The sequence below is a fragment of the Coriobacteriia bacterium genome (assembly GCA_014859305.1).
Lineage (GTDB): Bacteria > Actinomycetota > Coriobacteriia > Anaerosomatales > Kmv31 > Kmv31.
In genome coordinates this window covers 1-44,593 of record JACUUM010000013.1, presented here as the reverse complement: position 1 = coordinate 44,593, position 44,593 = coordinate 1, and the positions used below count along the sequence as shown (strand labels likewise).

Below are 44,593 nucleotides of genomic sequence, written 5' to 3'. Positions count from 1 at the left end.
TTGCGTTCCTCTGAGAAGTGACTAGAATACTGGTCATGAGCGAGATGCGATCACTTGCGGACACCAAGGCACACCTCTCCGAGGTTGTGGATCTCGTCGCGCGCGAGCACGAACGCGTGTACATCACGCGTCGCGGCAAGCCGGAAGCTGTCTTGCTGAGCGCCGACGAGCTCGAGAGCCTCGAGGAGACCCTGGACATCCTGTCCACGCCGGGCGCGTTGGACGAGATCCGCGCGGCAGAGGCGGAGATCGCCCGGGGCGAGTACGTGGGTGCCGACGAGCTGCGCCGGAAGTACATCAAGGGCAGGTAGGCTCCGTTGGGGGGATACGAGCTCGAAGTGGCGGCCTCGGCGGAGCGGCGGCTCGAACGGCTCCCCGAACGTCTAGCGGCCGCGATGGTCGAGTTCATGACCGGTCCGCTTGTCGAGGAGCCCTTTCGTGTCGGCAAGCCGCTGCGGGCAGAACTCCTCGGGTTCCTGGCAGCGCGCCGAGGTGCGTACCGGATCGTCTACGAAGTCGTTGAGGAGAGATCCGCCGTAGTCGTGGTGCGAGTCGAGCACAGGGCTCACGCGTACCGGCCGGGGTGAACGCTCGGCCGCTACAGCACCCCGACGCCGAGCCTGCGGCCCAGAGCCGTTGCCAGCTTCCGGTCGGCCGTGGCGAAGCGGGCAGTCGAGCGAGGCGGCCAGCGCCGCGTAGGCGGCGTCGAACGTCGACAGCCCGCACGCGGCTGTCAGTGCCGCGGGGTGACGGGCGGCTCGCGATCCGGCACCACGAGCACTCCAGCCGTCCTCGGCCGACACTGGCCCACGGATGTTTGTCGCGCTGTCCGACCCGTGATACCATCACCCGGCTCGTCTTTGGGCGCCCGCTCGGAAACCGGGCCCCGCCGTTCGTACCGGAGGTGACCCACGATGCGTCAGGACATCCATCCCGACTACGTCGAGTGCAAGGTGACGTGCTCCTGCGGCGCCACCTTCCAGACGCGCTCGACGAAGCCGGATCTGCACGTGGAGCTGTGCTCGGCGTGCCACCCCTTCTACACCGGGAAGCAGAAGTTCGTCGACACCGGCGGGCGCGTCCAGCGCTTCGCCGACAAGTTCGGCGACGCCGCCACGCAGGTGCGCGAGCGCGAGGCAGCCGCCGCCGAAGAGCGCCGCAAGGCCGCCGAGGAGGCCGCGCTGAAGGCTCGCGAGGAGCGCGAGGCGAAAGAGGGTGCCAAGTCGGAGCGCCGCAGCCGCGCCGAGGCGAGGGCCGCGCGCGAGGCGGGCGAGGTGGCCGCTGCGGCCGAGGAGGCGGCGCCTGAGGCGGCGGCGCCGGAAGCCGCCGTCGCCGAAGAGCCGGCCGAAGCCGCCGAGGAGACCGCGCCCGCTGCCGAGAGCGCGGGCGAGGAGACCGAGTCGGCCACCGAGGAGCCGGCGCCCGACGAGGCGCCGCAGGAGACGTCCGAGTAGCGGGCGGTCCTCGGCTCACTGGTATGATGAGAGGCGCTCCCCGGGGCGCCTCTTCTCGTCGAACCGCCTGTTCGCGCCCCCGGCGGGCGCACGACCGCCTCGTGAGGGATCGCATGGACGTACGCCTTCTCCAGCACACGCCCGACCCGGAGCGCACAGTCGCGGTGGCCGCCCGACTGTGCTACGCGCCCGTGGGCGCGGCCGAGCTCATGGAGGGCTTGACCGGCGAGCAGGTGCGCAAGGTCCTGCGTGTCATCATGACCTCGGGCCACCTCTCCGCTCTCGAGCACGCGAGCCACACGTTCGCGATCGACGGCGTCTCCCGCGCGCTCACGCACCAGCTCGTACGGCACCGGCTCGCGAGCTACAACCAACAGTCGCAGCGTTACGTGAGCTTCGCCGAGGAACCCTGCTTCATCATGCCGCCGGCGGTCGAAGCGGATCCGGAGGCCGCCGAGCGCTTCGAGCAGGCCACCCGGGCGGCGTTCCGGGCATACCGCGAGCTCCTCGAGGGCGGGGTGGCGGCGGAGGACGCGCGCTACCTCCTGCCCAACGCAACGGAGACCAAGATCGTGGTCACGATGAACGTACGCGAGCTGCTGCACTTCTTCGAGCTGCGCTGCTGCAAGCGCTCCCAGTGGGAGATCCGTGCGCTGGCGCTGCGCATGCTCGAGCTCGCCGAGCCCACGGCGCCGTACGTCTTCGCCGACGCGGGCGCGGCCTGTCGCCGCGGGCCGTGCCCCGAGGGGAAGATGACCTGCGGCGAACCCTACGAGAGGGCACCGAGACGTGACTGACGCGGACACGAGCCGGGGCGGTCCCGCGCCCGCCCCCTCCTCGGCGAACGGGGGTCCCATAGTCCACACCCACATCGGCGGCCAGGCCGTCATCGAGGGCGTGATGATGCGCGGAAGGCGCAACTGGGCCGTCGCCGTGCGCAAGGGCGACGGTTCGGTGCACGTGGAGGCGCACGACCTGCGCCTCGCCGCCGAGGACAAGCCCTGGCTCGGCAAGCCCGTCATCCGCGGCGTGTGGGGCTTCTACGAGACGCTCGTGCTCGCCATGAAGGCGTTCCAGGTCTCCGCCGAGCAGGCCGGCGAGACCGAGGAGGAGCAGCTCTCCAGCCGTGAGGTCGGCATCTCGATGGTGCTCGGGCTGGCGCTGGCGGTCCTGCTGTTCATCGTGATCCCCGCGGTGCTGACGAACGTCCTCGTCGGGCCCGCGATCGAGAGGCCACTCGCCTGGAACGTGGTCGACGGAGCGCTGCGCGTGGCGGCGTTCTTCGCCTACATCTGGGCTGTGAGCCGCGTGCCCGACATCCAGCGCGTCTTCGCATACCACGGTGCCGAGCACAAGACGATCCACACGTTCGAGCGCGGCCTGCCGCTGAGCCCCGGCGTCATCCAGGGACACACCACGAAGCACGTACGCTGCGGGACGTCGTTCCTGCTGATGGTGATGGTCGTGGCGCTGGTGGTCTTCTCGCTCGTGCCGGTGAGGACGATCCTGGAGGCGCTGGGCGTCACGCACCGCCTCGGCTCCCTCGGGCTGAACATCCTCATCCGCATCGCGCTGCTGCCGCTGGTGGCCGGGCTGGCCTACGAGGTCGTGCGCTGGGCGGGCAAGCGGCCCGACGACCCCTTCGTGCGCGTGCTGCTCTGGCCCGGCCTGCAGCTGCAGCGGATGACGACTCGCGAGCCGGACGACTCGATGGTGGAGGTCGCGGTGGTGGCGATGGAGGCGGTCGCGCTGCGTGAGGGGCTGCTGCCACCCGGGGAGGGTACCGCAGAGGCCGCCGGAGACGCTCCGTCGACGGTCCTCGCGGACGAGCCGCCACCGACCTGATCGCGCCGGGCGGCTGCGGAGTGTCCCCTGCGGTCCCCGCCGTGCTCGTGGGCCGTGTCCGGCAGCCCTTCGCGGTGCCGCTGGCAGGCCTTTCCACGGCACCTCGCTTGCTGTGGGAACCTACGTCCCGGGGGCGACGTCGTGATAGACTCACAGGTCCGAGAACGCCGCGCCGCACCCCGCCTTCGGGCCCCGGATCGAACCCGCGCGAAGGCCCCGGGAACGGGGCTCTCGGCACCCGAGAGCGGCGTTCGGTGAATAGGAAGAGTTCGGTAAGGTATGCGTGAGAGACTCCGGAACATACTCGACTCCTACGAGGAGCTGACAGTCAGACTCGGCGACCCGGCGGTCATCGGCGATCAGCGCGAGTACGCGCGTCTCGCCAAGGCCCACGCCGAACAGACCCCGCTGGCCGCGAAGGTGCGGGAGTACTTCGGCGTGCTCGACGACGTCGGAGCGGCGGAGGAGATGGCGCGCGAGGGCGACGCCGAGACGCGCGAGTTCGCGCGCGAGGAGCTGCGCTCCCTGGAGGAGCGCAAGCACGCGCTCGAGGACGAGCTGAAGGTGATGATGCTGCCCAAGGACCCCAACGACGAGAAGAACGTCATCGTCGAGATCCGCGCCGGCGCGGGCGGGGACGAGGCCGCCATCTTCGCGGGCGACCTGTACCGGATGTACACGCGCTACGCGGAGAGCCAGCGCTGGAAGGCGGAGGAGATGGACGCCTCGCCGTCGGAGACCGGCGGCTTCAAGGAGGTCATCTTCATGGTGAAGGGTGGCGGCGCGTACTCGAAGCTCAAGTTCGAGTCCGGCGTGCACCGCGTCCAGCGCGTCCCGGTGACCGAGTCGCAGGGGCGGATCCACACGTCCACGGCGACCGTGGCCGTCCTGCCTGAAGCGGAGGACGTGGAGGTCACGGTGGACCCCGGCGACCTGCGCATCGACGTCTACCGCTCCTCGGGGCCGGGAGGGCAGTCCGTCAACACGACCGACTCCGCCGTGCGGATCACCCACCTGCCTACCGGGCTCGTCGTGGCGTGCCAGAACCAGAAGAGCCAGCTGCAGAACCGCGAGCAGGCGCTCCGCATCCTCAAGGCCAGGCTGTACGAGATGGAGCTGGAGCGGCGACAGGCCGAGGTCGGCGCCGAGCGCCGCAGCCAGATCGGCACGGGGGAGCGCTCCGAGAAGATCCGCACCTACAACTTCCCGCAGGACCGCATCACGGACCATCGGATCGGCCTGACCGTCCACAACCTCCCCGCCGTGATGATGGGAGAGATCGCCCCGCTCATCGAGGCGCTCGCCTCGGCCGACCGGGCGGAGCGGCTGAAGGCTATCGTGTGATGGGCGAGCGCGTCTGGACGATCCGGGACGCGCTCGGCTGGACGACGGAGCACTTCGCTCGCAAGAGCGTCGAGTCGCCGCGGCTCTCCGCCGAGTGGCTGCTCTCGGCGGCCACCGGCCTCTCCCGCGTGGAGCTCTACGCGCACCACGACCGCCCGCTCACCGCCGAGGAGCGCGCGGCGCTTCGCGGATCCGTCCAGAGGCGGGCCGCGGGCGAGCCGCTCCAGTACGTCACAGGTGAGGTGGCGTTCCGGCACCTCGTGCTGAGAGCCGAGCGGGGCGTGTTCATCCCTCGGCCGGAGACCGAGGTGCTGGTCGACGTGGCGCTCGAGGCGCTGGACGCCGCGGCCGCCGGGCGGGCCTCCACGGTCGTCGATCTGTGCACCGGCGCGGGAGCCGTCGCGCTCTCCGTCGCCCACGAGCGGCCCGAGGCGCGGGTGTACGCCACCGACCTGGATCCCTCCGCGGTCCACCTGGCCCGCGAGAACGCGCGGCGCTCGCGACTCGAGGAGCGCGTCTCGGTCCTCCTCGGCGATCTGTTCGAGCCGCTGCCCGAGGAGCTCCTCGGACGCATCGACCTCGTGGCCGCCAACCCGCCCTACATCCCGACCGGTGACATGCCCGGCCTGCCCGAGGAGGTGGCCGGCTTCGAGCCCTCGCTCGCGCTGGACGGCGGGGCCGACGGGCTGGATGTCGCCCGGCGCGTCATGGCCGCTGCCGCGCGCTGGCTGCGGCCCGGCGGGACGCTCGCGATAGAGCTCGACGAAACGCGGGCCGCGGATGCTGACCGCGAGATGCGGGCATGGTATGAAGGTGTCGGGACGGTCTGCGATCTCGCCGGGCGCGACAGGGTCGTGGCGGGGCGGACGCCGAGCGGGCCGGGGCCGGGGTAGGGCGACCGACACGGAAGGCGGGCGGTGGCGATGAGCAAGGTCTACCACATCGATCCGGAGAACCCCAACGCGGAAGTGCTGAACCTCGCCGCCACGGTGTTGCGGGACGGCGGCGTGGTCGTGTTCCCGACCGAGACCGTGTACGGGATCGGCGCCTCCGCGACATCGTGTATCGGACCCCACGAGATCATCGACATCAAGGCCCGTCCCATGAACAAGCCCATCCCCTGGCTCGTCGAGGACGAGGACGCGCTGGACCGCTACGGCCTCGACGTCCCCGAGTACGCCCGCCGTCTCGCCCGCCGTTTCTGGCCCGGCGCGCTGACTCTGGTCGTCCACGCCGCGGACATCGTCAGCAAGGACTTCCGCGACGATCGGGGGACCGTCGCCCTGCGCAGCCCCGACCACGGCGTCGTCCGCGAGCTGATCCGCTCGTCGGGAGGCGCGATCATCGCCACCTCGGCCAACACGTCCGGCGAGCCCGCTCCGGCGAAGTTCGAGGAGATCGAGGAGCGGATCATCGCCGCGGCGGACCTGACGCTGGACGGCGGCGAGACCGAGCACGGCGTCCCGTCCACCGTCGTGGATTGCACGGGACCCGAACCCGTCGTGCTGCGCGAGGGCGCCGTCCCCGCCGACCAGGTGGCTGCCATCGCCGAGGGACGCGAGGCCTAGATGCGGCTGCGCATAGGCGCCGACCACGGCGGGTACACCCTCAAGGAGCGCATCCGCGAGCACCTGCTGGCCGCGGGTCACGAGGTGGCCGACGCGGGCACGCACGGCGAGGAGCCCGTCGACTACCCCGCGATCGCGCTGGAAGTCGGCCGAGCGGTGGCGGCGGGCGACGCGGACCGCGGGATCCTGGTGTGCGGCACGGGCATCGGCATGTCGATCGTGGCCAACAAGGTTGACGGCGTGCGCGCGGCCAACGTCACCTCCATCGAGTTCGCGCGGCTCGCGCGCGAGCACAACGACGCGAACGTGCTGACGCTCTCGGGTCGTTTCACCGACGAGGCGACGGCGCTGGCGATCGTTGACGCCTTCCTCGACGCGCCGTTCCGGGGCGGCAGGCACGGCCGCCGGGTGGCGGGCATCACGGACGCCGAGAAGCGCGGCGCCTGAGCCGCGGCCCGGTCCCGGACGGCCGCCCCGCCGGACCTCCTTGCGGCCTTCGCGGACCGGCTTCAGTGCGGTGAACGCGTGATATGCTGAGGCGTCGGCCGCCGGGCCGGCAGCCGGATGATCGAAGGACGGAGCACCCAGGCCCATGTCGTTCAGGTTCCTTTCCGACGCCGACCCCGAGGTGGCCGCCACACTCGAGGCGGAACTCGCGCGGCAGCGCGGGACGATCGAACTCATCGCCTCGGAGAACTTCACCTCACCCGCCGTGATGGAGGCCGCGGGCTCGGTGCTGATGAACAAGTACGCGGAGGGATACCCGGGCAGGCGCTACTACGGCGGCTGCGAGGAGGTCGACGTCACCGAGAACCTCGCGATCGACCGCGCCAAGGAGCTCTTCGGCGCCGAGCACGCCAACGTCCAGCCGCACTCCGGCTCCCAGGCCAACATGGCCGCCTACTTGGCCGTCCTGGACCCGGGCGACACCATCCTCGGCATGGACCTGGCACACGGGGGGCACCTCACCCACGGCAGCCCCGTCAACTTCTCGGGCAGGCTGTTCAACGTCTGCTCCTACGGCGTCGACCGGGACACGGAGGTCATCGATCTCGACGCGGTGTCGCGCATCGCGCGGGAGTGCCGGCCGAAGATGATCGTCGCCGGTGCCTCGGCCTACCCCCGCGTGATCGACTTCGCGGCGTTCGCGAACATCGCCGGCGAGGTCGGCGCGCTGCTCATGGTGGACATGGCTCACATCGCCGGGCTTGTGGCCGCCGGCGTCCACCCTTCGCCCGTGCCTCACGCCGACATCGTCACCTCGACGAGTCACAAGACGCTCCGTGGCCCGCGCTCCGGCTTCATACTGTGCAGCCGGAAGCACGCCAAGGCCGTCGACAAGGCGGTCTTCCCCGGCACGCAGGGGGGGCCCCTCATGCACGACGTGGCGGCGAAGGCCGTGGCCTTCGGTGAGGCGCTGAAGCCGGGGTTCAAGGGGTACGCCGAGCGGGTCGTGCTCAACTGCCAGGCGATGGCCGACGCGATGCGAGAGGGAGGGCTGCGCCTGGTCTCCGGAGGCACCGACAACCACCTGTGCCTCGTCGACCTCACGCCGGCGGGCACCACGGGCAAGGACGCCGAGGCGTTGCTGCAGCGCGTCGGCATCACCGTCAACAAGAACGCGATACCCTGCGACGCGCAGTCGCCGTTCGTGACGAGCGGCATCCGCGTGGGGTCGGCCGCCATGACGACCAGGGGCTTCAGCGTCGGCGAGGCGCGCACCGTGGGCGCGCTCATCGCGGAGACCATCGCTCGGCGCGACGACGAGTCGGCGTTGCAGGCGATCGCCGAGCAGGTGGGCGCGCTGCTGGACTCACACCCCCTCTATCCAGAGCTCTAGCGGGAACGAGCCGAGGAGGACGGATGCGAGCCGAGGAAGAGGCGGTCCCGACGGCGTTGACGCGACCCGGTGCGGCGGTGACGGACCACCCTCCCACCTGAGGGAAGACCAATGCCCAGACCGACTTGGGACGAGTACTTCATGGCCATAGCGGACCAGGTGGCCGGCCGCTCCACGTGTCTGCGCCGCCGCACGGGCGCCGTGCTTGTGAGGGAGAAGCGCATCCTGGCGACGGGCTACAACGGGCCGCCCACCGGGCTGGCGCACTGCGAGGAGGTCGGCTGCCTTCGCGAGCGGCGCGGCGTGCTCTCGGGCCGGAACCACGAGCTGTGCCGCGGCATCCATGCCGAGCAGAACGCCGTGATCCAGGCCGCCAGGCACGGGATCCCCATCGCCGGCGCCACGACGTACAGCACGCACAGGCCCTGCGTGCTGTGTGCGAAGATGCTCATCAACGCGGGCATCGCCGCCGTCGTCTACGGCGATCCCTATCCCGACGAGCTCTCGGAGAGCCTGCTCGCCGAAGCGGGCCTGCCGACGAGACACGTGGGGCGGAAGGGCGGCGCCACCCCGTGAGCATCCTGCACTACGCCTTCCTCGTATCCGTGGCGTTCGCCGTCACCTTCGCGCTCACTCCGACCATGCGCGTCCTCGGCGTGCGGTGGGGTATCGTCGCCAAGCCGGGCGGGCGTAGCGTGCACGAGGGCGAGGTCAGCCGCATCGGCGGGATCGCGCTGTTCGTCGGCTTCGCCGCCGCGGTCGCGGCGCAGGCGGTGGCGGAAGGCTTCTTCGGCCGCGGAGGGGACCTCCTGCAAGGTGGCAGGCCGGTAGCCGGCGCGCTCGTCGGTTTCGCGATCATCTTCACCGTCGGCGTCCTGGACGACGCGTTCGACCTCCGCCCGGGCCCCAAGCTGATCGGGCAGGCGCTGGCCGCCAGCGCGGTCGTCGCCTCCGGCCTGAGGGTGGACTTCGTGGGCAACCCCCTGGGCGGCGGCCTCATCCAGCTCGGATTGCTCTCCGTCCCGGTCACGATGGTCTGGATCCTCGGCTTCACGAACGTGATCAACCTGATAGACGGCCTCGACGGACTCGCGGCGGGCGTGTCGGCCATCGCGGCGGCGAGCTTCCTGGTGCTCGCCGCACAAGGGAACCATGCCGCGGCCGCGGCCTTCGCGGCGGCGCTGATCGGGGCGTGCCTCGGCTTCCTGCGCTTCAACTTCAACCCCGCCTCGGTGTTCATGGGCGATTCGGGGGCGCTGTTCCTGGGCTTCGCGCTGGCCACCGTCTCGCTGCTCGGCGTGATGAAGTCCGTCGCCGCGATCACTCTGGCCGTGCCGCTGCTGATCATCGGCGTGCCGGTGTTCGACACGGCGTCGGCGATCGTCCGCCGCACCAGGCACGGACGCCCGATCCAGGAGGCGGACCGCGGCCACATCCACCACCGGCTTCTGGGACGCGGCTTCAACCAGCGCCAGACCGTGCTGATCATCTACCTCTGGTCGGCGGCGCTCGCCGTAGGCGGTTACGCGATGCGCTGGGCACCCTCGGTCATCAAGCTCGGCACGTTCGTGGTCCTCGCGGCGCTCTCGAGCTTCATGGCCTACTGGCTCGGCCTGTTCGAAGCCGCGCACCATCACGTCGAGGAGGGCTCCGCCGGCGGGGCCGCGGGGGAGGTGGAGCCCGGACCGGTCCAGCTGCCGCTCGCCGGCCTCGGGGACGAGGAGGCGGGTGGTGCGGGGACCAGCGACGAGGACGTCTGAGCCCGCTGGAACCGGCCGGCTCGGGCCGGCTCGACCTTTGTTGTCCGCCTGTGTGGCTTGGTGTACCATGAGCACGCTTTCCGGTCCCCCCGGTGGAAGCACAGCCTCGACCCGCGTCCGTGCCTTCGCACGCCCGCGGGTCGGAGCGCACGTGCGCCGTCGTCCGCTGCATCGGTCGCGGACGGGTTCGAGCGAGGTCGGACCTGCGAATAGGCATGGGGATCCATCTCGCGAAGGGGTTAGGACGCTGCTCCCGGTCACCTTCCAGACGCTCGGTGCGCTGACCGTGAATCCGCTCTTCGCAGCGGCTGCCGGGTCGGCGCTCGGCGTCGCGCTCATGCTGTCCTCGCGCGCGAGCTTCCGCCTCGTGACCCCGAACGGCTCCGCCGGGCTCGCGCTGGCAGGCGTGCTGCTCTTCGCGCGTATGGGCGTGGCGGCCGCCGCGCTCCTCCTCTACCGCCTGCACGCCCGGCCCGCCTTCGAGGTCTTCGCGGCCGCTCTGGCCGCCGGGTTCGTCGTCACGTACTCCGCGGAGCTGGTAAGGTACGCGCGTCCGTCGCGTACCCGCACGGGGGTCCTCGCCTCGAGAAGGAGGTAAGCGGCGCGTGGAAGGACTGGGAGAGAGGGTCGCGGAGCTGCTCCACGAGCTGTCCACGTTGCCTTGGAACGACCGTGGAGGCGAGGTCCCGGCCACGGCGCTGCTGGTCCTCACCAACTACATCTTCTTCATGCTGGTCGCCACGGCGCTCGTCGTGCTCTTCTTCGCGGTCGCGTCCCGCCGTGCGGCGCTCGTGCCGCGCGGCGTCGGGAACGTCGCCGAGGCGGGGCTGGAGTTCATCCGCAACCTCGCGGTGGACATCATCGGCCCCGAGGGCGTCAGGTACTTCCCGTTCTTGGCGACGATGTTCTTCTTCATCCTGTTCAACAACGTCTTCGGCCTGTTGCCCGGGTCGCTTCCCGGGACGGGCTCGATCGGCGTCACCGCCGCCCTCGCGCTGGTCACCTGGCTGGTGTTCGTCTACGTCGGGTTCGCCAAGAACGGCTTCGGCGGCTACATGAAGAGCATGATCCCCGCGGGCGTGCGGGAGATGGGCCTGTTCGCCAGGATCGTACTGGGCGGCTACATCTTCCTCCTCGAGTTCGTCTCGACGTTCCTGGTCCGGCCGTTCACGCTGGCGGTGCGACTCTTCGCCAACATGTACGCCGGCCACATCATCCTGGGCATCTTCGCGGCGTTCGTCGCCATGGGGATCCGAGGAGGGCTGGGCCTCGGACTCATCCCGGCGTCGCTGTCGCTGGTGATGCTGGTGCTCATGTACGCCTTCGAGGTGTTCGTGGCGTTCATCCAGGCCTACGTGTTCACCGTCCTGACCGCGGTCTACATCGGCAGCTCGCTGCATGCTGCCGAGCACTAGGAGACCGATGTCCCCGTCGCACGGCATGGAAGGCATGCGCGATCCGCAGTCGTCTCGAGCTCGTGACTCTGAAGGAGGAAGCAAGTGGAAGGTCTCAACGTGTTGGGCGCCGGTCTCGCGTACGGCCTCGCGGCCATCGGTCCCGGCCTCGGTATCGGCATAGTGGGCGGCAAGGCAGTCGAGGCGATGGCGCGCCAGCCGGAGATGGCCGGCAGGGTGCAGACGACGATGTTCATCGCCATCGCGTTCACCGAGGCGCTCGCTCTGCTCGGCTTCGTCCTCGCGCTCATCCTCCAGGGCGCATAGGGACCGCGAGACCGAGTGGAGGTGTCCGAGATGCATGACGCGCTGACGTTCGTGGCTGCGGCCGCGGCGGGTGAAGCGGGCGGCGGAGGCGGAGCATCGGCCGTCCTGCCCTCGCTCACCGAGATCTGGCCGACGCTCGTCGCGTTCGTGATCCTGTTCATCGTGCTCAGCAGGTTCGCCTTCCCGCCCATCATGAAGATGATGGAGAAGCGCGCGGATACGATCCGCGATTCGCTGGAGCGCGCCGAGGAGACCAAGGTCGAGGCGGAGCGGCTGCTCGAGGAGTACAAGCAGCAGATGGCCGAGGCCCGCGCCGAGGCCGGCAAGGTGATCGACCAGGGGCGCAAGGTGGCCGAATCCATGCGCGCCGAGATCGTCGCCAAGGCCAACGAGGACGCGGCTTCCATCGTCGCCAAGGCCAAGGAGCGGATCGAGGCCGAGCGCAAGGCTGCGCTGGCCGACCTGCAGTCGCAGATCGCGGAGCTGGCGGTGGCGGTCGCCGGCAAGATCATCGGCGAGAGGCTCACCGTGGCCGATCACGAGAAGCTCATCGACCGCTACCTCGCCGAGGCGGGCGGCCTCGATGAGTGACCGGGCCGCCGAGACCTACGCCAGGTCGCTGTTCGACCTCGCTTCCGCCTCGGACGCGGTGGACGCGGTGGACGAGGGCTTGCGCGCCGTGGCCGCCGCGATCCGAGGCCATGCGGGGATGCGGGAGGCGCTCGCGGACCCGGGGGTCCCGGTCGAGAAGAAGCGGGCGATCCTGCGCGACGCCTTCGGAGAGGCGGTCGCCCCCGAGACGCTCTCGCTCGTCACGCTGATCGTCGAGCGAGGCCGCGTCGATCTCCTCGGCGAGGTCGCCGCACGGTACGCCGAGATCGCCGAGGAGGAGCGCGGGATCGTGGCCGCCGAAGTGACGACGGCGATCGAGCTCACCGACTCCGCTAGGGCGCGCGTCGTCGAGAAGCTGACGTCCGCCCTGGGGCGCCCGGTCACGCTGCGGGAGCGCGTGGAGCCGGCCATGCTGGGCGGCATCCGGATCAAGGTCGCCGGCCGCGTGCTCGACGGGAGCCTGTCCTCGCAACTCGCGTCGATGCGGGCGGCCCTCTCGACGGCCGGCGCGGGAGGTGAGGCTTGAGTGGCTGACATCACCGCGAGCGCCATCAGCGAGGTGCTGAGGGCCCAGCTCGAAGGCTTCAAGCCCGGCATCGACGTCCGCGAGGTGGGCACCGTCCTTCGCATCGGCGACGGGATCGCGCAGGTGGACGGCCTCAGGGGCGCGATGGCCGGCGAGCTGCTCGAGTTCGTGACCGCGGGCGGCGAGACCGTCTACGGCATGGTGCTCAACCTGGACGAAGACGCCGTCGGCGCGGTCGTCCTCGGCGAGTACACGCGCATAAAGGAGAACGACACCGTCCGCACGACGGGCCGTGTGGTGGAAGTGCCCTCGGGCAGGGCGCTGCTCGGCCGCATCGTGAACCCGCTGGGGCAGCCGATCGACGGGCGGGGCCCCGTCGAGTCGGAGGGCACGCGCCCCGTCGAGTTCCGGGCTCCTGGAGTCGTGGAGCGCAAGCCCGTCCACGAGCCGATCCAGACCGGCATCATGGCGATCGACTCGATGATCCCCATCGGCCGCGGTCAGCGCGAGCTGATCATCGGCGACCGCCAGACCGGCAAGACCGCGGTGGCGGTCGACACGATCATCAACCAGAAGGGTGCCGACGTCATCTGCGTGTACGTGGCCGTCGGACAGAAGGCATCGACCGTGGCCGGGGTTGTCCGGACGCTGGAGAGCTACGGCGCGATGGACCACACGATCGTGGTGGCGGCCAACGCCTCCGACCCCGCGCCGCTGCAGTACCTCGCGCCGTTCGCCGGCGTGGCCATGGGCGAACACTTCATGTACAACGGCGAGAACGGCGAGCCGGCCGACGCCGGCAACCCCGGCCGCCACGTGCTGTGCATCTACGACGACCTTTCGAAGCAGGCCGTCGCGTACCGGCAGATGTCGCTCACTCTTCGCCGTCCGCCGGGACGCGAGGCGTACCCGGGCGACGTGTTCTATCTGCACAGCCGCTTGCTGGAGCGCGCCGTGAAGCTCAACGACGCGAACGGCGCCGGCTCGCTCACCGCCCTGCCGATCATCGAGACGCAGGCCGGCGACGTCTCGGCCTACATCCCGACGAACGTCATCTCGATCACCGACGGGCAGATATTCCTGCAGACCGACCTCTTCTACCAGGGCGTGCGGCCCGCGATCAACGTCGGGATCTCGGTGTCGCGCGTGGGCGGCAACGCCCAGATCGAGGCGATGAAGCGGGTCGCGGGAAGCCTGCGCCTGGACCTCGCGAACTACCGGTCCCTCGCCGCGTTCGCGCAGTTCGGGTCGGACCTGGACAAGGCGACCCAGGCCACGCTCGACAGGGGCGCGCGGCTGGTGGAGCTGCTCAAGCAGGGCCGCTACGTGCCGATGGCGGTCGAGCGCCAGGTCATGGCGATCTTCGCGGGCACCAACGGGTACCTCGACGAGCTGCCGGTCGAGCGCGTCCAGGAGTTCCGCGACCGGTTCCTCGAGTTCGTCGAGTCCGCCTACCCCGAGATCGGGCAGGCGATCGCGAGTGAGAGGGCGCTTCCGGACGAGACCGCCCAACGCCTGCGCGCCGCCCTGGACGAGTTCGTCGCGTCGTTCATGGCGGGCTAGGCCGGGAGACGGGATGCCGAACCTCCGCGACATCAAGGGCCGGATGGGCAGCGTCGAGTCGACGCGGCAGATCACGCGCACGATGGAGATGGTCGCCACCGCCAAGATCAAGCGGGCGCAGGAGCGCATCGAGTCGGCACGCCCGTACGCTCTGGCGATGATGGAGGTCCTGGGCAACGTGGCGCGCTACGCCAGGGGGGCCGAGCACCCGCTGCTCGAGGAGCACGAGCACATCCATCGCGTGATCGTGGTCGCGGTGACGTCGGACCGCGGGCTGGCCGGGGCGTTCAACGCGAACATCCTGCGTCTGACCGAGGGGCTGATGACCGAGTACGGCGAGCGCGACGCAAGGGTGGACGTCGTCGCCGTGGGCAAGAAGGCCGCCGGGTACTTCCGGTACCGGGGGATCGAGCCGCTGGCGGTCTACCGCGACATCTCCGACAAGCCGACGATCTCGGACGCCCGCTCCATCGCCCGCGATGTCATGGAGCCCTTCTCGGCGCGGGAGGCCGACCTCGTCTTCGTCGTCTTCAACCGCTTCAAGAACGTCGCCGAGCAGAAGCCCGAGGTCCACCAGCTCCTGCCGATCCGGCAGTCGGTGATCGAGGAAGCCGCCGAGGACCAGCGGGTCTCGGCCGAGTACGCCTTCGAGCCCGACGCCGGTTCCGTGCTCGCCCGCCTGCTTCCCACCTACGTCGAGACGCTGGTGTACCGGGCGCTGATGGAATCGGCCGCCTCGGAGCACGGTGCCCGGCGCACCGCCATGAAGGCCGCCACCGACAACGCCGGCGAGATGATCGTCACGCTCACCCGCAGCTACAACCGCGCCCGCCAGGCGTCCATCACCAACGAGATCGCCGAGATCGTCGGCGGTGCTGCGGCGCTCGAGGACTCGTAGGCCGTGCTCGGCCCCGGCGCAGCCGAGGAAGGATAGGGAGCCAATGAACGTCGGACGCATCGTTCGCGTGATCGGCCCGGTCATCGACGCCGAGTTCGGGCCTGACGCCATGCCGGCCATCCACAACGCGCTGACGGTGGACGCCGAGAGCCCGATCGGGCGCGTCAAGCTCGTCGCCGAGGTGCAACAGCACCTCAAGGGCAACCAGGTCCGCGCGGTGGCGATGAGCTCCACCGACGGCGTCACGCGCGGCATGGAGGTAGTGGACACCGGGGGCCCTATGATGATGCCCGTCGGCGAGCCCACCCTCGGCAGGATCTGGAACGTGCTGGGCGAGCCGATCGACGGCAAGCCCATGCCGGGGGTGAAGGACTACTACCCGATCCACCGCGAGGCGCCCGAGTACGAGGACCTCGAGCCCAGCACCGAGATCTTCGAGACCGGCATCAAGGTGATCGACCTGCTCGAGCCCTACATCAAGGGCGGCAAGACGGGGCTCTTCGGCGGTGCGGGGGTGGGCAAGACCATCATCATCATGGAGCTCATCAACAACATCGCCATGCAGCACGGCGGCACATCGGTCTTCACCGGGGTGGGCGAGCGCACCCGAGAGGGCACCGACCTGTTCCTCGAGATGCAGGAATCCGGCGTCATCGACAGGGCATGTCTCGTGTACGGACAGATGAACGAGCCTCCGGGCGCCCGTCTGCGCGTGGGGCTGGCCGGTCTCACCGCCGCGGAGTACTTCCGCGACCAGGGTCAGGACGTTCTGCTGTTCATCGACAACATCTTCCGCTTCACCCAGGCCGGCTCCGAGGTCTCGGCGCTCCTCGGGAGGATGCCCTCGGCCGTGGGGTACCAGCCCACCCTGGCGACCGAGATGGGCGAGCTGCAGGAGCGCATCACCTCGACCCGCCGCGGCTCGATCACCTCGGTGCAGGCGATCTACGTGCCGGCGGACGACCTCACCGACCCGGCGCCCGCTACGGCCTTCACGCACCTCGACTCCACCACGGTCCTCTCGCGCTCCATCGCGGAGCTCGGCATCTACCCGGCGGTCGACCCGCTCGCCTCGACCTCGCGCGCGCTGGACCCCGAGATCGTAGGCGAGGAGCACTACCGGGTCGCCCGCGCGGTGCAGCAGGTGCTGCAGCGGTACAAGGACCTGCAGGACCTCATCGCGATCCTCGGCATGGACGAGCTCTCCGAGGAGGACAAGCTCGTCGTCGGGCGCGCCCGCAGGATCCAGCAGTTCCTCAGCCAGCCGTTCTTCGTCGCGGAGCAGTTCACGGGGTTCGCGGGCAAGTACGTGAAGCTCGAGGACACCATCCGCGGCTTCGACGAGATCGCCTCGGGCCGGCACGACGACGTGCCCGAGGGGGCCTTCCGCTACGTCGGCACCATCGAGGAGGCCCTCGAGGCCGCCGAGAAGACGGCCGCGAGCGCGTAGGGAGGCGGAGCGGTGGCGGAGCGGACACTACTGGTGGAGATCGTCACCCCGGAGCGCATCGTGTACGCCAGCGAGGTGCGCATGGTCGTCGCGCCCACGGTCGACGGCGAGGTCGGCATCCTGCCGCTGCACGCGCCGCTGGTGAGCGCTCTTCGGCCCGGGGAGGTCCGAGTGCGCCACAGCGACGACGAGGTCGAGTGGTTCGCGATATCGGGCGGTTACATCCAGGTGCACGAGGACAAGGTCATCGTGCTCGCCGACGACGCCGTCCCGTCCTCGCAGGTCGACTTCGAGCGCGCCCGAGCGGGCGCGGAGCACGCTCAGCAGCGGCTGGCGGAGATCGCGGCGGGCGACAGCGCCGAGGCCGACCGGTGCGAGCGCGACCTCAAGTGGTGCGAGGCGCAGATCAAGGCGGGCGGCAAGAGGCGCTGATGCCGCGGTGAAGCGGCCCTCCCGTTCACGTGCGGTTGACGCTACATACCCGCTGCTTCCATCCTCGGCCGCGCTCCGCTACCCTTTATCGGTTCGCTGCGGCGTCTTTCGCCGCGCAAGGCGCGGGGGAGGCAGCGCGCCAGGGCGACCGTCAGGAAGGTGAACTCCAGGCATGCCGAGGTTCGTCATCCACGGCGGCAACCCTCTGACAGGGGAGGTCGGCGTCGGCGGGGCGAAGAACTCCGCACTGAAGCTGATGGCCGCGTCCGTGCTGGCCCCCGGCCTCACCCGCCTCCGCAACGTGCCCGACATCAGCGACGTCGGCGTCATGGCCCAGGTGCTGGAGCGCCTCGGGGCGCGCGTCACCCGCTCGGACCATTCCCTGGACGTCGACACGAGCGAGCTGTCCTCGGTGGAGGCGCCCTACGACCTCGTCGCGCGGATGCGCGCCTCCATCGCGGTCCTCGGGCCGCTCGTCGCCCGGACGGGCGAGGCACGCGTCGCGATGCCCGGCGGGTGCAACATCGGTTCGCGCAAGGTCGACATCCACATCCGGGGGCTGCAGGAGCTCGGCGCCGAGATCGAGGTCGAGCACGGCTTCATCAACGCCCGCGCGAAGCGCCTCCGGGGCGCCCACGTGCTGCTCGAGTTCCCGAGCGTGGGCGCGACCGAGAACCTGCTGATGGCGGCCGTCACCGCCGAGGGCACGACCACGATCGAGAACGCCGCGCGCGAGCCCGAGATCCAGGACCTCATCGCGTTCCTGCGCTCCATGGGCGCCAGGATCCACGGAGCGGGGACGCCGACCGTGACGGTGGAGGGCGTCGAGGAGCTGCGCCCCACCGAGCATGCGGTGGTGGGTGACCGGATAGAGGCCGGGACGTTCATCGTGGCGGGCGCGATGTGCGGAGGACCGGTGGCGGTCACCGGGTTCGATCCGCACCACATCGAGATGGTGCTCGTGAAGCTGCGCGCCGCGGGCGTGGACGTGTGGGTCGGGGATGGTTCGGTGAGCGTGCGCCTGGAGGGGCGTCCCCGTCCCGTCGACGTCCAGACGCTGCCGTACCCCGGCTTCCCCACGGACATGCAGGCGCAGTTCACCGCGCTCATGGCCGTCGCCGACGGGGGCAGCGTGGTCACCGAGAACGTGTTCGAGAACCGGTTCATGTTCGCCGACGAGATCGCCCGCATGGGCGCGGAGATCACCATCGACGGGCATCACGCGGTGATCAAGGGCGTGCCGAGGCTCTCCGGGGCCCCCGTGATCTGCCCGGACCTGCGCGGAGGCGCGGCCCTCGTGCTGGCCGGCCTGGCAGCCGAGGGCGAGACCGTCGTCGATGGGGTCCACCACATCGAACGCGGCTACGAGGGGTTCGTCGAGAAGCTGGCGGGGCTGGGCGCGGACATCCGCGCCGTCCCCTGACACGTCGGGGCGGGTGCGCCGAGGAGGGAGCAGCGTTGCTGGACCGAGAGGCGATCGAGGCGGTCATCCCGCACCGCGATCCGTTCCTGCTCGTCGACCGGGTCGAGGATCTCGTGCCCGGGGAGCGCGCGACCGGCTACCTGGACGTGCGCGAGGACGCCTTCTGGGTACCGGGGCACTTCCCCGGACGTCCCGTCATGCCCGGCGTGCTGATCGTGGAGGCGATGGCGCAGGTGGGAGCGGTCGCGCTGCTGTCGCTGCCGGAGAACCGGGGCCGCCTGGCGCTCTTCGGCGGGATCGAGAGGGTGCGCTTCAAGCGGCTGGTCGTCCCGGGCGACACCCTCCGCCTCGCCGTCACGATCGCGCGACGGCGCGGGCCCGTCGGGCTCGGCGACGGAACCGCGCACGTGGGGGACGAGCTCGCCTGCTCCGGTGAGCTCATGTTCGCGGTAAAATGACCCAGTCGCGCCGCCGCGAGCACGCCCACCGCGCGGCCCGCGTCGTTTCTATGCCGCCTACCAGGTGAAAGGACCGCCGGCCAGTGTCGCTCGAACAGCGCATCCGTGACGGCTCCGCCGTCTTCGCCGTCGTCGGCCTCGGGTACGTGGGCCTGCCGCTCGTGGTGGAGATGGCGCGCTCGGGCCACGAGGTCATAGGCATCGACGTGAACGCCGAGAGGGCGGCCGAGGTGGCGGCGGGACGCTCCCACATCGCCGACGTGCCCGCCGAGGACCTCGCCGAGAGCGTGGCGGCGGGCCTCGTGGAGGCGACGACCGACTTCTCCAGGGTGGCCGAGTGCGACTGCGTCGCGATCTGCGTGCCCACACCGCTCGACGAGATGAAGGAGCCGGACACCTCGTTCATGGAGGCGGCCGCCCGCTCGATCGTCGGGTACCTGCGCCCGGGCGTGCTCGTGACGCTCGAGTCCACGACGTACCCGGGGACCACCGAGGAGGTCGTGCAGCCGATCCTCGAGTCGGGAGGCCTGGAGGTCGGGAGCGACATCCACCTGGCGTTCTCGCCGGAGCGCGTGGACCCGGGGAACCCGGTCTACAAGACCAGGAACACCCCCAAGATCGTCGGGGGCGTCACCGCGGAGTGCACCAGGCTCGCGGCCGTGTTCTACGAGCGCTTCATCGACACCGTGGTCCCGGTCTCGTCGACCCGGGCCGCCGAGATGACCAAGCTGCTCGAGAACATCTTCCGCTGCGTGAACATCGCGCTGGTGAACGAGCTGCTGCGCCTCTCCGAGCGAATGGGCATCGACATCTGGGAGGTCATAGACGCGGCCAAGACCAAGCCGTTCGGGTTCATGCCGTTCTACCCGGGCCCCGGTCTCGGCGGCCACTGCATCCCGATAGACCCGTTCTACCTGTCCTGGAAGGCGCGCGAGTTCGACTTCCACACCGAGTTCATCGAGCTGGCGGGCAAGATCAACGAGGACATGCCGTACTACGTCGTGCGGCGGCTGATGGAGGCGCTCAACACCCACCGCAAGCCGCTCGCGGGCTCCCGGGTGCTCGTGCTGGGCGTGGCGTACAAGGCCGACATCGACGACATGCGCGAGTCCCCCGCCATCAAGGTCGCGCAGCTGCTGCTCGCCAAGGAGGCCGATGTCGTCTACCACGACCCCCACGTGCCGGAGTTCGTCGTGGAGGGCGTGGGCGTGCCGGGCGTCGACCTGACCGCGGAGGAGCTCGCCGCGGCCGACGCCGTGCTCGTCATCACCAACCATCGCGGCGTCGACTACGACCTCGTCGCGCGGCACGCACCCCTCGTCCTGGACACGCGCAACACGATGCCCTCGCACGCGGACCCCAAGGTGGTGCGGCTATGACGCCCGCCGGCAGCGCCGGGACGGGCGCCGCCCGGCCGTCCAAGCCGGTGCGCGTCGGCGTCGTGGGGTACGGCTACTGGGGACCCAACCTGGTGCGCAACCTCGACCGTCTGCCGGACGCCGACCTCGTGTGCGCGTGCGACGTGAACGACGGCAACCTCGAGCGCCTGAAGGCCGCGTACCCCCACCTCGACACCTCCTGCGACCTCGGCGAGATGCTCTCGCGGTTCGACGTCGACGCGGTCGTGGTGGCCTCCTCGGCACCGTCGCACTTCGGCCTCGCGAAGCGCGCGCTCGAGGCGGGCAAGCACGTCTTCGTCGAGAAGCCGCTGACGCTGACGAGCCGGGACGCCGAGGAGCTCGTCAGGCTCGCCGACGACCGCCGCCTGACGCTGATGGTCGGCCACCTCATGGAGTACCACTCCGCGATCGAGTGGATCCGCGACCGCATCGCCGCGGGCGATCTGGGGGAGGTGCTCTACGTCTACGGGCAGCGCCTCAACCTCGGGAAGGTCCGTACCGAGGAGAACGCGTTCTGGTCCCTGGCGCCGCACGACGTCTCGATCGTGCTGTACCTCCTGGGCGAGAGCCCCGACTACGTGTCGGCCAACGGCGCGGCGTACGTCACCCCCGGCGTGCAGGACACCGTCTTCGCGAACCTGCACTTCCCGTCCGGCAAGATGGCCAACATCCACGTGAGCTGGCTGGATCCGCACAAGGTCCGCAAGTTCACCATCGTCGGATCCAAGAAGATGCTGGTCTTCGACGACATGGAGGCCACCGAGAAGGTCTGGATCTACGACAAGGGCGTCGAGCCGCCGGAGGCGCTGCCCTACGGCGCGGACCTCCAGCTGCGGTTCGGCGAGATCCGCGTGCCCTTCATCGAGATGAGCGAGCCGTTGGCCAAGGAGGTCCAGCACTTCCTCGACCGCGTGACCGACGGCGAGACTCCGCGTTCCGACGGGCGGGACGGCCTGCGCGTGGTACGCGTGCTCGAGGCGGTCGACGAGTCGATGGCCGCGGGCGGCGCACCCATGAGCACGACCGTGGAGGTCTGAGGTGGCCGAGGAGACCGGGTCCGGCGGGGGCTTCTCGCACGGGATCGGCGTGATGGTCGAGCGCGGCGCACGGATCGGGGAGGGTGTCGTCCTGGGCCACCACGTGACGATCCACGCCGGGACCGTGCTGGGCGACGGGGTGACCGTGGCGGACTTCGCCGTGCTCGGCCGACGGCCGAAGCTCTCCGCGCGCTCCACGGCGGCGGCCGCCGGCGACCTGGGGCCGCTGGTCGTCGGAGCCGGCACGTCGGTGGGCAGCCACACGGTGCTCATGGCCGGCACGGAGATCGGCGAGCGCTGCGTCCTGGGCGACGGCGCGGGCGTGCGAGAACGGTGCCGTGTAGGGGACGACGTCGTGCTCGGCCGCAACGTGACCGTCGAGAACGACACCACCATCGGCTCGCGCACCAGGATCCAGACCGGCGCGTATGTCACCGCGTACATGAGGATCGAGGACGACGTCTTCATCGCTCCGATGGTCGTGACGACCAACGACAACTACATGGGCCGCACCGAGGAGCGCTTCAAGCATGTGCGCGGGCCCACCATCCGTCGCGGGGCGCGCATCGGCGGCGGCGCGCACATCCTGCCGGGCGTGGAGATCGGCGAGGAGGCGTTCGTGGCCACGGGGGCGGTCGTCACACGGGACGTGCCCTCGCGCGCGCTCGTCATGGGGGCGCCGGCGAGGAAGGTGCGCGACGTGCCCGAGGAGGAGTTGCTGGAGGACCGGTGACGCGTGGAGAAGCCGTGGGCCCCGTGACGGGTCCGTGACGGCGGGACCGGCCGCGCTCGGTACGTGAGACCATGCTGCGCGCGCCCCGCGACCCGCTGGTCGCACGCACCGCTCCAGTGAGCGAGCAACGGAAAGGTGAGCGATGGGGATCCCCCTTCTCGACCTGAAGGCACAGTACCGGGAGTTGAAGCCCGAGATCGACGCCGCGATCGCCGAGGTCATGGAGAGCGCGGCGTTCATCGGCGGGCCGAGGGTGCGGGCGCTGGAGGACGCGGTCGCCGGCTACGTCGGCACCAAGCACGCCGTGGCGTGCGCGAGCGGGACGGACGCCCTGTTCCTGATCCTCGAGGCCATGGGCATCGGCCCGGGCGACGAGGTGGTGACGTCGCCGTTCACGTTCTTCGCCACCGCCGAGGCGATCAGCCGCGTCGGCGCGACGCCTGTCTTCGTGGACATCGAGCCCGACACGTACAACCTGGACGTGTCGAAGGTCGAAGCCGCCGTGACGCAGCGTACGAGGGCGGTCATGCCCGTCCACATCTTCGGTCAGTGCGTGGACATGGACCCCTTGCTCGAGATCGCCGGGGCGCGGGGCCTCAAGGTGATCGAGGACGCGTGTCAGGCGATCGGCGCGACGTACAAGGGCCGCAAGGCCGGCGCGCTCTCCGACGCCGCGGCGTTCAGCTTCTTCCCGAGCAAGAACCTCGGCGCCGCCGGCGACGGGGGCATCATCACGACCGATGACGACGCGCTCGCCGCCAGGGCGCGCAGGATCGCCAACCACGGGACGTCCAAGAAGTACTTCCACGACGAACTGGGCTTGAACAGCCGGCTCGATGCGCTGCAGGCAGCCATCCTGCTCGTGAAGCTCCCGCACCTCGACTCCTGGAACGAGGCGCGGCGAGCGGCCGCCGCGGTCTATGACGAGATGCTCTCCGGGCTCCCGCTGCGGCTTCCCGTCTCCAGTGACCGCGGCACGCCCGTGTACCACCTCTACATGGTGAGCACGCCGGAACGCGAGCGGGCCATGGCCGCGCTGAAGGCCGCGGACATCGGCACGGCGATCTACTATCCGCTCTCGCTGCACCTGCAGGAGGTCTACGCGGCCCTCGGGTACGAGTCCGGGAGCCTGCCGGTGGCCGAGTCCGCCGACGACGGGTGTTTCGCGGTCCCCTGTTTCCCGGGGATCACGCCGAAGCAGCAGGAAGAGGTCGCGCGTGTCCTCCGGGACGCGCTCGTATGAAGCAGGCCGGGCTGTCCGCCGACCTGCGCGCGAGGCGCTCCGGTGATGGCCCGGCCGCGAGGGGCTGGTAGGATCCTCCGGTCGGACGTCCCGGCCGATCCGCCGGCCCGAGCGGGGGAAGAGGGAGGACGCCGCCTCGTCGGCGGTTCGGGGTAAACGCCAGGAGACCGGCGTCTTCACGGTCCGGTACGAGGAGTGCGATGAGACGAGATCGCCGACAAGGATCGCACACGAGGCGCCGCCCGCGGGCGGCGCACGGGCGGCAGTCCGCCGTCCCGGGCGAGAAGGCCTGGACGGAGTACCACCGCGGCCGTCGTGTCGCCGTGGAGGCCGCCCCCCGTATGCGGATCCACGCGCAGCGGCGCGCGCACCTGGTCAAGCGCGTGCTGCTCACGGTCGCCGCTCTCATGCTCGGGCTCGCCGCCGCCGCGGGAGCCTGGGCGCTCGCGTTCATAACCGGCGTGCAGAACGATCTCATCGACTCGCCCGAGCACGACAAGACCGTGGAGGCGCTGACGCGCCAGAAGGCGGAGCCCTTCACGGTGCTGTTGCTGGGGGACGACCGGCGCCCGGGCGAGACGAGGGCCCGTGCCGACACGATCATCGTCGCCCGCATCGACGCGAAGAGCAAGGAAGTGCGGATGGTCTCCATCCCACGCGACAGCCGCGTGGAGATACCGGGCTACGGGATGGAGAAGATCAACGCGGCGACGTTCCACGGGGGTCCGGCCCTGATGGTCGACACCCTCGAGGACTACCTCGGCGTGCCCATCAACCACTACATGATGGTGGACTTCAGGGGCTTCCAGGGCGTGGTCGACGCCATGGGCGGCGTCCGGGTGGACGTGGACGTCGAGATCAACGACAAGAAGGCGGCCAGCCACGGCTCGCGGCAGGCGTACCACATCCCGGCCGGCGACCAGCTGCTCGACGGCGAGCACGCCCTCACGTACGTGCGCAGCCGCAAGTTCCCCGACGGCGACTTCACGCGGATGAGGCATCAGCAGACGTTCTTCAAGGCGCTGGCGAAGCAGTCGCTCAAGCTCGGCAACGTCTTCAAGCTGCCGGGCGTGGTCAAGGAGATGGCCAGGCACACCACGAGCGACATGAGCGTCACCGAGATCCTCGCGCTCGTGCAGGCGCTACGCGGGCTGGGTGAGAAGAACGTGCAGGCGGCGACGCTCGTCGGGCCCTCGCAGACGATCGGCGGCGTCTCCTACGTCATCCCCGACGAGTACGTCAAGGAGCAGCTCTCCGAGGCGCTGCGGAGCGGAGCGGACATAGAGGGGGCGGACGAGACGCCGGCCGAGCAGGTCGACCCCGCGTCGGTGACGGTCACGGTGCGCAACGGCGCGGGCATCTCGGGCTGTGCGGCCGATGCCGCCGACCGCCTGCGCGGCAAGGGATACACCGTCGGCGACGTCGGCAACGCGAACCGGTTCGTGTACGAGACCACGCTGGTGATCTTCAAGGACCGGGAAGACAAGGCGCGCAGCGTGGCGAGAGCTCTGGGAGTGGCAAGGGTCGTCGAGAGCCGAGGCATGTACAGCTTCTCCACCGACGTGCTCGTGGTCGTCGGGAAGGACTGGCGGGCGGGCGCGGGCGACGTTTCGGGCGCCGCCGGCACCGCGACCCCCTTCCGCCGCGTGCAGTAGCCCGCCTCAGGCGCGCCGGTCTCCGCCGCCCCTCGAGCCGGCTGCCTCCTCCAGCACTCCGATGAAGAGCGCCGCCTGCAGATCGCGGCCGTAGCGCTGCTCGGCGACCCGCCGCGCGTTGCGGCCGAGGCGCTCGGTGAGCTCGGCGTCGTCCGCCAGCCGCTCGACCGCGTCGGCCAGAGCCGTCCCGTCGCCCGGGGGCACGTACAGCCCGGCTTCCTCCTCGGTCACGATGTCCCTGGTCCACCCTCCCGAGTTCACGATGACCGGTCTGCCCGAGGCGAGCGCGTCGAAGAACTTGTTCGGCGAGTTGGTGGCCAGGATGGGCACGTCGGCGAAGAGCGTCATGAGGGCGTCGGCGGTGCGGGTGACGCGCGGGATGTCGCGCTTGGGCATCGGTCCGGCGAGCACGACACCGTCGCCCACACCGAGGCGCTGCACCTCGGCGCGAAGGGCCGAGAGGCTCCTGCCCTCGCCGACGATGAGGAAGACGACGTCGTCACGTCCCCGGTCCCGCAGGACGCGGGCGGCCTCGGGCACCTGCGCTTCCAGCGCGTTGCTGGGGCCGACGGCTCCGGCGTAGCCCGCGACGAACCGGCCCTCGAGGCCGAACCGCGCGACCAGCTCCGGGTCCTTCCCACCGGGCGAGAAGAGGTCGAGGTCGCAGCAGTTCGGGATCATGTGCACGCGTCCGGAGGGGACGCCCTCCTCCACCACTCCGGCGGCCATTCCCGGCGAGAGCGCGATCACCGCGGCCGAACGCCGGTACAGGAAGCGCTCCAGCGCCTTCGCGAGCCGGCCGAGGAGCCCGCGGCGGCGCAGGGCGCCCATCTGGAAGGCTGCCTCCGGCCACAGGTCGCGGACCTCGAACACGAAGGGCGCGCGGCGCAGCGCGGCGGCCGCCCAACCCGGGAAGCCGACGGTAAGGGGCGTGGAGGTGGCGATGACGACGTCGGGGCGCGGGGCGCTGGCCGCGAGCCAGGTGGCTCCGAACATGAACTTCAGGAACGACAGGATGCGCCTCCCGTACCCCATGTAGTTGGAGTAGTCGACGCGCACCGAGCGCACGTCGATCCCGTCGACGTCGCCGCGCGCGAACAGCCGCTCCGAGAAGCTCGCCGGGAGGCGCGAGGAGCTGGAGACCATGACGACCTCGTGCCCCGCCTCGATGAGACGGCGTGAGAACTCGTAGGAGCGGATCAGCCCGAGGGAGGACTCGCGGTCGGCGAAGAACTGGTGGATGTAGAGGACCCGCACGGTTCGCGCCGGTCCCGGGTCAGGTGCGGTGAGCGCCCTCGCGCCCGACCGCCATGTACGTGAGGCCCGCCGCCGTGACGTCCTCGGCTCGAAGCGCGTCGCGGCCGTCGAACACGATCGCAGGATCGCGCATGACCGAGCGCACCCGCGGCCAGTCCAAGCCGACGAACTCGTCCCACTCGGTGACCAGGACCGCGGCGGACGCTCCCTCGAGCGCTTCCCAGACGGTCGCGCAGCGCCTGGCCCCGCCGAGGTCCGCCTCGGCGGCGACCGGGTCGTACGCGGTGACCTCGGCGCCCTCCTCGACCAGCAGCGGGATGATGTCCAGCGCCGGGGACTCGCGGATGTCGTCGGTCATCGGCTTGAAGGACAGACCGAGCACGGCGACACGGCAGTGGTGCAGGTCGCGAAGGGCTCGGGAGAGGTGGATGACCGGCAGCAGCCGCTGGCGGTTGTTCACGTCGATGACCGCTTTGAGCAAGTCGAACTGATAGCCGTTGAGAGTGGAGATGAAGTCCAGCGCTCGGGTGTCCTTGGGGAAGCAGCTGCCGCCGTAGCCGATGCCCGCGTGCAGGAAGTGAGGTCCGATGCGCTTGTCCAGGCCGATACCCCGGGCGACCGAGTCGATGTCTGCGCCCACGCAGTCGCACACGTTCGCGATCTCGTTGATGAACGAGATCTTCGTCGACAGGAACGCGTTGCTCGCGTACTTGATCGTCTCGGCGCTCGCCACGTCCGTGGCGAGCACGGGGGCGTCCACGTCCTGGTATAGGGCCGAGACGACGGCGAGGTCCTCGGGGTCCCGGCCGCCGAGCACGACCCGGTCGGTGCGGTGCCAGTCCTCGACGGCGCGTCCCTCGCGCAGGAACTCCGGGTTCGACACGTAGCCCACCCGGACCCGTGCCCGCGACAGGTACCGCTCCATGAGCGCCGCGCCGGTGCCGGGCGGGACGGTGGACTTCATGACCAGTGTGAACGGGCGGTCCGCGGCGCCGACGATCTCCTCGACGCACGAGCGCACCTGGGAGAGGTCCGCGGCGCCGTTGCCCGACATCGGGGTCCCCACCGCGATGAAGGTCACGTCGCCGATCAGCTCGCCCCATCCGGCGGCGGGAGTGGCGAAGCGGAGGCGGCCGCTCTCGACGCCCTCGGCGAGCAGGTCCTCGATGCCAGGCTCGTGGATGGTGGCCCTCCCCGCGGAGAGCGCCTCGACCTTGGCGGGGTCGATGTCGACGCAGGTGACCTCGTGGCCCGAGTGAGCCAGGCAGGTACCGGTCACGAGGCCGACGTAACCCGTTCCCACGACCGTGAGCTGTGCCAATGCTCCTCCTCGTCCACTCGGCCGCCGGGGTCGCGCCGCCGGGTCAGGGTATCACATCCGGGATCGCGCTCCGGCGCTCCCAAGCGCTCTCCAGCGGCCCGCCCGCCGCGTGCCGTCACGGCCCCGCACCCTCGGTCGCCCGGCGGAACCCCAGGCGGCTCGCGGCCTTCCCCGCGAGCTCCGCGACGAACTCGCGCTCGTCGTCGCGCAGCGCGCGCAGGCCCAGCAGCGCGGCGACGTAGGCGGCGATGCCCACCACCGCTTCGAGTGCGAGGACCGCGATGTTGGCGGGCAGCAGCGCCGCGGTCACCGCGATCGCGCCCCACATCGCGAGCCCGGCGGCCGTGATGCGGCCGAGGTCGAGCCAGGGGATGTCCCACGACATGTAGGGCCTGCTGCGCACCCAGGTCAGGGCGAGCAGGGCGACGTAGGAGGCGAGTGTCGTGTAGGCCGCCGCCATGTAGCCGAAGACCGGCACGAGGACCAGGTTCGCTCCGAGGTTGAACGCGGCCGCCGCCAGCGTGTTGGACATGATGATCGTCGAGCGCTTGTGCAGCGCGATGCCGTTCCCCGCTATCTGCACGAGCCCGTAGCACATCACCCCGGCGGCCACGATCGGGAGGATGGGGTAGGCCGCCCGGTACGCCTCGCCGGTGAAGATCCCCATGAAGTCGCGGGCCGCGCCCGCCAGCCCGAACAGGAGGGGGAACGTCGCCATCGAGAAGTAGCGGGTGAACTGGGTCTGCACGCGCTGCGCGACGTGCTGCCCCCGCTTCTCGAAGGTCTGCACCATGACCGGGGCCATCGTGATGACCGCGGGCATCATGACGAGCTGCATGACCTTCTCGCCGAGGCCGTAGGCGACCGAGTACATGCCCACCTCGGCCGTGCCGCGAAGGAACCCGATGACGTAGCGGTCGGACATCACCAGCATCCAGGCGGAGACGGCGGCCGGCACCATCGGGATGCCGTAGCGCAGGAACTCGTCGAACACGTCGCGGCGCACGTGTCTCGGCGAGAGCTTCCCCTCCTTGCGGACCTCCCGGAGGCAGAACGGGATGAGCACGGCGTGTCCGAGCAGCACGCCCAGCAGGATGCCGTACGAGCCCCACCTCGGCCCCGCGACGAAGGACACCGAGAACGCGGTCGCGACGACGGTGCCGGCCACGGAGAGCGTCGCGAACGCCGTCGAGCGGTTCGATGCGCGCAGGACCTGCAGGAGCACGTTGAACAGGTAGTTGAAGGCGAGCCCGGCGATGCCTACCGGGATGAGGCGGGCGACGCTTGGGGGGATGTCGCCGGCGAACACCAGCGCGCCGGCGCCCAGCAGGGCCGACACGACCGCGAGCGAGGCGATGGAGGACCACAGGGTCGTCGCCACGTAGTCGTCCTCGCGGCCCTGCTTCTCGTAGGGCCAGTAGAAGCGCACCGCCGAGCCGGTGATCCACGCCGTCGCGAAGGTCGCCGCGAAGGTCGTGGCCGAGGAGACGAGGTAGAAGTCGCCGTAGTCCGCGCGGCCGATCAGACGCGTGAAGACGGGCACCGTGACCAGCGACGTCAGCGCCGGCACGAGCCTGACGGGGAAGTACTTGGCGGCGTCCGTCCCGGCGCCTTTGAGGATGTCTTTCAGCACGGGTCCCGATCCTGACACGGGGGGAGGATCGCACGCTCCCCCGACGGCGAACCGTTACGCTTCCGGGCCTGCCGCCCCCGGCAGTCTATACGATGCCGCAGTGGCAGCGAACCTGCTAGGGAGCGCCTGGAGCGATGTTACAATGGCTCGCGGCCCGCCCCCGACCGCAAGGGTGCCCATGAGGAGAGTCCTGGCGTTCGCCGTCGCGCTCGCGACGCTGTCCACCCCCCTGCCCGCCGCCTTCTCCCTGACCGCTCCCTACTTCGAGCGGGAGGCGTCCGGCAACGCGGCCTACGAGGCCATGGTCATCCACCCCGAAGCGGTCTACGACGCTGCGGCCGAGAAGACCTACGTGGCCTACCAGGGCTTCGGCCTGGACCCCTACGTCGCCGCCTACGACCACGAGGACCAGGCGTGGGAGGGCCCGTTCCGCGTGGGCGACAACCCGCTCATCCAGGACTTCCACGGCGGGCCCTCGATCGCGCTCGACGCCGAGGGCTACGTGCACGTCTTCTACGGCGCCCACAACTCCAACATCAAGCACGTGAGGTCCCTCGAGCCCAACACCGTGTCGCAGGGCTGGACAGCGGCGGTCGACGTCGCCACCGGGACGACCAAGCGTCAAGGGACCTACCCGCAGCCGCTGCTCGTCGGCGACAAGCTGATGCTGTTCTACCGGGTGCGCACCAGCAACAAGGCGTACGACGGCGCGTGGGCGGTTCTCGAGCGGGCGGGGGACGGCGGCTGGACGGGTCCCAGGTACGTGATCGAGGTGCGCCCGGGCATGGACGCCTGGTACGCGAACTTCAGCCTCGGCCCCGACGGCCGTACCGTCCACTGCGCGTTCCACTGGCGCGACATCGGCAGCCCCGACATGTCCACCCGGTACGACCTCTACTACATGCGGCGGGACCCGGACGGGCGGTGGGTCGACCTCGAAGGGCAGGAGCTGCCCCGCGAGGGGCTCAAGAAGACGTATCCGGACGGCACGCCGGGCCTGGACGAGCGCTGCAAGGTGTGGGACTCGCAGGGCGCGGGCGTGAACCAGATGGTCGTGCGCGCCGACGACGAGGGCGCGCCGCACATCCTGTTCCTCGCCGAGCGTCCGCTCCCCGGCGGCGACAGGTACGACTGGCGCTACATCGAGGGGCGCACGATCGAAGGGACGAGTTCGGTCGAGACGACGTTCCCCGCGGAGCCCGAGCGCATCACCGGGACCGACGATTTCTTCGATGCGGGGGACCTGGACGTCTCGGGCGGCAGGACCGTCGCCTACCTCACGACCGGAGGCGTGCCGGACCCGCAGGCGCTGCCCGGGGCGACGAACGCCGCGCGCGGAGGGGACATCGAGGAGTGGGAACTCGGGGCCGGCGGTGAGTGGTCTCTGAAGGGGCCCGTGAAGCGATCGCCGGACGCCTCGTCGCGGTACAACGATCCCCAGATCGTGCGAACGGCAGGCGGCGGACCTCCCCACCCCGATGCGCGCCTGATGTTCGCCGAGTGGAACAACGACGGCGCCAACTTCATCCACAAGGTCTTCCTGTGGGGGGAGAGCGGCTTCCTCGGAAGGGAGTTCACGCCCGACGCGTGGCGGCTCGCCGGCCCGAACAGGGTCGAGACCGCCGTCGCGGTCTCCAGGCGGGCCTTCCCCAACGGGAGCCAGACCTACGAGGCGGGCAAGCGCACGTCGGCCGTGTTCGTGGCGTCCAAGTCGGACTTCCCCGACGTGCTGTGCGGTGGGCCGCTCGCCCACGCGTACCAGGCGCCCCTGCTCCTGGTGAGCAAGGATCGCCTGGACGCCTCGGTCTCGGCGGAGATCGACCGACTCTTCTCCCGGGCGGGGAGTCCCGAGGCCACTCAGAGCATCGCGAGGAAGGTGTTCATCCTCGGCGGAGAGGCCGCCGTGTCCAGGAAGGTGGAGGACGCACTGCGTGCCAAGAGCAAGGTGAGCGTCGAGAGGATCGCCGGCCCCGACAGGTACGCCACGTCCAGGAGCATCGCCTCGAAGCTGAAGGCGCGCCGCGGCGGCGAGCGGCCGACGCGGGTCGTGATCGCCTCGGGCGTGACCTTCCCCGACGCGCTCGTCGTCTCTCCGCTCGCGGCGCGAAAGGCCTGGCCGATCCTGCTCACGAGGCAGGACTCCCTGCCCTCGGCCTCCCGTGACGCGATCGCGGCGCTGAAGCCAGCCGGGTCGCTGGTAGTGGGCAGCGAGGCGGCCGTCTCGTCGGCCGTCGCGGGCCAGGTGGCGAACCTGACCGGCTCGGCCCCGCTGCGCAAGGGCGGTCCGACCCGCTACGACACGGCCCTGGAGATCGCCCGGTACGCCCAGTCGGAGAGGGTGCTGGAGTCCGAGCGCTTCGTTCTGGCCTCGGGCGAGGACTTCCCGGACGGGCTGGCCGGAGGCGTGATGGCGGCCCGCTTCCGCGCCACGATGCTCATCACCTCGCGCGACCTCAACCCGCGGTTCGGCACGCTGCCGGCCTCGACCGAGCGGTGGGTCGCGGACAACGCGCACGAGGTGCTGGACGTCTTCGTCCTCGGCGGCGAGCCGGCGGTCTCCGCGCAGGTGATGAACCGCCTCATGAGCCTGCTGCCGGCGCCGCCGGCGCCGCAGTAGGCCCCTAGGCTCCCGTGAGCCGCTCGTACAAGCCGAGGAGCTTCTCCCGCTCGGTCTCCCAGTTGTAGCGCAGGGCCGCCGCGCGGGCCGCGCGGGCGTACCCTGCGGCGCGAGCAAGCACGGCGAGCACGGCGCGCGCGATGTCCGCGGGGTCGGTCACGTCGGCCAGCACTCCGGCGCCCGTCTCACGCACGAAGCGCGAGATCGTCGGCATCTCCGAGGCGACCACCGGCGTGCCGGCCATGAACGAGTCGAAGAGCTTGTTGGGCGCCGTCAGGCGGTAGGACAGCGAGTGGGGCTCGATCGTCACCGCCGAGACGTGCGCCGCGGCCAGCGCCGGCACGATCTCCTCGGGAGGGATCACGCCGAGGAACCGCACGCGATCGCCGAAGGGCGCCGCCGCCTCGCGTATCGCCGTCTCGTAGTCGGGCTGCGGGATGGGGCCTATGAGCTCGACGACGTGGTCGACGGGCAGGTGCGCGAGCGAGGCGATGAGCGGCACCGCCCCGCGCCCGTGCTGGAAGACGCCCACGTAGCGGATGCGTACCTCCTCGGACGCGTCGCGCTCGGCCCAGGCGGCCGCAAGCTCCTCGTCGGGGAAGTGGCGCGGCGCGTTGAGCAGCGTCTCGGCCGGCCCTTCGTAGCCGTAGCGCCGCACGATCTCCTCCGTGTAGGCGGGCGATGCGGTCAGCAGCGCGTCCGCACGGCGCAACAGCGGACCCTCGAGCGCGACCAGCGCGCGGCGCTTGGCGTGCACCTTGTCGCGGGCGTGCCCGCTCCACAGCTCGTGCGAGTCGTAGACGAGCTTGGCGCCTGCGCGGCGCGCGGCGAGGAAGCAGGGCAGCAGCGAGTCGACGTCGTGGGCGTGGTAGACGTCCGCACCCTCCTCGGCCAGCGGGCGCACCAGGCTCGCGAACGGGATGCGGCTCGTCCTGCCGACGCGCCGCACGCGCACGCCGCCCGCGGTCTCCTCGGAGGGCAGGCCGGCCCCGGCGTCGGCTACCACCACGACGTCGTAGCCGCCCGCGGCGAGCGTCTCGGCCTCGCGGCGCACCCGCAGGTCGTGCGTGTAGGCGTTGTTCACGCGGACGCAGACTCCGGTGCGGCGCACGGGCTCCGAGGCGGCGAGTGCCGCGGTCGATCGGGGCTGCTGGTCCACGCTGGCCTCTCGTCGGGGAGCGGGTGCGCCTTGTACCGGCGCGACAAGCGATTATAGTATGGCCAGCATGAGCCCCTCCACGCCGAGGAGACTCCTCCTCGTCACCTACGAGTTCCCTCCGTCCGCCGGAGGGGGCGTCCAGCGCCTCGCGAAACTCGCCAAGCACCTGCCCCGGCACGGGTGGCGCGTCACCGTGGTCGCCGCCGAGCCCATCGAGGGGCGGCCCCGCGACGAGACGCTGCTGGCCGACGTGAGTGAGGCCCGGGTGGTCCGGCTGCCGGCCCGGGACGTGGGAGCGGGCGTCGCGCGAGCCATCTCGCCGGTCAAGCGGCTGGTGCGCAGGCGCGGCGCGTCGGAGCAGGGGCGGCGCACCTCCGGCTCCGCGTCCTCGGCGAGTGGCGTGCCGCTGAGCACGCGGCTGGCGCGGTGGGTCGCCGTGCCGGACACGGCGGTGCGCTGGGCGGCCGGCGTCGAGGCGGCCGCGCGCCGCCTGCACGCCGAGGAGCCCTTCGACGCGGTGCTGGCCTCCGGCCCGCCGTACTCGGGCGTGGCCGCCGCCGCTTCCGCCGGACGCGCCCTGAGCGTGCCCTTCGTGGCGGACATGCGCGACGCGTGGCTCGTCAACCCCAGCGTGCGCTGGCCCACCGCGTGGCACGCGCACCGCTCCCAGGCGCTGGAGCGCGCGACACTGGCGGCCGCCGACGCCGTCACGGCCGTCTCCGAGGTGATCGCCGAGGAGGCCCGCTCGCTGGGCGCGCGGCGCGTACTCGTGGTGCCCAACGGGTTCGACCCCGAGGACCTCCCCCCGCGCGCCCCGGACCGTGCCGGGCCGCTGCGCCTCGCGTTCATGGGACGCCTGTACCGCGCCCTGGATCCCGCGACGCTCGTCGAAGGACTCGGGCTCGCCCTGCGGGGGGGCCGGCTCGGCGAGGGATTCGCGGTCGACGTGGTCGGCCCGCCCTCCGCGGAGGCCGAAGCGCTGGTCCGGCGGCACGGCCTCGGCGAGGTCGTGCGCTTCCACGGCTTCAAGCCCCACGCCGAGGCGCTCGGCGTCGTGGCCGCCGCCGACGCCGCGCTGGTCTCGGTCGGTCAACGTCCGGGTGCGGAAGGCATCTACACAGGCAAGCTCTTCGAGTACGTCGGGATGGGAGTGCCCGTCCTGCTCGTCGGGCCGGCCGACGGCGTGGCTGCCCGGTTGCTGCACGAGGCGGGAGCCGGCCGGGTGACCCGGCCGGGGGACGCGCCGGCCCTCGCCGAGGCGGTGGCGTCGCTCGCCGAGGAGAAGCGCTCGGGCGGGATCCGCTCGGAGCCCGACCTCGCGGTGGTCGCGCGCTTCGAGCGAGGACGGCAGGCGGCGCAGGTCGCCGCCGTGCTCGACTCGCTGGCCGGGTGTCCGGCGGAGGAACGATCGGAGGTGTCACCGGGTGGCTGAGGCCGCATCGAGCGTGCGGACCCCGAGAATCGCCCCCTGGGCGGCCGCGGGGCTGCTGCTCGGCTCGGCGGGGGGTGTGGCCGTCACCAACGGGGCGCTCTCTCCGGCGGCGGCCGCGGTCGCGCTGGCCGCCGCGGCGATCGCCGGGGTGGTCGTCTGGCGCGTCGAGTACGCTCCGGCGCTGATCGCCCTCACGCTCCCGCTCGACGCCGCCGGGCGCGTCTACCAGGGCTCCGTGACGATCACGCTCTTCCACCTGGCGCTGCTGCTCTCGCTGGTGTCGTGGGGGGTCCGCGTGTGGCACGAGCCGCGCCGCTGGTTGCGCTTCTCCGCGCTGGACGCCGGCGTGTTCGCGCTGCTGGCCGCGGTCGTGTGGTCGCTGCCCCACTCGCTGAACCCCGGCGGGACCGCCGTGTCGCTCGTGCGGCTCGTCTTCCTGGCGCTGTTCACGCTGCTCTACGCCAACGTCGTCCGGGACTCCGCGGGTGTGAGGCGCCTGCTCGCCGCCGTGGGAGTCACGGGGGTGGCGACCTCGGCGCTCGTGCTCTTCCAGTACCGCTTCCCCGAGATCGCGCCAGGCAACATGAGCGTGGTCGCCAAGGTCGGCGGCACCAAGGTCACCCGCGTGAGCGGGTTCTTCGAAGACCCGAACTACCTCGCGGGCTTCCTGACGGTGGTGATCGTGGCCTCTCTCGCCGAGGCCGTTCACGCCCGGGGCGGGCGGCGCGCTTCCGTGTGGCTCGGCGTCTTCGCGCTCTCCTCGGCGGCGCTCGTGGTCACGCTCTCGCGCACCGGCTGGGTCGCCGTGCTGGTGGGCATCGCCGTGGTCGTCCTGACCGCGCCGAGACGGCGACGCGTCCCGCTTGCGGTGGTGACGGCGCTCGTCGGCGCGCTGCTGGTCACCTCCGCGTCGGAGACGATCGTCGCGCGGTTCGCCTCGATCACGGACGTGGGGACGGACCGGTCCGTGGCGACCCGGGCGCTCATGCTCGAGTCCACCGTCGACATCATCGAGCGACACTGGGTGTGGGGGACAGGCCTCAACGCCTACGAGCGAGCCTACGTGCAGTACCGCCGTCCCGGCTCGCACGCCAGCGTCCTGCGGCCCCACCAGCTGCCCCTGGCGATGTGGGCCGAGATGGGTCTTGCGGGCCTGTTCGCGGAGGTCCTGCTCATAGGGGCGGCGCTGCGGCAGTTCGTGAGGCGAAGGACGCGCGGGTGGACGATGCCGGAGACCCTCGCGCTGGCCGGCGTGCTCACCCTGCTCGTCCAGACGCTGTTCCAGTACTATCTGTACTTCGAGTACCTGTGGCTGTTCCTGGCGCTGTGCGTGATCGCGCGGCGCCTCGCAGAGAACGAGGAGGCTTCATATGCCTGAAGGCCATCCCGTCGCCGTCCTGACCGATGCGGTGAGGCGTCAGTGGTGGCTCGTGGCGGTGGTGACGGTCGCCGCGCTCGCTGCGGCCTACCTCGCGACCCGTGACGCCAGAACGACCCACACCGGCACTGCGCAGGTCGCCATCGCGGCGGCGATCACGGCGCGCCCGGGCGTGGTGAAGCCGGACGACCTCGTCTCCGAGATCACCGGCGACGGCGAGGAGTACCGCAGCATCGTCGCGAGTGAGACGGGCATACCGGCCGAGGACCTCTCCTCGGACATGAACGCCTACACCACCGGCGACCCGCAGGCGTGGCTGTTCGTGACGTACCGCGCCGACGACGAGGCCGAGGCAGAGCGCGGGGCGGCGGCGATGGCGCGGGGCGTGGTGACCCGCGGCCGGGAGCTGTCCACGGGCGAGATCGACAAGGCCCGCGCACTCATGGAGCTCACCCAGCGGATGGTCGAGGAGGTGGAGCGCACAGAGTTCCTGGCGAACCAGATGCGGACGCAGTCCGAGGCGGATCTCGCCAAGTCCCAGGCGCTGTACTCGCTGAGGCTCTCCCTCCTCAACTACACCTCGGCGTACCAGTCGGTGCTGGACGCCTACTCCTGGGACGGCGACGTGTCGGTCACTTCCCGCCCCGCCTCGAAGACACTGCGCGACGCGCTGGCGGGGGCGGGCTTCCTCGGCGTCATGCTCGGGGTGGCGCTGGCCGCCGTGCGAGAGCTCATGGGCAGGAGGGGCGCGGCCGCGGCCGCGCGGTGAGAGTGGACGCGGACGGGGAGGGCCGCCTGCGCGGCCTGGCCTTCGCCAAGCAGTTCCCCAGCCCGGCGGAGCCTCTGCGGGGCCTGTTCGTCGCCGAGCAGCTCGACGCGACGGCGCGTGCCGTGTCCTGGCGCGTCATCGCGCCCGTTCCGTGGGTCCCGCGGGTGCTCGCCGGCGCGCTGCGCAAGCCCTACGTGCGTGGCGACGGCGAGCACGGCGGAGTGGAAGTGAGCCGGCCGCGCTACCCGGTCCTGCCGCGCCGGCTCCTGTACGCGGGAGTCGCGTCCTCGATGGCCCGCGCCGCGAGAGGACCGTTCGCTCGTGCGCTTGCCGACCATGCTCCTGCATTCGTACACGCCCACGCCCTCTACCCCAGCGCCGCGGCCGCCCGGCGGCTCGCCGCGGCCGCGGGCGTCCCGCTGATAGTGACCGTCCACGGATCCGACCTGTACACCAACCTGGTCCGTCCCGCCTGGAAGCGCGAGCTGGAGGAGGTGGCCGCATACGCGTCCGCGATCGTATGCGTAAGCGACGCCCTGGCCGGGGACGCGGTGTCCCTCATCGGCGCGGACCCCGCGCGGACGGTCGTCATCCCGGACACGTACGACGGGGAGGCGTTCAGCTTCGTGTCCAGGGATCGGGGCGCGCCATCCCCTGTGCGTCTGGTGGCGGTGGGCAGGCTCGTGCCCGAGAAGGGGCACGCGGTGCTGCTCGACGCCCTCGCGGCGCTGGTCGCCGAAGGGCGCGACCTGGAGTTGACGATCGTCGGCGACGGGCCGCTGCGGGAGCGGCTCGCCCGCCTCTCCCAGGCGCTGGGCCTGGTCGGCCGCGTCCGCCTTGCGGGGCCTCTGCCTCAAGAAGAGCTGCGAGAAGCTCTCGGCTCCGCCGACCTGTTCGTGCTGCCGTCCCTGCGGGAGGGATTCGGCGTCGCGCTGATCGAGGCGATGTCGACCGGGCTGCCCGCGGTGGCGACGCGCTCGGGGGGGCCCTCCGGCATCGTCGGGCCCGGCCAGGGGGTACTCGTGGAGCCCGGCGACCGGACGGCCCTGGCGGAGGGGATCCGCCTCGCCCTCGAAGACCAGGCGTCCTTCGACGGCGCGGCCATCGCCGCGTCGATACGCGAGCGGTTCTCCAAGGAGGTCGTCGGCCACCTGCTCGTGCGGCTCTACCGGGAGGTCGCCGCAAGGTCGCAGCTCAGCGGCACGGCGGCGGACCGAGGAGGGAGCGGCGCGTGAACGGCCGGGTGGCGATGCTGCTGAGCAACGCGCTGCACTCCGACCCCCGCGTGGAGAAGGAAGCGGCGGCGCTCGTCGCGGCGGGCCTCGAGGTGACCGTGATCGCGTGGGACAGGGCGTTGTCGGGGCCACCGGAGGAGGAGCGCGGCGGAGTGCGGATCCTGCGGGTCGGTCCGGAGGCCCGGCACGGCGGCGGGCTCGCCAACCTCGGGGCGTACCGCGGGTTCTGGCGCGTGGCCGCCGAGGAGGCCGCCAGGCTCGCGCCGGATGCGGTGCACTGCCACGACCTCGACACCGCGCAGGCCGGGCTCCGCGCCGCGCGGGGGAGCGAGCGCCGGAAGCTGGTGCTCGATATGCACGAGCTCTACCGCGAGAGCAACATGGTGCCGCAGCGGGGGCTTCCGGGGGTCGCGGCCAGGGCGGGGGTGCGCGTGGTCGAGCGCCGGGCGCTCCCCGCCGCCGACGCCGTGCTCGTCGCCAACCCCGGCACGCTGGACTACTACGGCCGCTTCGGCGTCGGCGACCGGCTCACGCCGATAGAGAACGCGCCGGATGCCGAGATGTTCCGGCCGGCAGAGGAGCGCCGGCCCGACCGTCCGCTGACCGTCGGCTACTTCGGCCAGAAGCGCTACGTCGGCGGGCTGCGCACGCTGATGGAGGTCGTCGACGCGCACGAGGACATGGCCGCGCTGCTCGCCGGCGGGGGGACGGCCGCCGAGGAGGTCGCGGTCATCGCCGCGGAGCTGCGGCGCATCGAGGTGCGCGGCCGGTTCGCCTACGCGGACCTGCCCGCCTACTACGCGCGCTGCGACGTCGTGTACGCGGTCTACGAGGCCGGCATCGGCAACGTCCGGACGCTGTTCCCGGTGAAGATGATGGAAGCCATGGCCTGTGGGCTGCCCTGCATAGTCTCGTCCGGGACGTGGGCCGGCGACTACGCCGTACGAGAGGGAGTGGGTCTCGCGGTGCAGCCGGGCGACGGGGCGGCGCTCGACGCCGCCCTCGTGCGACTGCGGGACGAGCCCGGCACGCGCGCCGAGATGGGGCGCCGCGGGCGAGCGATCGTGGAAGCGGGCCTGAACTGGCAAGAGGTGGCACGGCGGCTGCTGCTGGTCTACGAGGGGCTGCTCTCGCAGCAGGCGACGCCGGCCGCGCCCCCGAGGGCCGGTGTATACTGGTAACCGCGCATCACCTGGAGGCGAGACATAGCATGCATCGTAGCCTGAGAGCCTTCCTCGCGGCCGCGCTCTCCGCATCCGTCGTCGCCGTCCCGGCGGCCGGGCCCGCAGGCGCCGCGCCCGCCCCTCAAGCCGTACGCGACTTCACCATCAGCGGCACCGGATGGGGTCACGGCATCGGCATGAGCCAGTACGGCGCCCAGGGCTTCGCGCTGAAGGGCTACACGTACGACAGGATCCTCACCCACTACTACCAGAAGACGACCCTGCGCACGCTGGAGTCGCTCTTCGGGGCGAAGGACAAGAACCCCACCGTCCGGGTGAACATCGACAGGGCCAAGAGGTACCGGTCCTCTTGGACCATCAAGGGATACAAGTCCGAGCTCAGGGTGTCGAGCGGCTCGACGTCCCTCACGCTGGGCAACAACGCCTACCAGACGTTCACCGCCAAGGACGGCAAGATCGTGGTGGCCGGCAGGACGCTCGGGTCCTCGGCGAGCGTCAGCGCGGCGAGCGGCAGCCCGAAGCTCCTCGTGGTCAAGGACGCATCCGGTCCGCCGCTGCACAAGGACCACCCGAACGGGTATCCCTACATGCGCTACAGGGGGAGCATCAGGCTCACCGCTTCGGGCAACACGCTGAAGGCGGTCAACCACGTCCCGATGGAGAGCTACCTGTACGGTGTGGTGCCCCGCGAGAGCCCTTCGTCCTGGCGCGCCGAGGCGCTCAAGGCGCAGGCGGTCGCAGCGCGCTCGTACGCCTGGGCGACCAACCCCGACCAGGACCGCAACGGGACGCTCGACGGGGAGTTGTACTGCACCACCTCCAGCCAGGTCTACGGCGCCCATTCCCGTCTCAGGGACGGCTCGGACTCGAACGTCTACATGCATGAGGCGTCGAGTACGAACTCGGCGGTGAACGCGACGGCGGGCAGGGTGGTGTACTACACCTCGACCAGCCACAAGACCGTAGTCACCACATACTTCTTCTCGCAGTCCGGCGGGCGGACCGCCAACATCGAGGACGTGTGGGTGAGCGCGACTCCGCGGCCGTACCACAGGAGCGTCTCGGACCCCTACGAGTCGCTCGCGGGCGCCCCGTACTGCCCATGGCCCTCCGACAAGGAGAAGCGCCTCTCCGGACTGCAGCTGGCGGACAAGCTGCGCGCCGCGGGCATCTCCGGCGTCCCTGGCGGCTCCGCCCACGTCACCGGGGTGATCACCGAGCGTGCCGCCTCCGGCTACCCCCGCTACGTCACGTTCCGCTTCAGCGAGGGCTCCTCCGTGAAGGTCTCCGGCTGGACGGTGCGAGGCACGTTCGGCCTGCTCTCGCCCATGTTCTACTTCTCGGGCTTCCCGATCTCGCGCATCTACGGGAGTGACCGCTACTCCACTGCGGTCGAGATCTCCAAGCGCGCCTTCCCGACGACCGCTCCGACCGTGGTGATCGCAAGCGGCGAGGACTTCGCGGACGCACTGACGGGCTCGGGCCTCGCCGGCGCCTCCGGAGGCTCGCTGCTGCTCTCGCGCCGCGGCTCGCTGCCCTCCGAGACGGCGCGGGAGCTCGCGCGCCTCGCGCCGTCCACCGTCTACCTGATGGGGGGCGGCCCCGCGCTGACCGCCGGTGTCGAGAGCGCCGTGCGAGCCAAGCTCCCGGCCGCGACAGTGATGCGGATCGCGGGGCAGGACCGGTACACGACCGCCGAGAAGGCCGCCGCCGAGATCTCCGAGGTCGCCACGGCCAACGGCGGCGAGCCGCCCGCCAAGGCGCTGCTGGTGAGCGGGACGTCTTGGCCCGATGCCGCCGCGGCATCCGTGCTCGCCTACGCCCAGGCCTACCCGATCCTGCTGACCAGGCGTGACGCGCTGCACGGTGCCTCGGCTCGGGCGCTGAGAGCGCTGAAACCGGAGCAGACGCTGGTCGCCGGCAGCGACGCGGTCGTGTCGGCCGGGGCCGCTTCCGCGGCGGCCACGGCTTCGGGAGGCTCCGTGAAGCGCCTGGCGGGCTCCGACAGGTACGCGACGTCGGTCGCGATCGCACGCTACCTGGGCGGGGGAGCGGCGCCGGAAGGCGTCTGGTCGCGCGACGAGGTCTATCTGGCGACGGGCTACGACTTCCCCGACGCGCTCGCCGGCGGCGTGCTCGCCGGGAAGATGCGCAGGCCCATGCTGCTCACCCGCCGTGATCGCGTCGCGCCGCCCACGGCCGCGTACCTGAGGGAGAACCGGTCCTACATCCAGAGGCTGTGGATCTTCGGCAGCCGCGCGGCCGTGACCGACTCCGCCTTCGCCGCTCTCGACGCGACGATGATGAACTAGGAGCGAGGGCGCTCCGACGGAGGTCCCGCCACGTGCTCAGCCCCGCTATCCGCAAGGCGATCACCGCCGCCGCCGTCGCCGCGCTGGCGCTGCCCCTGAACCCGGCCGCGCCGGCCGTGGGCGCGCCGGCGACGGCGTCGGTGGCCGCCGAGTCGCCGCAGGTGCCCACGTTCACCTTCACGGGCAGCGGGTTCGGCCACGGGATCGGGATGAGTCAGTACGGCGCGCAGGGCTTCGCCCTGAAGGGCTTCCGTCACGACCGCATCCTCGCTCACTACTACAACGGCACGCGGCTCGAGCGCATGCCGAGGACGGACGCGCGGGTCAACATCGACGACGCGTACCGCCCGGGCAGGCCGTACGAGGGCCGCCCTTCATGGACGATGCGTGGCGTCGGCGGGGGGCTGACCCTCGTCGCCGGCGGTCGCGAGACAGCGGTGCCGGAAGGAGAAGCCGTGGCGTTCGCCCTTCGGGGGGGTGGAGTGGAGGCCCGGCTCGACGGCGGCGAGCCGTCGTCCGGAGACGAGGTCGGCGTCGTGCCCCGGCGCGGAGCCCTGATCCAGGTGGCGGGAGTCACCGGACCGTTCGGCTGGCGGGACGTCCGCTACCGCGGCGAGATGCGCGTCATGCCGGCCGGAGCCGGATTGCAGGCCGTCAACGTGCTGGACATGGAGGAGTACCTCTACGCCGTGGTCCCTCGGGAGAGTCCCTCGAGCTTCGAGATGGAGGCGCTCAAGGCGCAGGCGGTGGCGGCGCGTTCGTACGCCTACGCCGATGTGACCGCGGGCAACGTCCTGGCCTGCAGCGTCTACAGCCAGGTCTACGGCGGGCGTTCGCGCGCGTCGGGCGGCAAGATCGAGCTGAACGAGGCCGAGCGCACCACCCGAGCCGTGGACGCCACCGAGCGGCTCGTCCTGAAAGCCGGTGACGAGGTCGTGAAGGCATACTTCTACTCGCAGTCCGGAGGCCATACGGCCGACATCCGCGACGTCTGGCCGGAGTCGCCCGCGGATCCCGTCTTCCGCGCGGTGGAGGACCCCTACGAGGCCGTCGCCGGGGCGAAGTACTCGCCGTGGCCGACGGATAGACGCGTGAGGCTGGACGGACGCGCCTTGGCGGCGAAGCTTCGGGAGGCCGATGAGGCCGTGCCGCCGGACGCGCACGTCATCGGCATGGTGGTCGACCGCGCGGAGTCGGGGCACGCTCGTTCGGTGACGTTCAAGCTTTCGGACGGCGGGAGGGCCGCCGTCGCGGGTGAGCGGGTCCGCTTCGCGCTGGGACTGCTCTCCACCAGGTTCTACGTCTCGGGATTCCCGATCTACTCGGCCCAGGCCGCCGACCGGTCGTCCGCGTCGGCCGAGGAGGTGCGCCGTGTCGAGGGGGCGCGTCTGGCCGTTCTGGCCGGCGAGAGGGACGTCGCGGGAGCGCTGGTCGCCGCCGGGCTCGCCGGCGCGCTGGACGCCCCTTTGCTGCTCACGCCTGCCGGCGCGCTCGGCGGCGCCGTGCGCGAGCAGCTGGACCGCCTGAAGCCGCAGAGGCTGTACGTGGTGGGAGGCGTGGATGCCGTGAGCGCGGCGACGTTGGACGCCGCGGAGCGCGCCTCCGGCGGAGGGGCGGTTCGCGTCTCGGGCCGCGACCGCTACGACCTGGCGGCGCGCGCCGCCTACCTCGCGCGCCGCGCGGGCGAGCCCGAGGGCGTCGTGCTCACCGACGACAGGACGCTCGTGTCCTCCGGGGCGCTGGCGGCGCTGGCCTACTCGCGCGGCTACCCCGTGCTCATCGCGCGCCCTGAGGGCCTGGACGGCATGACGTTGTTCCATCTCGCGGACGTGAAGCCCGCGACCGTGATCCTCGCGGGTCTGGACAGGGACGCCTCGGAGCGGCTGAACGCGGTGGTGGGCGGCACGAGCGGCCGCGAAGCCGACGAACGGCGGGGCGAGGACGTGTATCATCTGGCGGTGAAGCTGGCTGAGGGCCTCACGGAGGGCGGCCGGACGGCCGGGGGCCGCAGGGGCGGCGCAGGCCGGTCGGCGTACCTTGTCACCACGGCCGACCCGGTCATCGGGATAGTGGCGGGGGTGAGGGCCGCTCGTGGAGGGGATCCCTTGCTGCTCGCGCCTGACGGCCAGGTCGCGGCGCCGACGGACGCCTACCTCGCCGAGCACCGGATGGAGATCGACCGCATCGTCGTGTTCGGCGGCAGGGGGGCCGTCTCGGAGTCGGGGGCGAGCGGGATCGACGAGGTGATGATGAACTGACGTCCCGCGGGCGCGGGGCGGGGGAGGAGCCGCATGCGCGATCCGCTCGCCGTTCCGGCGGGGGCCGTCGAGGCAGCCCTGGGGGGCTCGCCGCCTGTCGAGGCGGCCATCGTGCTCGGGTCGGGTCAGTCGGCCGCGGTGTCGCTCGCGGCCGAGCGCGAGGTGCCGTACGCGAACATACCCGGTGCTCCTCGCGTCACCGCTGTCGCCGGGCACGCCGCGAGTCTCGCGATCGGGGCCGCCGCCGGTACTCGCGTCGCGCTCTTCCGCGGGCGGTTCCACCTCTACCAGGGGATCTCGGCCCCCGACGCGGCCTTCCCCGCGCGGCTGGCCGCCGCGCTCGGCGCGCGCACGCTGATCCTCACGAACGCGGCGGGCTCCCTCACGCCGGAGTTGCCGCCCGGAACGCTCGCACTCATCACCGACCACATCGGCCTGCTGGTCGACTCGCCGCTTGATGGCTGGAGTGGCGGGGAGCGCGGGGGGCCCTTCGTCGCGATGCGCGACGCTTACGACCCGGGCTTGCGCGCACTCGCCCGCGAGGCGGGGGACGCTTTCGGGATCCGGCTGGGCGAGGGGGTGTACGCCGCGGTGCGCGGGCCGGGCTACGAGACCCCCGCCGAGGTCCGCGCGCTGCGAGCGCTCGGCGCGGACCTGGTCGGGATGTCGACGATACCCGAGGCGGTGGCGGCCCGGGCGCTCGGCATGCGCGTGCTCGGGATCTCGGTCGTGGCCAACGCCGCCGGCGAGGGGCTCTCGCACGACGAGGTCCTCGCCGCCGCCGGGAGTTCCTCGGCGCGGCTCGAGCGGCTGACGGCTGGTATACTTGAGCGTCTGTGAAGCCGTCGGACGCCTGCCGGGGCGACCGTGAGGCGGCGTGATCGCCGCCGTTGACAAGAGGGAGCGCGAATTGGATCACCACGTGAAGGACCTCTCGCTCGCCGAGGGCGGCAAGGCCCGGATCGAGTGGGCGGATCGGGACATGCCGGTTCTCGCTTCGATACGGGAGCGCTTCGCGGCGGAACGCCCGCTGGAGGGTGTGCGGGTCGCTGCATGCCTGCATGTGACCACCGAGA

Annotated in this window: 40 protein-coding genes and 1 pseudogene; 37 read left to right on the top strand and 4 right to left on the bottom strand. The window is 71.3% G+C overall.

Annotated features, from left to right (window positions below; all coding sequences use genetic code 11):
• Positions 1 to 44: 44 nt before the first annotated feature.
• From IBX62_03710 to IBX62_03580, 27 genes and pseudogenes are all read left to right on the top strand, one after another.
• Positions 45 to 311, top strand: a complete 267-nt coding sequence (locus tag IBX62_03710) for a type II toxin-antitoxin system Phd/YefM family antitoxin (protein ID MBE0476188.1) — start codon at positions 45 to 47, stop codon at positions 309 to 311.
• A 6-nt stretch (positions 312 to 317) separates the two neighbouring features.
• A complete protein-coding gene (locus tag IBX62_03705; protein ID MBE0476187.1) occupies positions 318 to 587 on the top strand; it encodes a type II toxin-antitoxin system RelE/ParE family toxin in 270 nt (89 codons plus the stop codon).
• A gap of 327 nt (positions 588 to 914) precedes the next feature.
• The gene (rpmE, locus tag IBX62_03700; protein ID MBE0476186.1) at positions 915 to 1,454 is read left to right on the top strand and encodes a 50S ribosomal protein L31; all 540 of its coding nucleotides are present in this window, start codon (positions 915 to 917) and stop codon (positions 1,452 to 1,454) included.
• Between the two features lie 113 nt (positions 1,455 to 1,567).
• Complete coding sequence (locus IBX62_03695) at positions 1,568 to 2,251, top strand: FAD-dependent thymidylate synthase (GenBank protein ID MBE0476185.1); 684 nt, start codon at positions 1,568 to 1,570, stop codon at positions 2,249 to 2,251.
• Between the two features lie 103 nt (positions 2,252 to 2,354).
• Entirely contained in the window at positions 2,355 to 3,299 is a 945-nt protein-coding gene (locus IBX62_03690) for a DUF1385 domain-containing protein (GenBank protein ID MBE0476184.1), read from the top strand.
• 279 nt (positions 3,300 to 3,578) lie between these two features.
• Positions 3,579 to 4,643 (top strand): peptide chain release factor 1, encoded by a 1,065-nt coding sequence (gene prfA, locus IBX62_03685; GenBank protein MBE0476183.1) that lies wholly within the window; start codon positions 3,579 to 3,581, stop codon positions 4,641 to 4,643.
• Positions 4,643 to 6,211, top strand: a pseudogene (gene prmC, locus IBX62_03680) (peptide chain release factor N(5)-glutamine methyltransferase). Before prfA ends, prmC begins: the two are co-directional and overlap by 1 nt.
• Positions 6,212 to 6,658, top strand: coding sequence for a ribose 5-phosphate isomerase B (gene rpiB / locus IBX62_03675; GenBank protein ID MBE0476182.1), 447 nt, complete (start codon positions 6,212 to 6,214; stop codon positions 6,656 to 6,658). It abuts the pseudogene before it with no gap.
• Positions 6,659 to 6,803: 145 nt separating this feature from the next.
• Complete coding sequence (locus IBX62_03670; GenBank protein ID MBE0476181.1) at positions 6,804 to 8,051, top strand: serine hydroxymethyltransferase; 1,248 nt, start codon at positions 6,804 to 6,806, stop codon at positions 8,049 to 8,051.
• Between the two features lie 111 nt (positions 8,052 to 8,162).
• Positions 8,163 to 8,627, top strand: a complete 465-nt coding sequence (locus IBX62_03665) for a cytidine/deoxycytidylate deaminase family protein (GenBank protein MBE0476180.1) — start codon at positions 8,163 to 8,165, stop codon at positions 8,625 to 8,627.
• A complete protein-coding gene (locus tag IBX62_03660; protein MBE0476179.1) occupies positions 8,624 to 9,811 on the top strand; it encodes an undecaprenyl/decaprenyl-phosphate alpha-N-acetylglucosaminyl 1-phosphate transferase in 1,188 nt (395 codons plus the stop codon). The genes IBX62_03665 and IBX62_03660 overlap by 4 nt, the downstream gene beginning before the upstream one ends.
• Positions 9,812 to 10,097: 286 nt before the next feature.
• Positions 10,098 to 10,409 (top strand): hypothetical protein, encoded by a 312-nt coding sequence (locus tag IBX62_03655; GenBank protein ID MBE0476178.1) that lies wholly within the window; start codon positions 10,098 to 10,100, stop codon positions 10,407 to 10,409.
• A gap of 7 nt (positions 10,410 to 10,416) precedes the next feature.
• Complete coding sequence (gene atpB, locus IBX62_03650) at positions 10,417 to 11,226, top strand: F0F1 ATP synthase subunit A (protein MBE0476177.1); 810 nt, start codon at positions 10,417 to 10,419, stop codon at positions 11,224 to 11,226.
• An 84-nt stretch (positions 11,227 to 11,310) separates the two neighbouring features.
• Positions 11,311 to 11,532 (top strand): ATP synthase F0 subunit C, encoded by a 222-nt coding sequence (gene atpE / locus IBX62_03645; protein ID MBE0476176.1) that lies wholly within the window; start codon positions 11,311 to 11,313, stop codon positions 11,530 to 11,532.
• Between the two features lie 30 nt (positions 11,533 to 11,562).
• Positions 11,563 to 12,123, top strand: a complete 561-nt coding sequence (gene atpF / locus IBX62_03640; GenBank protein ID MBE0476175.1) for a F0F1 ATP synthase subunit B — start codon at positions 11,563 to 11,565, stop codon at positions 12,121 to 12,123.
• Complete coding sequence (gene atpH, locus IBX62_03635) at positions 12,116 to 12,670, top strand: ATP synthase F1 subunit delta (GenBank protein MBE0476174.1); 555 nt, start codon at positions 12,116 to 12,118, stop codon at positions 12,668 to 12,670. Before atpF ends, atpH begins: the two co-directional genes overlap by 8 nt.
• Positions 12,671 to 14,233 (top strand): F0F1 ATP synthase subunit alpha, encoded by a 1,563-nt coding sequence (locus tag IBX62_03630; protein MBE0476173.1) that lies wholly within the window; start codon positions 12,671 to 12,673, stop codon positions 14,231 to 14,233.
• A gap of 13 nt (positions 14,234 to 14,246) precedes the next feature.
• Positions 14,247 to 15,131, top strand: a complete 885-nt coding sequence (atpG, locus tag IBX62_03625; protein ID MBE0476172.1) for an ATP synthase F1 subunit gamma — start codon at positions 14,247 to 14,249, stop codon at positions 15,129 to 15,131.
• A gap of 43 nt (positions 15,132 to 15,174) precedes the next feature.
• A complete protein-coding gene (gene atpD, locus IBX62_03620; GenBank protein MBE0476171.1) occupies positions 15,175 to 16,581 on the top strand; it encodes a F0F1 ATP synthase subunit beta in 1,407 nt (468 codons plus the stop codon).
• Positions 16,582 to 16,593: 12 nt separating this feature from the next.
• Positions 16,594 to 17,013, top strand: coding sequence for an ATP synthase F1 subunit epsilon (gene atpC / locus IBX62_03615; GenBank protein MBE0476170.1), 420 nt, complete (start codon positions 16,594 to 16,596; stop codon positions 17,011 to 17,013).
• Between the two features lie 172 nt (positions 17,014 to 17,185).
• Positions 17,186 to 18,436, top strand: coding sequence for a UDP-N-acetylglucosamine 1-carboxyvinyltransferase (gene murA, locus IBX62_03610; protein MBE0476169.1), 1,251 nt, complete (start codon positions 17,186 to 17,188; stop codon positions 18,434 to 18,436).
• A 38-nt stretch (positions 18,437 to 18,474) separates the two neighbouring features.
• Positions 18,475 to 18,894: a 3-hydroxyacyl-ACP dehydratase FabZ gene (fabZ, locus tag IBX62_03605; protein MBE0476168.1), complete on the top strand. Its 420-nt coding sequence runs from the start codon at positions 18,475 to 18,477 to the stop codon at positions 18,892 to 18,894.
• Between the two features lie 83 nt (positions 18,895 to 18,977).
• The gene (locus IBX62_03600) at positions 18,978 to 20,273 is read left to right on the top strand and encodes a nucleotide sugar dehydrogenase (protein ID MBE0476167.1); all 1,296 of its coding nucleotides are present in this window, start codon (positions 18,978 to 18,980) and stop codon (positions 20,271 to 20,273) included.
• Positions 20,270 to 21,331: a Gfo/Idh/MocA family oxidoreductase gene (locus IBX62_03595; GenBank protein ID MBE0476166.1), complete on the top strand. Its 1,062-nt coding sequence runs from the start codon at positions 20,270 to 20,272 to the stop codon at positions 21,329 to 21,331. The genes IBX62_03600 and IBX62_03595 overlap by 4 nt, the downstream gene beginning before the upstream one ends.
• Positions 21,332 to 21,383: 52 nt before the next feature.
• A complete protein-coding gene (locus tag IBX62_03590; protein MBE0476165.1) occupies positions 21,384 to 22,064 on the top strand; it encodes an N-acetyltransferase in 681 nt (226 codons plus the stop codon).
• A gap of 142 nt (positions 22,065 to 22,206) precedes the next feature.
• Positions 22,207 to 23,307, top strand: coding sequence for a DegT/DnrJ/EryC1/StrS family aminotransferase (locus IBX62_03585; protein ID MBE0476164.1), 1,101 nt, complete (start codon positions 22,207 to 22,209; stop codon positions 23,305 to 23,307).
• 341 nt (positions 23,308 to 23,648) lie between these two features.
• A complete protein-coding gene (locus tag IBX62_03580) occupies positions 23,649 to 24,962 on the top strand; it encodes an LCP family protein (GenBank protein ID MBE0476163.1) in 1,314 nt (437 codons plus the stop codon).
• 6 nt (positions 24,963 to 24,968) lie between these two features.
• Here the strand turns inward: IBX62_03580 and IBX62_03575 are convergent, their stop codons facing one another.
• The 3 genes from IBX62_03575 to IBX62_03565 all read right to left on the bottom strand — a co-directional run bounded on the left by IBX62_03575 (position 24,969) and on the right by IBX62_03565 (position 29,173).
• On the bottom strand, positions 24,969 to 26,219 hold the full coding sequence (locus tag IBX62_03575; GenBank protein MBE0476162.1) for a glycosyltransferase family 4 protein: 1,251 nt from the start codon (positions 26,217 to 26,219) through the stop codon (positions 24,969 to 24,971).
• A gap of 19 nt (positions 26,220 to 26,238) precedes the next feature.
• The gene (locus IBX62_03570) at positions 26,239 to 27,540 is read right to left on the bottom strand and encodes a UDP-glucose/GDP-mannose dehydrogenase family protein (GenBank protein MBE0476161.1); all 1,302 of its coding nucleotides are present in this window, start codon (positions 27,538 to 27,540) and stop codon (positions 26,239 to 26,241) included.
• 115 nt (positions 27,541 to 27,655) lie between these two features.
• Positions 27,656 to 29,173, bottom strand: a complete 1,518-nt coding sequence (locus IBX62_03565; protein ID MBE0476160.1) for a polysaccharide biosynthesis C-terminal domain-containing protein — start codon at positions 29,171 to 29,173, stop codon at positions 27,656 to 27,658.
• Positions 29,174 to 29,351: 178 nt separating this feature from the next.
• On the opposite strand from IBX62_03565, the gene IBX62_03560 reads away from it, so the two are divergent.
• The gene (locus IBX62_03560) at positions 29,352 to 31,790 is read left to right on the top strand and encodes a cell wall-binding repeat-containing protein (GenBank protein MBE0476159.1); all 2,439 of its coding nucleotides are present in this window, start codon (positions 29,352 to 29,354) and stop codon (positions 31,788 to 31,790) included.
• A 4-nt stretch (positions 31,791 to 31,794) separates the two neighbouring features.
• Here the strand turns inward: IBX62_03560 and IBX62_03555 are convergent, their stop codons facing one another.
• Positions 31,795 to 32,949: a glycosyltransferase gene (locus tag IBX62_03555; protein MBE0476158.1), complete on the bottom strand. Its 1,155-nt coding sequence runs from the start codon at positions 32,947 to 32,949 to the stop codon at positions 31,795 to 31,797.
• A gap of 58 nt (positions 32,950 to 33,007) precedes the next feature.
• On the opposite strand from IBX62_03555, the gene IBX62_03550 reads away from it, so the two are divergent.
• From IBX62_03550 to IBX62_03510, 9 genes are all read left to right on the top strand, one after another.
• Entirely contained in the window at positions 33,008 to 34,381 is a 1,374-nt protein-coding gene (locus tag IBX62_03550) for a glycosyltransferase (protein MBE0476157.1), read from the top strand.
• 13 nt (positions 34,382 to 34,394) lie between these two features.
• Complete coding sequence (locus IBX62_03545) at positions 34,395 to 35,759, top strand: O-antigen ligase family protein (GenBank protein MBE0476156.1); 1,365 nt, start codon at positions 34,395 to 34,397, stop codon at positions 35,757 to 35,759.
• Positions 35,752 to 36,528 carry a hypothetical protein gene (locus IBX62_03540; GenBank protein MBE0476155.1) on the top strand — a complete coding sequence of 259 codons (777 nt, stop codon included), beginning with the start codon at positions 35,752 to 35,754 and terminating at the stop codon, positions 36,526 to 36,528. The genes IBX62_03545 and IBX62_03540 overlap by 8 nt, the downstream gene beginning before the upstream one ends.
• Before the next feature lie 2 nt (positions 36,529 to 36,530).
• Entirely contained in the window at positions 36,531 to 37,763 is a 1,233-nt protein-coding gene (locus IBX62_03535) for a glycosyltransferase (GenBank protein ID MBE0476154.1), read from the top strand.
• Complete coding sequence (locus IBX62_03530; protein ID MBE0476153.1) at positions 37,760 to 38,944, top strand: glycosyltransferase family 4 protein; 1,185 nt, start codon at positions 37,760 to 37,762, stop codon at positions 38,942 to 38,944. The genes IBX62_03535 and IBX62_03530 overlap by 4 nt, the downstream gene beginning before the upstream one ends.
• A 29-nt stretch (positions 38,945 to 38,973) precedes the next feature.
• The gene (locus tag IBX62_03525) at positions 38,974 to 41,259 is read left to right on the top strand and encodes a SpoIID/LytB domain-containing protein (protein ID MBE0476152.1); all 2,286 of its coding nucleotides are present in this window, start codon (positions 38,974 to 38,976) and stop codon (positions 41,257 to 41,259) included.
• Positions 41,260 to 41,291: 32 nt separating this feature from the next.
• Positions 41,292 to 43,517, top strand: a complete 2,226-nt coding sequence (locus tag IBX62_03520) for a SpoIID/LytB domain-containing protein (protein MBE0476151.1) — start codon at positions 41,292 to 41,294, stop codon at positions 43,515 to 43,517.
• 33 nt (positions 43,518 to 43,550) lie between these two features.
• Positions 43,551 to 44,357, top strand: coding sequence for a purine-nucleoside phosphorylase (locus IBX62_03515; protein ID MBE0476150.1), 807 nt, complete (start codon positions 43,551 to 43,553; stop codon positions 44,355 to 44,357).
• 70 nt (positions 44,358 to 44,427) lie between these two features.
• A partial coding sequence (locus IBX62_03510; protein ID MBE0476149.1) for an adenosylhomocysteinase occupies positions 44,428 to 44,593 on the top strand: 166 nt, incomplete at its 3' end.

What these genes read in the sequence shown, in the direction of transcription:
- atpH (MBE0476174.1), top strand. Translation starts at nt 12,116, where the DNA reads ATGAGTGACCGGGCCGCCGAGACCTACGCCAGGTCGCTGTTCGACCTC.
- IBX62_03585 (MBE0476164.1), top strand. Translation starts at nt 22,207, where the DNA reads ATGGGGATCCCCCTTCTCGACCTGAAGGCACAGTACCGGGAGTTGAAG.
- IBX62_03590 (MBE0476165.1), top strand. Translation starts at nt 21,384, where the DNA reads ATGGTCGAGCGCGGCGCACGGATCGGGGAGGGTGTCGTCCTGGGCCAC.
- IBX62_03670 (MBE0476181.1), top strand. Translation starts at nt 6,804, where the DNA reads ATGTCGTTCAGGTTCCTTTCCGACGCCGACCCCGAGGTGGCCGCCACA.
- IBX62_03560 (MBE0476159.1), top strand. Translation starts at nt 29,352, where the DNA reads ATGAGGAGAGTCCTGGCGTTCGCCGTCGCGCTCGCGACGCTGTCCACC.
- IBX62_03540 (MBE0476155.1), top strand. Translation starts at nt 35,752, where the DNA reads ATGCCTGAAGGCCATCCCGTCGCCGTCCTGACCGATGCGGTGAGGCGT.
- rpiB (MBE0476182.1), top strand. Translation starts at nt 6,212, where the DNA reads ATGCGGCTGCGCATAGGCGCCGACCACGGCGGGTACACCCTCAAGGAG.
- IBX62_03515 (MBE0476150.1), top strand. Translation starts at nt 43,551, where the DNA reads ATGCGCGATCCGCTCGCCGTTCCGGCGGGGGCCGTCGAGGCAGCCCTG.
- prfA (MBE0476183.1), top strand. Translation starts at nt 3,579, where the DNA reads ATGCGTGAGAGACTCCGGAACATACTCGACTCCTACGAGGAGCTGACA.
- rpmE (MBE0476186.1), top strand. Translation starts at nt 915, where the DNA reads ATGCGTCAGGACATCCATCCCGACTACGTCGAGTGCAAGGTGACGTGC.
- murA (MBE0476169.1), top strand. Translation starts at nt 17,186, where the DNA reads ATGCCGAGGTTCGTCATCCACGGCGGCAACCCTCTGACAGGGGAGGTC.
- IBX62_03580 (MBE0476163.1), top strand. Translation starts at nt 23,649, where the DNA reads ATGCGGATCCACGCGCAGCGGCGCGCGCACCTGGTCAAGCGCGTGCTG.
- IBX62_03690 (MBE0476184.1), top strand. Translation starts at nt 2,355, where the DNA reads ATGATGCGCGGAAGGCGCAACTGGGCCGTCGCCGTGCGCAAGGGCGAC.
- IBX62_03695 (MBE0476185.1), top strand. Translation starts at nt 1,568, where the DNA reads ATGGACGTACGCCTTCTCCAGCACACGCCCGACCCGGAGCGCACAGTC.
- atpG (MBE0476172.1), top strand. Translation starts at nt 14,247, where the DNA reads ATGCCGAACCTCCGCGACATCAAGGGCCGGATGGGCAGCGTCGAGTCG.
- IBX62_03550 (MBE0476157.1), top strand. Translation starts at nt 33,008, where the DNA reads ATGGCCAGCATGAGCCCCTCCACGCCGAGGAGACTCCTCCTCGTCACC.
- atpD (MBE0476171.1), top strand. Translation starts at nt 15,175, where the DNA reads ATGAACGTCGGACGCATCGTTCGCGTGATCGGCCCGGTCATCGACGCC.
- IBX62_03525 (MBE0476152.1), top strand. Translation starts at nt 38,974, where the DNA reads ATGCATCGTAGCCTGAGAGCCTTCCTCGCGGCCGCGCTCTCCGCATCC.
- IBX62_03710 (MBE0476188.1), top strand. Translation starts at nt 45, where the DNA reads ATGCGATCACTTGCGGACACCAAGGCACACCTCTCCGAGGTTGTGGAT.
- IBX62_03665 (MBE0476180.1), top strand. Translation starts at nt 8,163, where the DNA reads ATGCCCAGACCGACTTGGGACGAGTACTTCATGGCCATAGCGGACCAG.
- atpF (MBE0476175.1), top strand. Translation starts at nt 11,563, where the DNA reads ATGCATGACGCGCTGACGTTCGTGGCTGCGGCCGCGGCGGGTGAAGCG.
- IBX62_03595 (MBE0476166.1), top strand. Translation starts at nt 20,270, where the DNA reads ATGACGCCCGCCGGCAGCGCCGGGACGGGCGCCGCCCGGCCGTCCAAG.